We start from the raw sequence: 57,671 nt of genomic DNA on the forward strand, positions 1-57,671 counted from the left end.
GGATGGAGGATTACAATCATAATCACCCACATTCAAGTTTAGCTGATTGTTCACCTATCGAATTTAAATTAAAAAGAAGTGCGTAATTTGTTTAGTTTTGAATTGTCGGAAAAACGGGGGACTTACACACTTATTTTCATAAATATACATTTTTTCAAATAATTATAATTACGATTTTTTATTTAACCTATCTTTGAGTTATGACAATTAAACTTATATGTTTTACATTTCTATTAATACCTTTTTTATCCTACTCTCAAACAACAGCCCAAGTAGTAGGCATAAAAGACGGTGATACTATTGTTGTTCTATTGGAAAATAAAACGCAACAAACACTTCGACTAGCAGAAGTTGATTGTCCGGAAAGTGGTCAGGCGTTTGGAAAAAATGCAAAACAGTTTACTTCGAATGCGGTTTTTGGAAAAGAAATAACTTTTGAAGAAACAGATCAGGATAGATGGGGACGTACCATTGCAAAAATATACTATGATGATAACTTGTATCTCTCTGCTGAAATTATAAAAGCTGGCTTTGGTTGGTGGTATCATTATTATTCTGATGATGAAACTTTAGGAGAGTTACAAAAAGAAGCAGAACAGCAAAAATTAGGATTGTGGCAAGACTCTCATGCTATTCCTCCTTGGGAATTCAGAAGATTAAAAAAATCAAAAAATATAATAAAATATCGCTAACTTTATCATTATGGATAATCTCTCACTTGAGGAATATGAAAAATTATCCGACCATGATAAATACGACTTAGTATTTAAGCAAGGCGATTTCATTGATATTCATATAAAATCAGATTCTCGATTTGTATTGTATTCGTTATTTACATTTTTTGTAGAGGTCGAATACAAAGTATCTCAGAATAAAATTAGCGGAATTGATTATTTTATTGATGGAGATAAATTGGAAAGATATACCAACTATTAAAGGATTATTTCGTTTTTTGTTTTTCTTTATTTTTCTTTAAAAAGAGAAAATCAGCTATCTCCTTTTCAGTAACAGCATCATAAATTTTACCAAATAGATTCATTGAGAAACCTAATGATTCAACTACTGCTATTAATGTAATGATTCTTGATTTTGTGTTAGCGTTAAAAATATCATTTACAGTAGCTTTTCGTAAATCTGCAGCTATTGCAATGCTTTCATAACTCTTTAAAACTTCTTTCTCATCATTTGTATTGACAGGATGTGTTTTGTTTTCACTCAATAACTTTTTAAGTGTGATTGCTACTTTAATTTGAACATGGTTATGATACTTTTTATCCACGATGCCAATTAAAGAATTTTACAAGATTTATTCGGTACGCTTTGGCGTACCGAATAAATTATTTATATTTGAATAAAATTATAGTATTAAAATAGTTTAATAAATTTGCAATTCTTCCAATAGGATAAAAATATTAGAAGCAATTGCTTAGATTCTCGAATCGAAAACTGGTAATTTTTACGCACGAGAAAATAAGCAAGATGCTCACGACCCGGGCGTGGGCTCTCTTATTCGTGCAAAGGCATACCAGTGCCCCGATTCGGTAAGTTGAGTTCCACGCCTTTTGCGTTTCTCAACTCTAAGCACTTCAAATTTCTTGGGTCTTGCAAATGGCGAATTTCGAAACACGAGTTTCAAATTCCTAAAAACAACAACACAGAAATAAATTTTAAAAAAAGAAGGCTTATGAAAACAAAACTCTTAAAAAAGCAGTAAGTACACCCAAAAAAGGTATTAATAACTGAATGTGTTAGTTATTTGATTTTCTCTGTCGGGGCTTCCACTAGGGGTGCCGGGCAAGAAGCATCGCCCCGGCAGGGATTTTTACCGCAACCAAGAGGTGGAAAAACATCCACTTGAACGATTCACCAGGACTTATTGAAACAACGTCACTTACTAACTGTTTAACAGCTTAGCAGGTAAAGACGACAAGAAGAACTATGCTCAGATTGAGCAAAACCTTGGCCATCAAGATAGGAGTTGGAAACCCATCTTCCACACTTCTCTCTTGCTCAGCCACAAAAAATGTATCACTAAAACCATTTTAATTATGAAAACAAAATTATTATTAATCTATTTATTAAGAAGAAAGCCCACAGATTGGGCAATTCTCTGGAAAGGAGTAGTGCCGGTCAACTACCTTTTGCTGGTCCTCATGGCATTGTACTCATTTGCACCGGCACATCCTCCTTCCTCAGTTGCTTATCCAAGCACAGAACAAATCCAGGACCTCGTTACCGGAACCGTTTATGATGCCGGCGGAGTTATCCCGGGCGTTTCCGTAAAAATCAAAGGAACCAACATCGCTACGACCACCAAAGAAGATGGCACCTATGCCATTTCAGCTTCGGTAGGAGACATTCTGGTTTTCTCTTTTTCCGGCTACGAATCCGTTGAAATCACCGTAAACGACCAGCTTGTCATAGACGTAGAACTATATGAAGCCATTGCCTTGGAAGAAGCGCTCATCAATGCGGGGTATTATACCGTAAAAGATAAGGAAAGGACAGGGAGTATTTCACGTGTATCAGCAGAAGAAATAGAAAACCAGCCGGTCAATAATGTGTTGGAGGCTCTGCAGGGAAGGATGTCTGGAGTTCAAATCACAGAAAATTCCGGCATTCCCGGTGGAGGATATGACGTTTTAATTCGGGGTAGAAATAGTATAACTGCCGGAAATGAACCTTTGTATATTATTGACGGTGTACCCTATGATATGCAAACCCTGGGGGTTCGGGATGTATCGGGCGCAACTATACCCGGTGGCAATATAAATCCGCTAAACACATTAAGTCCCTCTGCTATAGAGTCCGTGGAAATACTGAAAGATGCAGATGCTACGGCTATTTATGGTTCACGTGGCGCAAATGGTGTTGTTTTAATTACGACAAAAAAGGGAAATCAAGGAAAACTTTCTTTACATGTCAAAGCATTTTCAGGATTGGCAAAAGTAACCCAAACAAAGAAATTGATGAATACCCAACAATATTTAGCCATGAGAGAACAAGCGTTTCAAAATGATGGTATTTCAGATTACCCTTCTAATGCCTATGACATAAATGGCACTTGGGATAGAACGAAATACACAGATTGGCAAAAAGTATTCATTGGAAACGCGGCTACTCAAAATTCTGTTGACATAGCATTATCCGGAGGAAACAAATATACCCGGTATAGAACCGGTGGTAGTGTCCTCAAAGAAACAACGGTATACCCCTCTGACTTTGCTTACAACAGAATTACAGCTTTTTCCCAAATTAACCATTCCTCTAAAAATGATAAATTAAGTTTTGATTTTTCATTTAATTATGGGGTAGATAATAACTATCTTCCGATAAATGACCTCTCACAAGATGCTCTTTCACTACCTCCCAATGCTCCGGACTTATACGATGAAGAAGGGGAGTTAAATTGGGAAAATTCCACTTGGGAAAATCCATTTTCAAAATTAAATGCGAAATACAAAAATAAATCGGTCAATCTGATTGGCAACGGAGTTCTATCGTATCGATTTATAGAAAATCACCGTTTTAAAATTAATCTGGGGTACACAAGATCAGAACTCATTGAAAAGAAAATCTTACCCCATACCCTTTACAATCCGGCGTATGGGTATTCCAGTCAACAATCTCGCTATCATGAAAACAATGGGGTCAGAGATTCTTGGGTGATAGAACCCCAAATAGAAGGAGAATTTAAATGGAAAAAAAATGAAATCCTATATACGGTAGGAAGCACCTTGCAAGAAAAAAATTCACATCAATTGTATTTGTCTGCAGAAGGCTATTTGAACGATATATTCATTGAAAATTTTAGTGCCGCCAATCAAGTCTTTGTTAACTCTGAGAATAGCTCGCAGTACAGATATTTAGCCGCTTTCGGAAGAATCAATTATAAGTATAACGGCAAATACATCCTCAATTTGACCGGAAGAAGAGATGGTTCAAGCCGATTTGGATCCGGTAATAAATTTGCAAATTTTGGCGCAGTGGGTTTTGCTTGGATCTTTTCAAAAGAAAAATTTGCAGAAAACGCCCATTGGCTTAGTTTTGGAAAAGTCAGAACAAGCTGGGGTACTTCCGGAAATGATCAAATAAATGATAACCAATACCAAAATACGTACAACATTTCGGATAGTGATTATGACGGTGTTACCCTATACCCAACTCGACTTTTCAATCCGGACTATGCATGGGAAATCAATAAAAAATTTGATATTGCATTGGAAGGAGCGCTATGGAAAAACTGCGTTAATTTTGAAATAAATTATTTTTCAAATCGATCTGGAAATCAGTTGGTAGGAATCCCCATGCCCGGAACCACCGGCTTTTCTTCCATACAATCCAACTTAAATGCCGTTGTGCAAAACTCCGGTTGGGAGTTCTCTCTAAGCTCTACTATCTGGAACAATAAAAACTTTCGTTGGAGCTCAAATTTTAATCTGACTATTCCTAAAAATAAATTGATTGACTTCCCAAATCTGGAAAATTCGACTTATGCAAATCTGTATGTCATAGGCGAACCTATCACAATTGTAAGACTATACCATACAACAGGAATTAACCCTGAAACAGGTATTTTTGAATTCGAAGATTATAACAATGACGGTGTAATTAATACGGATGACAGAAACTACATAGTAGATCTATCACCGAAGTTTTATGGAGGACTTTTCAACTCGCTTCAGTATAAATCAATCTCTTTGGATTTTTTATTTCAGTTTACTAAAAAACTGGGCTACAATGAATACCACGGAAACTACGCCCCTCCGGGAATGATGACAAATCAACCGTCCTCTTACCTAAATCATTGGGAAAGTCCCGGTGATTCCAATTCAAATTATCAACAGTACACAACAGGAAGCAACTATGAAGCTTATCTGGCACATATTAACTTCATAGAAAGCAATAGAATTATTTCGGATGCTTCATTTATACGACTAAAATCACTTTCCGTATCTTATAGCTTAAAGAACATAAAAGGTATCGATTTCTGTAAGATATCCCTGAACGGTTACAACCTATTGACTTTTACCAAGTACAAAGGAGGCGATCCTGAAGTGTCTACTTCCTACTTACCCCCTCTCAAGAAATTATCCTTTGGAGTTGAAATTAAATTTTAAAAATAAGAATCATGAAACATATCAAAAATAATTGTCTAAAAAAACTAACCCTATTATTTATCCTTTTTACTTCAACAATTTTCAATGCAAGTTGTGAAGATTTTTTAGAGGTTGAACCCCCCATTAGTGAGATTCCGTTTGATACCGTATTTGAAGATGAAAATCTAGCCAATGCAACCGTTGCAAATATGTATACAAAACTGAGAGATGATATCCTGTTTTCCGGTATGTTCAATGGAAATGGCATCATCATGGGATTGTATTCAGATGAATTGGACTATTATGCCACTCCTGGAAACCCTTTGGAAAGCTTTTACAACCATACGATTCTCCCAAACAACCAGGTTGTAAAATCGGTTTGGGATGGTTGCTATAACCTTATTTATGCCTCTAACAGCTTCCTTGAAGGCATTTCGAATTCGACCACTTTAGATACAGAAACCATAAACCGACTGATGGGTGAAGCTTTATTCATTCGCGCAGTTTGTCATTTTTATTTGACAAATTTCTTTGGCAACGTTCCATATATAATATCAACCCATCATATCGAAAACCAAAATGTTTCCAGAACAGATAGTGAAATAATTTATCAGAATATAATTGAAGATTTGATTTTATCAAAATCTTTACTAACAGAACAGTATCATATTGAAGATAAAATCAGAGCCAATAAATATGTTATTTCTGCATTTTTAGCAAGAGTTTATTTGTACCATGAGGACTGGGCACTCGCTATGGAAGAATCTTCGCAAGTGATAAACGCCAGCTCCCTTTATTCATTGGAACAAGATATAAATCTAGAGTTTAACAAAAATAGCACCTCAACTATTCTTCAATTAAAACCCGGAGTAGAAGGACTAAATACCTGGGAGGGTATGATCTTAAATTTCACTTCACCTCCAAATAATTTTGCCCTGAATCCGGAGATTTATGAATCTATGGAAAATGAAGATCTAAGAAAAAATAATTGGATATCCATCGTCACAGACGGTGATAATGTATGGTACGCCAATACAAAATATAAAGAAAATAGTTTTACAGGAACCACTATAGAATATGCAAAAGTTTTAAGATTATCCGAACAGTATCTGATTCGTGCCGAAGCCCTTGCCCGACTTGGAAATCTATCACAAGCAAAAGAAGACCTAAATGCAATTCGATTCAGAGCAGGTCTGCAAGCATCCATAGCGCAAACCCAAGACGATTTGCTAAATGAAATATTGCAGGAAAAAAGAAGTGAATTTTTTGCCGAACAAGGACACCGGTGGTTTGACTTAGTACGATTCAACAAAGCAGAAGAGGTACTCATTCCCATCAAACCTAATTGGAGAAATACGGATTTTCTTTTACCTATTCCTGAAATCGAACTACTAAACAACCCGAATTTGTTACCACAAAACCCTGGATATTAATTTTGAAATATGAGCTTTTCTAAAAAATCTATATACCCGATATGGATAATGATAATCATGACATCCTATCTATATCCTCAAAATTCTTTGAAAACTTACACTTCCGACTTAGATAGCTTATGGAGTGAAAATGTTTACATCGATAAAATAGCAGATGACGGAAACTGGATTACGTTTACAGAGGATTATTGGCACAAAGAAGACAGCCATCATCTCCTAAAAACCGACCATAAAAAACACATCAAATTACCCAAATCATCAAAAGCAGACTTTTCTCCTGACCATAAATGGTTCGCTTCTAAATCAGAAGACAATGTATTAACCCTGATAGATTTAAATTCCGATTTTAAGAAGATTTGGCTCCATGTACATAACTTTGAGTTTTCTTCAGATGGAAAGTATTTAAATACGTTAACTCGTGATTCAACTCTCTTATTTCATCTAAATGTCTTTGATCTCAATAACTGGAATTTTGATACTTTCCCCGGCGTTAAAGAATTCATCTGCTTACAGGAGTATGAACTATTATTTCTGTCTGAAACCAACGATAGTACTCAAAGTTTAATCGTATTTAATCCCGTTAATAAACAAAAAAAAATACTTTACGAATCAATTGGTAAAGAAATACGGAATGTAGATTGGACCCCGGCATCTGAAAGCATTGTATTCATGGAAAAGGACAAAGACTCAAATCAGATAGTTCACATTAACCGGAAAGGAGAAGTTAAAAAACTGAAGGATTACGATTTGAATACATTTTATCCAAACTATAAAATTCACGCCAAAAATGCCTTTCATTCAGGAGCTTCAGAGGATTATGTTTTCTTTTATAGACAACCGATGGAGGATGGAGTTGCAAAGGGTAAAAAGGTTGAAAATTGGAATACGACAGATTCGGTGATTTACCCACGTCGCCAAGCATACAAAAATCAGACGGAAGATAGTTTACTCACCCTATGGAACCTAAAAGAAAATAAGATCCACGAAGTTTCTACTAGAGAAAAACCATCCATAATATTGAATCCACACCTCGATTTTTGTTTAGTCTATAATGAATTAATTTATGAACCTATGTATAAAGAATATCCATATGTCGATATTTACATAAAGATGATTGATTCCGGAAAAGAATTGTTAATCTCTGATAAAGTTTATAATCACCCACTTAATATCTCTATTTCACCAAAAGGAAATTATGTAGCATTCTTTAGAGATAGCCAATGGTGGGTTTGGGATGTGAAAAGACAAAAGACGATATCTGTAAATAGTTCGAATTTAACAGATTTCTTAGAAAATGAAAAGCCAAATAAAGTAGGACTTACTCCTTTTGAAACTGTTTTTTGGGTCAGCGATGGAAATTCTATTCTTATTTCAGATGAATATGATGTTTGGAAGTTCGATATCCCAAAAAATAACCTATCACGTTTAACCCAAGGAAAAGAGCAAAACAAAAAATACAGAGTTGCTAGAGATTACTACAGCAATACGAAAAAATACCTGTATTTTTTTCTAAACGCTTATTCTTTTATGCTTCCAAACGAGGAAATAGTGATAGAAATTACAAAAGATGATGATTCTAAATCATATGAACTATTCAATGGAAAAACCTCCCTTAAAATAGCAGAGGGAGAGAAGAGCACGAGTGAAATAAGAGGCGTAAATCATCATTATTTCTATAAAACACAAAAATACAATGCACCCCCATCTATTCATTATCGTAACCTAAAATCCCCAAATTCTACTTTGCTTTACCAAAGCAATGAAGATCTTTTACACTATGATTTAGGTTATTCAAAAAAAATACAGTACCCTACAAAAAATTGCGATACCCTAGGCGGTGCTTTACTGTATCCTTCAAATTTCAACCCTCGTAAAAAATATCCGCTTGTGGTTTTCATATATGAAAAAGCATCCGAAAACATCCACAATTTCAACTCCCCAATTTTCCCGGGTTATACGGGATTTAATCCGCTCAAATATAGTTTAAACGGTTATTTTGTTTTACTGCCCGATATTAAATACGAAATTGGAAATCCCGGTAATTCCGCTTTGGATGCTGTAGTAAACTCTGTTGATGCCACTAGTAAAGTTGCACCTATTGATCACAAAAAAATTGGATTATATGGTCACTCATTCGGAGGATATGAAGCGGCATTTATTGCAACTCAAACAGATAAATTCACCGCAATAGTTGCCGGTTCTGCCCCTACTGATTTTAGCAGTTGGTACCATAGCGTTGGATGGGACTGGAATAAACCTGAAATGTGGCGATTTGAATCAGGTCAGTTCAGAATGGGAGATTCTTTTTATAAAGTAAAAGAAAAATACTTGGAAAATTCCCCTATTGAACACATAGGCAAACTAAATACACCATTGCTTTTATGGGCAGGAAAAAAAGATTTACAAGTCCATTGGGTCCAAAGTGTTTCTTTCTTTTTGTCCATGATGCGCTTAAAAAAAGAAGGAAAATTACTTTTATACGAGGATTACCACGCTTTGACTGATAAGGAAAATCAACTACACCTATCGAAAGAAATATTTAATTGGTTTAATTTTTACCTGAAATAAATGGAGGGGGCCCCCTCCATTTGTTTAATAAATAAAAATTTAAGGATGGTACAGCAACCCATCGCAAGTTGTAGTCCCCCATTTAAATACCTGATTAGCGCCAGACATACAAAGAACATTTGATGTATTGCTACAATTTCGGGTTACAATCTCACATTTATTGTTATTGTAGATATACTCAGTAACAAGTGAATCTTCTCTCCCTTTATTCTCCGTTGCAAAAGCAAAGGCAATAGCCGTCAAAAATGCCATAATAGGCAGTCCTGTTTTGAAAATTTTAGTTTTCATACGTGTTAATTTAAAATTGATGACCTACTAGTTTATACAGGTGTTCGGCCTTCCTCCTGAAACGCGCGTTATTTTTTATTCCCTATAGTATTTAGGTTGTATTTTTTGTATCCTTAATTGATCACCTACTAATCCGAATACAGTATCCCTGACTACTTTAAATTCTCTTAATATCTGATCCGGTTGATGGTAGAAATAAAAACTGTGCGAGTATTCGTTGGTTGCTATGTTGTAGCAGTCCAATATACTTGCGGATCTCAACACTTCTTCACTCTCATATTTCCCCAATCGCGAGCTGTTCACATAAAGTTGATCTCCCCATACAGAAGCCGTGCGGTTGACCACCGTTGCTTTTCCCAGTTTATAGGCATCCTCTTTTTTGTAATGTGCCACATCCAACTGTGCCCGGCTAATCGTATCAATGGTTTTGCCGGTAAATAAAAAATCAAATTCAGAATCGGCTGTTTCATATTGGTTACGATAATAATATACATAGAGGGCTTGTTTTCGTTGGGAATTCCACATTAACAATCCGTCTGTATCAAAGATGTCATTGAATTGTGCTTTCAGGATTTTCTCATGAAGTTGAATATATACCGAATCCTTTTCCTTTTTCAATTCCCCTACCATAGTAGATTGCGTTTTTGTACTCGTAGTCGTAAAAACCAGACGCAAGGAGTCGATGACCTGAAACTGATAAAAATAAGCGTCATTTTTTGAAAAAGTCTTGGCATTCCAGTCTTTTGTATTTCCCCTGAAAAGAACAGGAACCGTTCCATCTCCTACAAAGAAATAGGGGGATTCTACATCTATCCGAACTCTTTTATAAGGCAATTCATAATCCTCAATTTCCACTTTGATTTCTTTGGATCTTTTTAAATCCCGGCTGATAGCTTTTAAATACAATGGCGCATTGTAATTACCAAGATAAATTAAACTATCATCCACCCCGGCAATGTAAAAAGCATTGGATTCCAATTGGAAATTGCCTATTTCTTCCAGTCCATGTGGCATATATTTCCGCTGAAAGGCATTGTTCCGCTTGATTTCCTTTTCAGAAAATAGAAACAATGCAATCACAATGGCTGAACCCAGAAGGCTTAATCCTAAATAGTGAAATAGCTGCTTTTTGAAATGGATGTTATGGCTTAGAAACAACCCTGCAATCGCCAGAGCGATAAACACCATATTGAACACCAAATGTTCCGTCCACCCCAGATCTTCCAATACCCCGCCACACGAACAAGGGGTAAAGGAAGTGAAATTCAGAATGATGATAATGTACACCGTAAACATTACCATCAGAACAAAAGAGATAATAAGCCCCAATCTCCTCGTTCTCTCAAGTACCAAGAAAACAGCAGTCACTAATTCTACAATGATGACGGCATAGGATATCGGAACTGCAAAAGCACCCAGTAAGGGTGATTGACCTAATTGTGTTTGAAAATCCTGAAACTCCAGAAGCTTACTTACTGCTGCGTACACAAATAGTAAAATAAAGAGATAAGCAATAGAAACATCTAGTCCTGAATATGAAGGTTTTCGAACTCGCATTGGAAAAAAGTTTTAGATACCCCAAATTTAGGAAGAGAAAAAGCCGAACATTTATCCCAACATGGAAAATAATTGACACAAACGAGAAGTCAATAACCTCAATAAGATCAGTGCCCCTCAATTTCTTTTCTTAGACGCAAATGCTCCATATATTCTCCTGGACGCATACCGGTTCTGGATTGAAAAGCTTTGGTAAAACGACTCGTAGAACTAAAACCTACTTCCTTAGCGAGAGACTTATTATCATAATGTCTTATTTTTCTATCCTTTTCCAATAAATCCAATAGATATTCAATTCGCAAATCATTTATGTAGGCACTAAATGTTTTATTCTTTAATTTTTTAATAGCTTCTTTTAAATAAGCGACATTGGAACCAAATTCTGAAGCGAGTTGAGCTTGAGTCCAGTCCTTCTTTAAAAATTTACCTGATTGTTCAAATTTAGACAATTGATTCCCCAGATTCGACAACACAGAATCGTTTAATTCAATAGATCTCGTTTTCCGCTCACTTTTTATTTGTAACTTTTCTTTCCTTATTTTCCCTCGGTAAACAAAAGCCAAAACACTAATAATTAAAAAGCTTCCTATACCGGCCAAGAAACACCATTTTTCTTTTTCCTTTTTTTGCAACGAGTCTTTTAAAGCATAATTCTCCTTTTGCGATTGTGCAAAATCATATTCTTTCAGGATTTTAGGAGTTAGGATTAGATATTCTTTTTCATAATGCCAATTTGCCTTGGACAATTGAGACAAATGATAATTTACACTATCTGTATTTCCCATTTCCTGATAATACTGACCTAAATAGTAGTAAGCCTCCCTCAGCTGGGGTTGTATATAATTATGTCGTTCAAATATTTCATCCACCTTGCGGAAAAAACCCACAGCCTTCTCCCGCTTATCGAGTACCCAATGACTTTTTCCCAAATAAAAATTTCCCATAGCAATTTGAGCGAAATCTCTGCTGCTCTCCATCACCCTCATGCTTTCTCCTATTAACCTGATCGCTGTATGGTAATCATTCAAATAGGAGCTATTAATTCCCAACAGCAAATTGAAATAAGCCTCCATATTTATAGATAACTTTTCTGATTCTGCTTTCCCCAACGCAATAACTTCATTGCTTTGTGCAAAATCTCCCAACCGACTATAACACAAGGCCAAAGCATGTAAACTGTTCAGATAACCTCTTTTATTTTCTTTCCGGAAATATTCAATACAGTCTTTATAGTGCGCAATAGCTTCTTCATAATACCCAAGGTAATTTTTGACCTGTGCGAGATTGTATAGTATTTTGAAGTAAAGATATTCGTCATCCGTCTTTTCCAGATGTGAAAGGGATTTTAAATAAAGGTCCAGGGCAGGTTTATATTTCTTATACTTATAATAGAGTATGCCCTTCGATAAATAGGCATCAGCTTTTAGCAAGGAATTTCCTGATCTCTCCGATATCCAAACCATACTGTCACCATATTGCAAGGCTTCCTTCTCCGGCCGATAATAACTGAATAACCGATAACCATTGACTATTTCGTCATAATTACGCTCGCTTTTAGCGCGTTGAAGATAAGCGTTCAGATAAATCCTTTGCTGTGGCAAACCCTCATTTTCTTCGATTTGCTCATAGATCAAATCATAATAGTCTTGTACCTGAGCACACACCCTGTCAGAAGCCATCAGCACTATTAGAAGAATAACCCATAAGCTTCTTTTGAAAAAAAATAAACATTCCATCATAGATCAGCTGTTTTAGAAGGATGACCCTCTAAATTAAAAAATTATTCCATTATAAGACTGTATTGATTTTCGAAAAAAGAAGATGCACTTTTTCGAAAACCTTCTTACAACCATTTGTAATGAACTCTTTACTAGTCATAGTTTTGTTATGAATTCACAATGATACAGTTTCTCTTGCCCGGGGAAAAGAACTGAAAAATTATTCAGTAACTTTTTAAATCAACTCATTATGACACGCATAGCCCATTACACTGTATTTTCTTTTTTGACCTTTTTATTCATCTCTATTTCCTGCCTGAATGATGAAGATGTACCCACGGAATTCTTTGATGAATCTTTTACTGTTGACAACCAAATACTTGGCAAAACCGGAATAGATCCCGAAAATACGGCTAACCCTTTCGATTCTGTAGGGATTAACCATAATCTCTACCTCGAATCTTTTTGGGAAAACTTTGCAGACCCTGTCTCGATTACCGATGCAATCAATAAAATCAATATTTTAACAGGATTAGGACAATCAAAGATTTCAGCTAATAACCCATCACAAAAGATACAGGATATCTTGAATGATCCGGTCAACGAATTCGAAGATGCTTTAGAACAAACTATCAGCTCTTCTACAGCCAAAGATGAATTAATTGATTTTATAGATTTCCTTGAGATAAACAAACACCAGGAATTCACATATCTCCATTCTTTTATTACCGGATTTGAAGATGATGTGCTAAATGACACGATGTATTCAGCTGAAGATAAAAGAATTATTCTCTGCTTAACTTCTTTCATCCGTCATGGTCTCTACCTGAAAAAACGCCGCGACGATAAAGATTGGGATATTTCCATAGCCAGTAGGACGGGAGCACTTCTTGGTGCTGTTGTTGATGAACAAACCGCGGTTTACTGGGCTCTTTTAATGGGTATTTCCGAATACGCATTTTAAGAGCATGTCCTCCCTGGACCTGTCTGGGGAGGACTATTCTATTCATTAACCTACCCCAGATGGGAGTTGGACCCGACTGAATCAAACCCACAGGATTTTAAGTCCTGCCTTCAATCAATTATTTACTGGAATTTATGAAAACTTACCTTTTTCAAAATCTTAAATCGCCACTCACGCTGAGTTCTGAACTCACCGGAATGCAGATTCTTATAATTCTGAACCGGAGATTAACTTTTCTGTTGGACGGCTCCCGATATGAAGCACCCATCGGCTCAATTATACTTATTCCTGCGGGCAATACCCTTACCCTGAAGGCAGAAGACAAACATTCGTCCTTCTATCTGCTGAAGTTTTCCATTCTGGAACTTCCTGCTAAATTAAATATTAAAAACCTTACACGCTTAGAAAATATCAGCACATTAATCCTTAGTGCTTATGACTTTACCTACGTTAAATTACTCTTTCGATTACTACATTCACGTTTGACTTATGGTAAAGTTCATGAACCTTTCACAATTGGAGCTTCCTATTTATTAGCATCCTTAATCAGCGATTTAGATTGGTTGATGAAAAAAACCGTTCTTCAAAACCTCAATCCGGAATATGAAATCCATCCGGTTTTAACGGCTTTTATAAACCTTCTCAATCTTGAACATCATAGAAACAGAAGCGTGAGTTTTTATGCCTCCGAACTTTTCATGAGCGCTAGTAATCTAAGAAAAATAATGAAAAAAGAAACAGGGGAATCTCCACGTAAGTTCATAGACCGCTACATTCTCTATAAAGCCAAAATTCTTTTAAGTGCAGATTACTCTATCCAGTACATTTCAGACGAACTGGGATTTAGCGATATCTCTTCATTCTCAAGATTTTTTAAGAAAAACCAAGGCCTGAGCCCGGCCGCGTTCCGAAATATGATAAAGAAAAAAACTTAAATATTAAACCCACTCCCCATGACTACACTGAAATACTTAAATATCTTTTACAAACTTCTCAGAGAAAATAAAAATCTCAAACATTCACACTTAACACTATACCTTACCCTGTACAGGGAATGGTTCAACAACGGCTTCAAAAACCCAATTAGCATATCAAGACCAGAAATGATGCAAGCAAGTAAAATTCAGTCCTCCTCAACCTACCATAAATGTCTTAAAGACCTCCAGGATTCAGGATTGATTTATTACAAACCCTCTTTCAACCCCTTCAAAGGCACCAACGTATACATTCGAAAACTTAAATAATCCATCATCAAGCACCCCGCATCCTACACCCTACACCCCACACCCCAACAGCAAAAAAAGAACCCCGGCATCCGCCGGGGTCCACTCAATCATTCAGGTACTTCTTTAAAAGATACTTCATCAGATAGGAAACTCCGAAACTCACTACTGCACCAACCGCAGAAAGTATCATCGCTTCAAGAAAATCCCGATAGTTCAAAAAAACCATCACACTGAGAAAAGTACCTCCGGCCGTTCCGACCCTGAGAGAATCAAGATACATAAACTATATTTCTTCTTCCTCAGAAGCCTCCCGGGCGTCATCAACCGTAATCTGACTCACAGCCGATATCACCCCGCCCGCAACGGCCATATAACCGCCCAGACTTGCAAGAAGCAGCGGAAGCTCTACAGGTGCAGCAATTATACTGCCCCCAACGCCCGCAAGCACCAAACCAATGGTTCGAAGCACCTTGAAAAACCTCGGTGTCGGTGCCTTAGCTCTTTTAACTATATTCATATCATTCATAATTCAAGATTTAATAGTTAAATAAACTTCTTCCTTCAAATCAATGGTTTTATAAACCAGACGCTTAAGCTGCTCAAACGCCTTTACGGAATATAAACCCTTACCTGCACCTGATAACTCCAGGACTGGAGCTATACATCCACGCAACTCCCCGAGCGCATAATTAGCCGGATGAAACAGAATAGCCGAACGACCCGGTACATCCTCTATTTCAATATGCCATTTAAACCGCTCACTGTAACGCTTACGAAGCGGATAACGACCCTCAGGTATGCAGGAAACACTTCTCAGATTATCCCTCCAGGGCAACTCAATGGTATTACAAACTTTCCGTCCGCCGACAGTAAGCAAACCATTCGTGCCATCAGGGAAATAATGGCGGATAAGCTCCAGTTCCATTATACCGCATTTTCAATTTCTACCAGACTCAATGGGTTAAAAGCACCATTCTGAAGCGAATAATACTCACCGTTTACTTCCTGATAAAAATCAATACCCAGAACCACAGCCAAAGCCAGTTCTGTATCAGCCGTAAGAGCATGAACGTGGTTAATAGCCGTCGTCTCAATACCATCCAAAGGCATAAAAGGGGTTTCAGAACTCGCAACATTATACGTCTCCCCGGCAAAATCTATCTCTGCAGCCCCCGAGATAATTTTAAAATGGGTGGAACCACTTGGCGCAGTAATAGTGTTAATTGGGATAAATGGATTAACATCGACACTCATCTCACCCGATGAACGGTCAATACCTACATTATAACTTCCGAAGAAAGTCGTACTGAGAAGGCCTCTGTTGTTGAAATCAAATCCACTCAGTAATTTCAACTCGCCTTCACCTATATGTCGCTCACCTCTTAAACTTACCTGATCACTTTTGATCACCCAAAGCATCTGCCGTGAAAGTCTGGAAACCATTCGGCCGTCAGCACGGTTTAATAAAAGTGAGCGGAAAGCCGTTCTTAGCATTTTCCCGGCCTTACCTGCACGACCGAATTCAGCATTATTCTCTCGGGTACGTTGGTAGGAAGGATCAGAAGCAATTCTTCTACCATCAACACCACCTTTTTCGCGAACAAGATATCCATCACGAGTCCTGTAGAAAGTAATATCACCGATAGTACCTTCAATCTTAATAATTCCTTTTTGTTTTGCCATGATTAAAAATTTTTGAGTTAAACATTAAAAAATGACATTTCAATTTTCTTTCGTTGCAACTATTAAAATTGAATTTGATACAAACCTTTAACTTTTATTTCACTCAAAAAAATCCCCATGTCACATATGACCACCCATGACACTTATGTCGCTAAATGACATATAAACAACCGCTTAATCAATAAAAAACTCTAGAAAAAAATCACAAAACACTCGATGAAACAATCTCTAACTTCCTCCATCATCTATTCCCTTGCCCATCCTCCCTGTAAACCCAACATCCCACATCCTACACCCAGCATCCAACACCCTACATCCAACACCCCGCATCCAACACCCCACACCCCACATCTATTCTCTATTCTCTATTTTCTATGCTCCAATCCACCCCATCACTCAAACACTCAAACTCTCGTCACCCTGAGCTGTTATGGTGAGCCTGTCAAACCACGAAGGGCCGTCATGGTGAGCTTATCGAACCACAAACACCCCACATCCAAAACCCTACATCCAACATCTATTTTCTATGTTCTCATCCACCCCACCACTCAAACACCCAAACTCTCGTCACCCTGAGCTGTTATGGTGAGCCTGTCAAACCACGATGGGCCGTCATGGTGAGCTTATCGAACCACAAACACCCCACATCCAACACCCCACATCCAACACCCTACATCCAACATCTATTTTCTATGTTCTCATCCACCCCACTACTCAAACACTCGTCCCCTGAGCCTTAGCCTGTACTGAGCGCCGTGCCCGCCGTGGTGGGAAGTCGAAGTATCGAAGGGCCATCACCCCACACCCCAAAGCATACCCCATAGATGCACCATAGATGCGCCCAGTATACGTCCAGTATGCGTCCACTTATTAACAATTGAAAAAAGATCAAAAAACCATTTTTTTCACCCTGAAATGAGCAGAATTTTTCTCCATCAAATCTGTATTTTCATACCGTCTTACGAAAAGATTTTAATAAAAATAGATATAAATTTCCCCTCCAAAGTAGAAATGAAACAAGAGAAAAATGCTTGAGAATTTTAAAAACTATGTGGTTTAAAAAGATGGGAGTATTACTACTCTCTTAGTGCTAGTGGTGAAAGCTTTGTGCCCTTTGTGGTTAAAAATTGCATATAACAATATACAACCCAAAACACCCTCCCCTTAACTATACCAAAAAATCAACGAATCAATATAAGTTGCGAATCTTCCTCACCCGTTAGCCAGTGGTTTACAAAAGGTCTGATGTTTACATAATCTCCGGGCAATAATTCAACCTTCTGATCTTCTTCTTCGTAAAGGGTTTTCCCCGAAATGCACAACAACAAGGCAGGAATCTTGGTAATATGTTCCTTCAAAATCCCGTCTTTTTTTAATTGGATTGCCGTCACAATTCCTTTGTCACTCGTAAAAAGTTTAGCGGCCGATACTTCTTTGTCCGACTCTTTATGCAGATCTTCTAAGTTCATTGAATTTATTTTTAATTCAGAAAGTTACAAAATAAAAAAGGGAACCGCTTAGGCTCCCTTCTCTTTTAGGCATCGATTTTATCAAATCCTGTATAAGCTCTTAATTTCTCCGGAATTCTAATGCTTCCGTCGGCCTGCTGATGGTTTTCCAGAATGGAAGCCAGAATACGCGGCAAAGCTAGCGCACTTCCGTTCAGCGTATGGCAAAGTTCATTTTTCCCGTCAGCTTTATAACGAAGTTTCAGACGGTTGGCCTGAAAAGTTTCAAAATTTGAAACCGAACTCACTTCCAGCCATTTCTCCTGCGCAGCTGAAAATACTTCAAAATCATAGGTCATGGCCGATGCAAATCCGGTATCACCACCACATAATCTCAAAATACGATAAGGCAATTCCAAATCTTCCAATAATCCTTTCACATGTTCAACCATGGTTTCCAAAGCTTCGTAAGAATCTTCTGGTTTCTCTATGCGTACTATTTCTACTTTTTCGAACTGATGTAAACGGTTCAGTCCGCGAACGTCCTTTCCATAACTTCCGGCTTCACGACGGAAACATGGCGAATAAGAAGTCAGTTTAATCGGCAATTGCGAAGCATCCAATAATTCATCTCGGAAGATATTGGTTACAGGAACTTCTGAAGTCGGAATCAGGTACAAATTATCTTCGTTTACATAATACATCTGCCCTTCTTTATCGGGCAATTGCCCCGTTCCGAAACCTGAAGCTTCATTTACCACAAACGGCGGAATCACTTCGGTATAGCCGGCTTCGGTGTTTTTATCCAGAAAATACTGAATCAAAGCCCGTTGCAGCCTTGCGCCTTTTCCTAAATAAACCGGAAATCCTGCGCCTGTGATTTTTACACCCAGTTCAAAATCAATCAGATTAAACTTTTTGGCCAATTCCCAGTGTGGCAAAGCATCGGGTTTGGGTGAGGCATCCCCTTTTGTAAATACGATTTCATTATCTTCAGCACTTACACCAGCCACTACTTTTGAATGGGGAATGTTGGGAATCTGATAAAGCATAGATTTCAGGCTTTCTTCATATTCAGAAAGTAAATCCTGCAATTCTTTTACCTGAACTTTTTGCTGAGCCGTTTTTTCTTTCAGCTGATTGGCTTCATCCGCTTTTCCTTGTTGGAATAACTGACCAATTTCTTTCGATAATTTATTCGACTCTGCTAAAACACTGTCTAACTCAAACTGGGTTTTACGGCGAAGTTCATCTGTGTTTAAAACCTCATCGACTAATTCCAATTGTTTGAAATTTCTTTTTTTAAGTCCTTCAATGACTTTTTCTTTGTTTTCCTGAATAGCAGATACGACTAACATTTTTTAAGTTTTTGGCAAAGGTATTAATCGAAGTCCGAATTCCGAAGTCCGGAGTTCGAATAATTAGTTTTTTATTGAATTATTAATTTAAATGCTTATTATTTTAAATCGGGACGAGTCGGTCGAACTTCGATTTTACTCGGCAAAGTTCTCGGATTCATTTTTAATAAGTCCAACACCAATTCTCCGATGTCCTCCGGTTGAATTTTCCAAGCATCTTTGTCGCTCGGAACATGGTTATTGAAATTCGTCGCCACCGAACCCGGCATAATCGTCGAAACCTTGATATTGTACTTTCTCAAATCCAGCATAGCCGCCTGTGTAAAGCCAACCACACCAAATTTAGAAGCATTGTATCCGGCGCCGTTTTCAAAGAAATTGGTTCCCGCAAGACTTGCCAGCGTGATGTAATATCCTTCAGATTTTTTGAGCTCATCAACTGTTGCTTTCAATGTATGAAAAGCACCTGTCAGATTGGTATCAATCATTTGATTCCATTCGTCCAGCGTCATTTCATCCACCGATGCAAAATTCCCCAGTCCCGCATTGGCCAAAACCACATCGATCTGCCCAAAAGCATCTAAAATCTGTTCCACTGCGGTTTGTTCGTCCACAAAATTCCGCACATCAGACTGAACCCCGATGATACGGGAATTATCGCCCAGACCCGCTGCTGCCTTTTGAATTTCTTCAAGCTTTCTTCCGCTGATGGCAACACGCATTCCGGCATCCAATAAGACTTTCGCCGTTCCCAGTCCGATTCCTTTGCTTCCGCCCGTGATGTAGGCAACTTTATTTTTTAAGTCCATAATTAACTATTTTAATGAGTGAATAATAGAATTTTGAATGAATTGAATTTTGTCCTGATTTGCCATAATGTTAAGTTTAAAAGGTTATTTATTTTATTCATAATCATTAATAAACCGACCATTCTGTTATTCTATTATTCAATCACTCTCCCATTCAATCATTCTATTATTCAATCATTCTCCCATTCACTCATTCCTTCTCCCTGTCCTTCTTAAAGATGCTTCCAATTCCTTTTCCGATTTGCTCAATGGCTTCGATCCCTTTGTTGATCGGATCGGGCGAGAAGTTTTCGTAATCGTCAATGGAAATTCCACTTACATTTTCTTGCGGATACACCACTATCAGGTTATTTTGACCCAAATATCGTTCAAATTTATCAGGAATCCTTTCCAGGTGCGGTGCATAAGAGATAGAACCTCTTCTTGACGCGATAAACACTAGCAAATCACTTGGCGAAATATCTTTGGTGATGACCAGAAAGTCTTCCCAATAAGAGAACTTATTGAACGTCACTTTTCCTGTCAGTTTAAACGCTTTCATAATCTGCTGCATGGCTTCATAGGTTCTTTCTTCCGAATATAAAACCACCGGAATACTGTATTCCTGTGAAATCCTGAATACTTTCTGAACGATTGTAGGAAATCCGCTTTCTTTTTCCGTAAACGGCGGACAAATAAAAACCAATTTTTTCTTTTCAATCAACGGACGTACAAACCTGCAAAGCACAAGTCCTTTGTCCACATTATTGATGATGGAATCTGTTTTTTCCCCAAAAATTTTATCGATGAATCCGGTTTTCTGTGGCCACCCGATGATCACAAAATCGGCCATAATTTCTTTGGCAGCGCGGGCAATTCCACTCGCCGGATTATGGTCAATCGTCGTAATCGTACTCACACTGGATTCCGAAGCAGAACCCTGAAGAATGAATTTCTCGAGTTCCTTTTTGTATTTTAAAATGTTCAGTTCGGCTTCATTATTATTCGGAACCACTGAAAGCAATGTCACCGGATTGGTTGAGTTTTTGTCTTTTATAATTAGGGCAAAATCAAGCAGATTTTCCACCAAAGCCAGATTAGCAACCGGAATCAAAATCTGTTCGTTATAATGCGTCTGATTTTTCAATTCTTCCACCGAAATATCATTTTCTTCACTCAGCGCTATCTTCTTGGCAGCTTTTTCGGCCGCAAAAGATGCTACCACACAAGTAATCAGAATCAAAATAATGGTTCCGTTCAGAATATTATCGTCCAGAATATTGGCATTATAACCCACCAAAATCACCGCCAGTGTCGCTGCAGCATGTGCACCGCTCAGACCGAAAATAATTTGTCGCTGCGCAGCCGAATATTTGAAAATCCTCTGTGTAAAGAAGGCCGCCAGCCATTTCCCAAAAATCGCAACTACACTCAGTGTAAGCGCGATGACAATTGCCATGTGGCCGCTCAAAATTACTCTGATGTCAACCAACATCCCAACCGATATCAAAAAGAAAGGAATGAAAAGTGAATTTCCGATGAACTCAATCCGGTTCATCAAAGCAGACGAATGAGGAATCAGCGGATTTAAAGCAAGTCCTGCTACGAAGGCACCGATGATAGGTTCGATTCCGGCTACTTCTGCTAGGAATGCCGCAAAAAACACTACAGCCAAAACGAATATGTAATGCATATGCTTCTCACTTTCCAGCTTTTTGAAAAACCATTTCGCAATCCGCGGCATAACCAAAAACATAATGGCAGAAAAAATAGCAAGCGAAATTATAAGCCTGATCCAAAACAACTGATCCAGACTTCCCTGACTATTTCCGATGATTACAGCCAGAATAATCAGTACCGCAGTATCGGTCAAAATAGTTCCTCCAACGGTAATCGCAACCGCCTGATTTTTGGCGACGCCCAATTTACTCACTATCGGATAAGCGACCAGCGTATGGGTTGCAAACATACTAGCAGTCAGGAAACTGGCATTGAAATCATATCCGAGAAGATAATAGCACACTGGAAATCCAACCATTATAGGAATTATAAATGTCAGAAATCCAAACACCAAGCTTTTATTTTTATGGGTTTTGAATTCGTTCAGATCCAATTCAAGTCCGGCAATAAACATGATATAAAGCAGACCAATGGTGGAAAAAAGTTTGATGGCAAAATTATTTTCCAAAAGATTAAATCCATAAGGACCAATAATAACTCCTGAAATAATCAACCCGATGATTCCCGGAATATTCAATCTTTTCAGGAGAATGGGCGCCATCAGGATGATGAGCAGAATCAATGAAAAAACCAAAACCGGGTTCTGTAAGGGCAGTTCAAATTCTTCTGCTAAGTGGTTAAAAAATTCAGTCATACGCTTTTATATCGGTTCAACAAGATTCATTTTCGTTTAAAAAAAGCTGCTTTTTCGGACTTTCTTATTTGCAATGATAATAAAATCCTATTAAAAGCAATCTGGTCATTACTTAAAATCGGGCTTTCTTTTCTCCAGAAATGCTGAAACGCCTTCTTTGAAATCGGCAGAATCAAATAATTCTCCGAAACTCTTGATTTCCATATTGAAACCTTCTGGCGAATCACTTGCATTTACCGTTTGAATCGCTTTGGCAATCGCGGTTGAAGAATTCGCCGCTATTTTGGAAGCAATGGATTTTACCCTGTCCAAAAGTTCCGGCTGTGGTACAACTTCATTTACTAAACCGATTTCATAAGCGCGTTGAGCAGAAATCATTTCGGCGGTGAAAATCATCTGAGCTGCCTGTCCTTTTCCAACCAGTTTCGGTAAACGCTGGGTTCCACCATAGCCGGGAATCAATCCCAAAGTCACTTCAGGCAAACCTAATTTGGCATTTTCAGAAGCAATCCTGAAGTCGGCCGACATCGCCAGTTCCAGACCGCCGCCGAGTGCAAATCCGTTTACCGCAGCAATAACAGGTTTGGATAAATTCTCCACTTTGTTGAATACTTTGTCCTGACCTTCTCTGGCCAAAAGCTCCCCCTGCTGACTATTAAAATCTGAGAATTCCTTGATATCGGCACCTGCCACAAATGATTTTTCACCCGAACCTGTCAGAATAATCACACGGATGTCCGGATTTTTTTCTGCTTCGTCCAGAAAGGAACTTAATTCGTTTAACAATTCTTTGTTTAATGCATTTAAGGCCTGCGGCCTGTTGAGCGTTACAACTGCAATCTTGTTTTCCGTCTCTATGAGTAAATGATTATAATTCATGAATTTCTATTTTGTGCTTAAAAGTACGGAATTCGTAAAACCCGAAAAAAACTTTGGTAATCTGATTTATTTAATTTTACTTTGTACTTCAAAGTTCTTTAAAAGATGAATACAAATCCACATCAGGAATTAAAGGAAATTCGTTCGCTCATGGAACGAAGCAGCCGGTTTATGTCGCTAAGCGGCTGGACTGGCATCATGGCCGGAATTTATTCGCTATTGGGTGCTGCTGCAGCTTATTATGTGATTTTCAAAATGAATTTCGCCAAGGAAATTATTCCGCCGGAAGTTGATACATACGGTTCGGGACGTGCGGTTCACTATAATTACACCCATTCTTTATTGGAATTATTTTCTGAAAAAAACATTTTACTTTTCCTGATTGCCGGTATAGTGATTTTGTTTTCCGCTACCACCGCTTTTTATCAATCTTCTTTGAAAGCCAAAAAGCAAGGAGTTAAACTTTGGAACTCCACTACCAAACGTTTGTTTGTGCAGGTTGCGATTCCTTTGGTAACAGGCGGTTTGTTTTGCATTGCGCTTCTTTATTATGGAAATGCCGGACTGATCGCGCCTGCGATGTTGATTTTTTATGGAATGGCTTTGCTGAACGGAAGCAAATACACTTTGAAAGAATTTCATTCCTTGGCTTTATGCGAAATTGCTTTGGGATTGATTTCGTTGTTTTTCATCGGATATGGATTGTTTTTCTGGACAATCGGATTTGGGATTCTTCATATTTTTTATGGAATTTTGATGCAAAAGCGATACAAATGAGTCTCATCGACGGACTAAATAAAAACTTTGAAAACCGGGTACGACTCGGCTTGATGTCTGTGCTGATGGTCAACGATTGGGTGGATTTTACCGAAATGAAAGAATTGCTGGATGTGACCGACGGTAATCTGGCTAGTCATTCGTCTGCACTGGAAAAAGCGGAATATATAGAAGTAAAAAAAGAATTTGTAGGCAAAAAACCCAAAACTTCTTATCGGGTAACCCAAAAAGGCCGGGAGGCATTTCAAGAGCATTTGGTGGCGTTGGAGAAGTTGTTGGGGAGTTAAATTCGAACCTCGAAGTTCGAATTTCGAGATTCGTGAAAATAAATAATACAATATGAATTCAAAAATTATTCAAAACAACAAAAGGCTGAAAGCTATTTTGTTATGCGCTTTGGGATTACTTTTCATTCCCCTGATTGCGATGCAGTTTACAAAAGAAGTAAACTGGGCTTTTTCCGATTTCCTGATGATGGGATTTCTTCTTTCCGGCACCGGACTGATCATCGAATTGATTTTGAGGAAATTTAAAACGAAACGACAGCGAATTATTTTATGCATAGTCGCAGTCTTTGTTTTCGTATTGATTTGGGGTGAAAAGGCAGTGGGAATTTTCAATTCTCCCGTCGCGGGTTCTTAAAAAATTTATATATCAACTTTGAAATTCAAAGTAAATGAAAAGGACAAAATTCATCCGAAAAACAATATTATTTCTAATGCTTACAGGCAGTGCACTGTTTTATTATGCATGGCAAATCGAACCTTTTGATGTAGAATTTGTAGAGTTGGAAATGGAGATCGAAAATCTTCCCCAAGAGCTGGAAGGGAAAACCCTGATGCAAATCAGCGATACGCACATCGGTGATCGGTTTGATTATCAATATCTGATTGATAATTTTCAAAAAGCACAGAAAATGAACCCCGATATTGTGGTTTACACAGGTGATTTTCTGGCCTATAAATCCCCGAAACAATTTCAACAACTGGCAGAAGTTTCTCCTCATTTTGTGAAAGGAAAACTAGCGACAGTTGGGGTTTTGGGCAATCACGATTACGGCAAAAACTGGAATGAATCCGATGTAGCAAACCGAATAGAAAAAGATTTGGAAACCGTCGGAATTCAGATTCTTCGCAACGAGTCTTTGGAAGTTCAAGGTTTAACCATTTTGGGTATGGATGACCTTTACGGCACCCATTTCGAAGGAGAAAAACTAATGAAAACATATCGAAAATCAGCTGCCAATCTGGTTCTCTGTCATAATCCCGACGCACTGGATTTACCGATTTGGAATGATTATCGGGGTTGGATTTTATCGGGGCACACGCATGGCGGACAAGTTAAATTCCCCTTTTTTTCTCCTCCGGTTTTACCGGTCAAAAACAAAAAATATTCAGCCGGGAAGATTGAACTGAATGATGGAAGAACTTTGTATATCAATCGTGCGTTGGGTCATACCTATCAGATCCGCTTCAATGTCAGACCTGAAATCACTTTGTTTAAACTGAAATCTAAAAAAATTTAATAACATACTTTGAATTGCAAAGTTCTTTAAAAAATCAATTATGAATTATCGATTAAATTTCATGTTGTGGCTCTACGATTGGTCACAGATTTTTTACGCCCAATTCTTCAAACGAAACAAAAAAGCATGGGGAATTTCCATCCACGAATTTTTGTTGTATCCCGAAGGAACTTTGGGAAAAGCTTTGGGCGAATTCTACCGCGAAAAAGGGTTTTCCGTAATGCCCAAACTGGAAAATCACGATGTTTTTCACCTCATCACCGAAACCGGAACGGAAATCCAAGATGAAATCGCCATGCAATATTTGCTTTTCGGAAACGGAAAAAAGAGTTTGTATATGTTCAGCATGATCGGAATCGGCACGGTTTTGTATCCTGAATTTTTGAAATATTACTTAAAATCTTTCCGGAAAGGGAAATCCATAGCCCGATTTCATGATATTGAATTTAAAGATTGGCTGGATACTTCAGTAATTTACATCAAAGCCGGCATCCAATCCAGGAATTATCTTTTTATTTGATCTTAATGAATTTATAGAAAACTTAACAAAACCAAGTTTTGACTGCTTCATAAGGTTTTCCTACCTTCGCAACAAATTTTTTCAATGGAAGCAATTGAAACTTTAATTGATTTTATCCTGCATATCGACCAGCATTTAGAATTTTTCATCAACACTTATGGATATTGGGTTTATGCGATTTTATTTCTGATTATTTTTGTCGAAACAGGTGTTGTGGTCATGCCATTTCTTCCGGGAGATTCTTTGCTTTTCGCCGCCGGAATGCTCGCTGCCCAACAAAACGAACTCAATGTCTGGGTTGTCATCGTTTTGTTACTCATCGCTGCGGTTTCGGGTGATTCACTGAATTATTCCATCGGCAAACGTTTTGGGATGAAAGTCACAAAAATTAAGGTTTTGGGAAAACAATTTGTGCAACAGGAACATATCGATAAAACGCATTCATTTTACGAAAAATACGGAAGCAAAACCATTGTGATTGCCCGTTTCGTACCGATTGTAAGAACGCTTGCGCCATTTGTTGCGGGAATCGGGCGAATGAGTTATAAAACTTTTATTACTTATAACGTGGTCGGAGCCATTCTTTGGGTGGTCGGTGTGACGCTGATCGGATACTTTTTGGGTAATATTCCGATTATCAAAGAAAATTTCTCAAAAGTTGTGATTGGCATTATCATTCTTTCACTGCTTCCGATTGTTTACGAATTTGTAAAGGAGAAATATTTCAACAAGGAAAATACAGCTTGATTTACGGGAAATTTCGAAATTCGATTTTCGATTTTCGATTTTCGCTTAAAAATCATTTCGATTTGAATTTTAATAAAGTTTCTTTTGTGAAGTCTGAAAGCACCAAACGGCCGCTCATTTCGGCGCGTTGTTCCATCAGTTTCGGAAGATGTTCAGTTCCCTGCCAAAATATGGATTTCAGGTCGCGCATCGCATCGAGACTATAAACCGAAAGCTGCTGTGCAAAGCTCATCGCTTCCTCTTCACAGGTTTGAGCATCGGCGAAAATATGGTTGTAAATTCCTTTTTCTTTCAGCCATTCGGGCGATTTCCATTCGGTAGGATTCATCGTCATCTCCGAAAAAGCCGTGATTCCGATTTTTCGGGTAATGGCAGGTTCAATGACAAACGGACCAATTCCGATGGATAATTCGCTCAGACGCGCCGAAGCATTTTCATCGGCCAGCGCATAATCGCAAGCCGAAGCCAGACCGACTCCGCCGCCCACAACTTTTCCGGTAATGCACCCAACGATGAACTTCGGGCAACGGCGCATGGCCAGAATTACATTGGCAAACCCTAAGAAGAATTTTTTCCCTTTGGAGAATTCATCGATGGTCAACAATTCGTCAAAGGAAGCACCGGCACTGAAAACCTTATCACCTTCACTTTTCAAAATGATGATTTTAACCTCATCGTTTTTACCTAGTTCATCCAGCATTCTGATGAGTTCATGCAATTGGGCACTCGGAAAAGAATTGCTTTTCGGATGAAAAAATTCGATGGTCGCAATATTGCTGACAATGTCGGATTTTATATAATAAGCTTCCATTTTTTTAATTTGATTTAAACTTAGAAATTTAATTTTAATTTTCGGCGTCGTAATAAAGTTTATAGTATTTTTTACCCTCATCATCCACGCCTTGCTCAATCATCTTGCGATTTCCATGAACATAAATATGGAAATTTTTATCTAGTTTGATGATGCTTTTGAAAAAACGGGCTTGCTTTTTTACTGCGTTTTTAGAGATTTCGAAATGGTCATTCACATCCACTTCATAAACTTCTTCGTATTTTTTCTTATAATCTTCAAAACTTTGTTTCAACTCATCCTGCGTTAGTACTTTATCGGCAAAATCATTTAATTCAAAAACATCTGCTTCCTTGAAAAACTTCATCGTGTTGTTGAGCAAATCCACCTGATCGACTTTGCTCACTTCGAATTCTTCCGGCAATTTATCCATGACATAACTTTTGCAAAGATTTAGAGTGTTTTCGGTATCGAAGAATTCATTTTGTCGTTGCATTATGCCCAGAAACTCATCGGCCCAAATGCCATATTCCTCACCCTTGGAATTGTCAACAGAAGCCACAATAAAACCTTCTTCCTTTTCAGTATTAAAAATCAGACAGCCTTTGTCAATTTTGGAAAGATTGATTCCTTCTTCGGTCCATACTTCGTAAGAATTTTCATTCGGGACGGTTTTTAAGACTCTGTCTTTGGATTCGGATTTAAAAATTCCTACTACTGACATATTTTCGCCTTCCATCAGCGCATCAGGAAAAAAGACGACAAATAGCTCCCCTCCTCTGGCTTTTGGGTGTGCACCCACCTTAAAAAGGTGTTCGGCAATGCGAAGTGAGTTTTGGAAAAGCTGTTTCGGGTCTTCAAAAATGTTTTTCACAAATTCAAAAACCGGATTTTCATCGGTTTTGAACTGAAAGTATTCATCAGTTTTAAAAGGTTTAAGAAAAAAATTATACAGCGTATCAGTCAGTTCAGCCGGATAAAAAGTAAGGGTTTTGGAAAGATGAATATCCTCGTCCAAAGCTCTGTTTCCCACTCTGTGGATGGCTACGTCAAATGTTTCTTCGGGGTTTATAAAGTGCATAATTATCAAATTTAATGCAGCGAAATTAATGGACTTAAACTTGAATTAAAAATATTTCATACAGTTCCTTTACCAATATTAAATAAAAATTAAATTGTTTAGATTTTGTTGAAAAAATTTGGTGATTGTTAAAAAAATCATAAATTCGCCCAACATCTACACTACCCCTATTCCTAAAAAATTTAAAAACTATTAATGAACCTTTCCTAAACCGAAGAGAAGTTCAAATTATTTAGAATTTAAATTTTAGGAAATGAAGTATTTAAAGAGCATTGCTTTGGCCATGTGTTTGGGCTTTGCATTACTTAACGTTTCAGCACAGGAATTTATCGCAACAACTGATAATTATTTGTGGGAAAGTATTGAAAAATCCGTTCGTGCTATTGAAAATGAACGGTCTGTTCCGGAAAATCCGGAAATAAGTGAGTTGAATCAAAATTATTTAAGAGCCCCCAACAGTTATATTTATGATGTAGGTTTGGCCAAGTCACAGAATTATGGCGGATTGAAAATCCCGGTGACTAAAGCTTTTGCAGTTTGGGAGAGTTCTGAATGGTATCTCAACCAGTCTTTGAATTCAGCGCATATTCTTTCTGCGTTTATTTACTGGGAAGATGTACCGGGACTGATTCAAGATGTGGATATAGAAAATGCTTCTCCGAAGTCCAATTCAAAAATTCTCGTAAAAATTAATCCGAAAAAGGGTAAAGGAAATGCCGTGATCTCACTTCATTTGGGAAGTCTGGGAAATTCTCAAGATCCTATAGTCTGGAGCTGGCATGTATGGGTGACCGATGATCCATCACAAGGAACCTCGTTTGGGCAGGACATGGAAACCGATCTCAATGAAAGTCCTTTTGTACCTCAATATATGGACAGAAATCTAGGAGCGGTAAATGAGGAGATTTTAGGAGATGAATGGCATAAATCGGGTGGACTCATGTACCAGTGGGGAAGAAAAGACCCTATACCTCCTTTGATTACCAAAGATTTTTCTTTCCATGAACTAAACGGCCTTGTGGGTTATATGCGAAATCGGGAAGGAATCCACAGTGGTAATATTATCCCAGAAATTGTCCGTCCTTTTTCCGGAATTTCCAGCAATCTGAAATTTTCAATCCAGAACCCGATTGCCTACATGATGAACAATGACAGCGGAACCTGGTTTTCCTCCCAACAATACAAAATAAACAGTTCAAACCCTTCAGAAATCATCGCCTGGGATCTTTGGGGAGACAATATGAGAGGAGGTGATTCAAATGCCAACAGTAGCAATACACAGATCAAAAAAGACAGTCGCTCTTATGAATTGAAATCTCCGTACGATCCCTGTCCCAATGGCTGGCGTATTCCATCTTTCATGGGACGCACTACCACCAATAATAATCTCGGACCCTGGGGCCGCAAAAACAGCGGATTTAATGATGATGAAAATCCTGAGAAAAACAGTTTACATCCCAATGTGCAAAACACCGCCTTTATAGGTGCTAAAATTCATAACGGAATCGGAATAGATTTTACCGACGCGCATGATTCATCCTCCAATTCACGTGACATCGGAATCATGCCTACTACCGGCTTTTTCAAATTTGCACCAAACGGAGGTCAGCCATCTGTGGTTTTCCAGGATGAAAGTGCAATTGCGGCTTTATGGACTGCAACCTATTCATTGGGCGGCGCCAGATATCTGCGTGTAACCACAGATCCATTGCGACCTGACCTTAGCGAATATGGTCTCAATCAGGTTTTGGTAAATCAGACTACCTTTTCTGCCGAAGCGCTAGCGGTAAGATGCATGAGAGACCCCAATCACAACCTGACAGGGAATTTCTCAACAGAATATATCAGTGCTACAAAAACTTATTTTACAGACGGACTGGATAATCCCAACAGCTATATCGTTCATGAAGAGACCGAAATGCTTATTCCTGTCAACAAGGCGTTTTCTGCTTATGAAAATTTATTTCCCGAAGATGACGCACTGCCTCACAATAATCTGATTGCAAATGTTTACTGGACTGACAATCCCAATATGGTGCAAACTGTAAAACTGATAGGAGAAGGTGATCCGCGACAGAAATTCATACGTGTTCAACTAAATGCAGGACAAAAAGGAAATGCAGTGATTTCTTTACATAATAATTCGGTAAATACACCCGCATACTGGAGCTGGCATATCTGGGCTGTTGCAGATGAGATTCAGGAAATTACTTATGTAAATCAGGAAATTTTGCCTGCAGAGCATCATTTCGTGAATGCCACCGGAAGAGAAAATCCGGCGCTGACCACTATTTTCATGGACCGAAATTTAGGAGCTATTCATGATTTACCTGTAGAAATTAAGCAAAATCCAAATGCGCCCGAATTAATAAATCAGGTAAAATTATCGGGTGGGCTTCATTATCAATGGGGAAGAAAAGATCCCATTCCCTCTTTCCGTTATGTGGGTGGTGAAAATTATGAAATCTACAGAGGGACTTCAGTCAATGCAAATGGAGTCGTTTCTTATTCAAATATCAGCCAGACGACCTATATCGATCAGTTTACGGAAGTTTATTCTGATTATTACAATAATTACAAACCCAATTCCAGTGACGATAAGCACAAAAAAGCCGATAAAGTAGTGCAGTATTCCGTACAAAATCCTTTGACATTCCTGCATCATGCAACAACAGAACTTTCTGACTGGGTTTCCAATGAAACTTCCATTGATTACGACCGCTGGGGCCATGCTCAGAAAAAATCGGTTTATGATCCATGTCCTGATGGATGGCGCGTACCTGACACCTTTAAAGTTCATGAGAACGGAAGAGGGAGCTCGCCTTGGTACAATGGAAAAAAACTGGAATCATTACAGGGAAATCCACAATTCATAGGAAGCCATTATGGTGGAGAATTTTTCCAGCACGACAACAAAGCGGTAGGATGGTTTTTCAATGATCAGGATTATCAAATCGGCTATTTTCCTACTACCGGAATCATTGGTAAATTTTCGCCAAATTCCATCGGGGGCACAAATGTAGCACAGGCAATCACAGGTGTCTGGACCGCCGCCATGACGCAACAATTGAAAGGTTTTGCGCTGGCCATGTCAATCGGGAAAATCGCAGGTTCAGATCACAAAATGATTTCGACTGGCAATGTCCCACCTGCTTATGGTCTAAATGTTCGTTGTGCAAAAGATTATCCGCGATATGAAGGAATTGTAGGAGAAGATTATTTTGAAATGTCAACTAATGAGTTTACCCAAAATTCACAAGACAGTCTGAAAATATATCCAAACCCCGTAAAAGACTTTCTTAATATTTCTTCCCCGTTGGAAATGAACATTGAAATCTATAATTTACAGGGACAACTGTTGAAGAAAGGAAAGTTTGAAAACAGCAAAATAAATCTGAGTGATCTGCAAAAAGGAGTTTACATCGGACTCATTTATGAGAAAGATTCATCAGGTTTTACAACCGTAAAAATTATCAAACTTTAATTTATTTATTTGCAAAAAACGCTTAAGCATGCTTAAGCGTTTTTTGCATTTCTGAATTAAAACTTATAGACAAAAGCATTAATGTTCATTCCGGCACCGACAGAAGCAAACAGAACTACATCATTTACCTGAATTTTGTGGTCTGCTAAATCTCCTTTTAAAATCATAGTGAGTAGCGAAGGAATGGTTGCGACACTACTATTTCCCAATTTTTGAATGACCATCGGCATAATGTTTTCAGGCACAGGAACATCATATAGTTGATAAAATCTATTTACAATAGCTTCATCCATTTTTTCATTTGCCTGGTGGATAATTATTTTGTTGAGCTGTTGAATAGAATATCCACTTTCATCCAAACATTTTTTCATTGCGTCAGGAACATTCAAAAGCGCAAATTCGTAGATTTTTCTTCCATTCATTTTGATGTATTTTACATCTGCACTACTTTCATTATTATAAGATTTACCGAAATATAAATAGTCCTTTTCGTGTAGAGTATAAGAAGCAGAAATATGTGATTGGATACCGGAATCATCTGTGCTGATCTCTAAAATTGCGGCTCCCGCACCATCGGCATAAATCATGCTGTCTCTGTCATGAATATCCACCACTCGTGACAAAGTTTCAGCACCAACCACCAAACATCTTTTCGCTATTCCCGATTTGATAAAAGCATTTGCCTGAATCATAGCTTCAATCCAGCCAGGACAACCAAACAAAATATCATATGCTACACAGAAATTATTTTTTATCTGTAAAAGCTGCTTTATTCGCGAAGCCAGGCTGGGCACAGCATCTGACTGAATCGTACCAAATGAAACATCGCCAAAATTATGAGCAAATATGACATAGTCCAAAGTTTCCGGGTCAATACCCGAATCCTCAATTGCCGCTTTCGCTGCAATGTATCCTAAATCCGAGGCTACTTGATACTGACTCGCATATCGTCTTTCTTCAATACCCGTAATCTCTCTTAATTTATGCGCAATTGTAGCATTATCTTGCTTTAAGGTCTCTCCACCTTGATCCAAAAAATTATGATTGTCAAAAAATAAGTTCGTTATCGTTTCTGAAGGTATGTAATTTCCAACTCCAATTATTTTACTTCCCATTTATAATAATAGCTTTATCTCATTCAAAATCAAATGAAAATCAGGTAAATGTACCATAAGATTACCAACATACTTACCTTGTTTGTGCTAAATATTACCAAACATTTTTCTCTTTGTCTATACAATTTATATTAAATAGAAAATATAACACCTACTCAAAAGCAACATTCCAGGCTTAATAACTTTGCTTACAAATAATTATAAACCGATTTAGATAATTATCTAAATTAATGGCGTACCTTTGTAGGATATTTATCGAATCAATAAATGTTCATTCTTTTTTGGTTGCTTTAGATTCAAAGAACCAATTTTTTCAATTCTATGAGCATTTTCCAAATCAAAAAGATCAACCTTTCGGAAAAATATTTCAGCTAAAATTTCACTTTATCTGAAATAGAAGAATTGCTTTCTTGTCCTTTCGTTTTTGATCAAGTTTAAATTGAATCAACGCTCAAGGAAGAAGAAAGATAACAAATTGATTTTCAATAAATAAAATAATAATTTAATTCAAAATAAGTATGGGAGATTCTTTTTTCAAAAAAGAAAATGCTAAGAAAAAAGCCAAGAAAAAACAAGAAAAATCGCTTCGAAGAGAAGAGCGAAAAACCAACAACAACAAAGGGCAGTCCCTTGAGGAGATGTTTGCCTACGTAGACGAGAATGGTCAGTTGACCTCAAGTCCACCCGACAAAAAGGACAAAACAGAAATCAATCCAGAAAACATCCTTTTAGGCGCAAGACCTATTCCAGATGAACCCACAATCAACACAGGGGTCATTACATTTTTCAGCGAAAAAGGATATGGATTTGTGACCGATGATATAACAAAGGACAATGTCTTTTTTCATAATAATGATGTGGCAGAACCTGTCAAAATGAAAGACAAAGTAAGCTTTGAAAAGAAAAAAACACCGAGAGGTGACAATGCAATCAACCTCAAAAAAATATAACAATTAAATACAAAATGCAATGCAAACAGGAACCGTAAAATTTTTCAATGAAGTAAAAGGATTCGGATTTATTACGCCAGATGATGGTGGGAAAGATATTTTCGTACACTCAACAGCTTTAAGCCAAAGAATTTCTGAAAACGACAAAGTAACTTTTGATACTGAATCTGGTCAAAAAGGCCTTAATGCTGTAAACGTTAAAAAAGCTTAATTTTCAGTTTTATAAAAACTTAAGCCCTTCATCCTATGAGGGGCTTTTTTGTGTAAAAAATTTACCTATAACAAAAAAAGAGCAATCAACTATCAATCAGTTCATTGCTCTTTTACCTAAGTGACCTCGGCAGGATTCAAACCTGCAACCTTCTGAGCCGTAATCAGATGCGCTATTCAGTTGCGCCACGAGGCCTTAAAATTGGACTGCAAATATACACTATCTTTCTTTTTCCACCAAATTCCTTAAATTGCGTTTATGAAATTTTATTGTTTTTCTTTTCTGCTACTGGTTTTACTCGCTTGTAAACAGACCGATAACCAAAATTTTAAATCCAATTCTGACGAAAACATTTCTTACATCACTCAGATGAATTGGCAAAATCACGAGGATTCACTGATTATTAAGTCGGGAAATGATGAAATTCTTTTGAAAAAAGAGGAACTTCCTATAAAGTCAGTGATGGTCATTCCGACTTCGGTAATTGCGTATTTGGATGAATTGAATTCAATCGATAAAATCACAGGCATCAGTCAGCCTGATTTTATTTTCAATGAAAAAATTCATTCGAAATTAAATCAAAATGAAATCGAGGTCATCGGAACTTTCAACGAAATATTTATCGAAAGGGTGTTGGTTCAACAACCCGATGTTTTCATTTCCACTTCGAGTCCGACGTTGGCTAAATTCCATGAGTTACTGAAAAAACAAAACATCAAAGTTTTGCTGATTGACGAATATGAAGAACTGAATCCGCTTGCGAAAGCTGAATACATAAAGCTCATGGGTATTTTGGTCGGAAAAGAAAAAGAAGCAGAAACAATTTTTTCAGAAATCGAAAAAAATTATCTTGAAATACAAAATAAAGTCAAAAACTCTTCCAAAAATCCTCCAAAAATATTGACCAATCACATGTACGGCGACGTTTGGTATATGCCCACCGGAGAGAGTTTTCAGGCGAGTTTATTTGAAGATGCCGGCGGAAATTACCTTTGGGCTTCGAGCTCAGGTAAAGGTGCGCTTAATCTTTCCTTTGAAACGGTTTTTGAAAAAGCAAACGATGCCGATGTCTGGATGAATGCCGGAGATTTCCCGAGCAAAGCCGCTCTTTTAGCAAGTTATCCAAATTATAATTGGTTCAAATCTTACCAAAACGGAGCCATTTATAATTGGAACAAACGAAAATCCGCTACCGGCGCCAATGATTATTTTGAAACAGGAACCGCTCGTCCTGATTGGGTTTTAATGGATTTAGCAGCAATTTTTCATCCGGAATTATTTCCTGGACATGAATTGGTTTTTTATGAGAAGTTAGAATAACTCCGACTTAAACTGCTCCAAAAAGCGGATGTCGTTTTCGGTGTACATACGGATGTCCCCGATTTGGTACAACAACAAAGCAATTCGTTCGATTCCCATTCCAAATGCGAAACCGGTATATTCTTCCGGATCTATATTTACGTTTTTCAACACATTGGGATCTACCATTCCACATCCCATAATTTCCAACCAACCGGTTCCTTTGGTCATACGGTAATCGGTTTCGGTTTCCAGTCCCCAATACACATCTACCTCAGCGCTTGGCTCTGTAAACGGAAAATAAGAAGGACGCAAGCGAATTTTTGATTTCCCGAAAAGGGCTTCGGTAAAATAACTCAAGGTCTGGCGCAAATCGGCAAAGGAAACATCTTTGTCAATGTAAAGTCCTTCGATCTGATGGAACATCATGTGCGAACGGGAAGAAATGGCTTCGTTCCGATAAACACGTCCGGGCGAAAGAATTCGCATCGGCGGTTTATTTTCTTCCATGTATCGAATCTGAACCGAAGAAGTATGCGTTCTCAAAACCACATCTGGCCCTTTTTCAATGAAAAATGTATCCTGCATATCGCGTGCCGGATGATGTTCCGGAAGATTCAGTGCAGTAAAGTTATGCCAATCGTCTTCGATTTCGGGTCCGTCTGATAGTGTAAATCCGATTCGTGAAAAAATATCAATGATGCGGTTTTTCACAATGTTTATGGGATGACGCGCACCTAATTCATGAATTTCTCCGGGTCTTGTCAAATCAAGTTTTGAATGAATTTCCCCAATATTTTCAAATGATTCTTTAAGCGTTGCAACTTTTTCGTTTACGATGTTTTTAAGTTCGTTTACGACTTGTCCGAATTCTTTTTTCTGTTCGTTTGGAACCTCTTTAAAACGGGCAAACAAATCATTTAAAATACCTTTTTTACTTAAGAATTTAATACGGAATTCTTCCAGTTCGGCAGGGTTTTGCGCTGTGAATTCACGCGCTTCATCTATGTATTTTTTGATTTGGTCCATTTAATCAGGTTTGAGAATTGCAAATTTAGAATATTCGAACTGAAACAAAAAACTTTGACAAATGAGAATCTGCCAAAGTCTTTTTATTTTTATGCGCTTAAATAGTTGTCAGACGAACTGTGTTAGTCATTCCTTTCTCAAAAACAGGCATTGCATTTAGATTGATTACATATTCACCATCTTTCACATAACCGATATCTCTAGCCACGCGATTTACATTGATAACGGTTTCGTCTGTGCTGATGTCTCCTGGTTCATAATACATTGCTTTTACACCCCAAAGCAGATTAAGTCTGCGAATGATCTTTTTGTTGGGCGTAAAAACCAAAATATAAGCCAGCGGCCTGTATGATGAAATCTGGAAAGCTGTATAACCCGAATATGTCAATGTGGAAATAGCTTTTGCATCTGTAAGCTTAACCATGTGTGCGGCATTATAACAAATGATTTTGGTGATAAAACGGTCATTTTTATTGTTGGGCTTCAGAGTTGGAACATTGATAAGATCTGAGTCTTCTACTCTTTGCAGGATTTTGGTCATGGTTTCAATAACCTGAACCGGAAATTTCCCCACCGATGTTTCGCCGCTCAGCATCACAGCATCTGCGCCATCAAAAACTGCGTTTGCCACATCATTTACTTCAGCTCGGGTCGGCGTAAGACTACTGATCATGCTTTCCATCATTTGGGTAGCAACGATAATAGGTATTCTGCGAAGCTTTGCTTTTGCAATCAACATTTTTTGTGTTTGCGGTACGACTTCCATTGGCATTTCCACTCCAAGATCTCCACGTGCAACCATCAAACCGTCAACAGAATTCAGAATATCATCAATATTTTCGAGCGCTTCCGGTTTTTCAATTTTAGCGATGATCGGAATTTTATAATCAGCGTTTGCTTCAATTAATTCTTTCAAATCTTCCACGTCCTGAGAAGTTCTCACAAAGGATAATGCAATCCAATCCACGCCTTTGCTGATAGCAAATTTTGCATCTTCAATATCTTTTTCTGTTAATGCCGGAAGTGAAATTTTGGTATTTGGCAGGTTCACGCCTTTTTTGGAGGAAAGCGGCCCACCCTGAATCACTTCAGCTTTTACTTCGTCTTTTTCATTTGTACTGATAACTTTCAACACAAGTTTCCCGTCATCAATTAATATGTTCTCACCTACTTTCACATCGGTCGGAAAACGTTTGTAGGTCATATAGGCTTTTTCGCGGTTTCCTTTAATTTTTTCATTTGTAAATGTGAAAATATCTCCGGGTTCCAGAATTACTCCTTCTTCCATCACGCCTATTCTCAATTTTGGACCTTGTAAATCGGCCAGGATTGCGGTATTGAATCCAAATTCTTCATTTAGTTTGTGAATGATTTCAATGTTTCTCTCCACAATTTCATAATCGGCATGGGAGAAATTAATTCGAAATACATCCACCCCTTTTTCCATCATTTCGCGCATCCTTTCTTCTCCTTCCGTTGCCGGACCGAGTGTTGCGACGATTTTTGTTTTCTTCAGGTATTTAGGATTAAAATATTGCATCTTTTTTGTTTTAAAAAATCAAACGATCTATGGTTTTGATTGAACTTGTATCAAGTTCCGTTATAAGTTGTATAAAATTATTTTCTGTAAAAATTAATTCTTCCGAATCATCTCCTGTCACTTTCAACAGAAAATTATATTGTTTGTATTGATTGATCAGTGCAGGCGCCACATCAAAAAGCGCTGACAAATTTCCGAAATTTTCTCCGGAATTCATTGTGTAAGCAACATTCTTAATGATATTATAATATACACCGTTTAATTCATTTTCCCATTCAAAAACCGGATAATAGGAAATTTGCTCCTGAATCAGCACATCAATGTCTGTGCAACGCGCAAATTTGGTTTCAAAACTACGGTTCAGGTTATAGACAAACTGCGGAGCGTCGGAAAAAGTCGACAAGATTCCGTAAAGCCGGAAATCAATAAATTCCGCTTCATCTATCAACAAGGTTTTTACAGCCATTTATAAAACGTTTTCCATCTTGTTTTGCAAGAAATAATACGCTCGTTTTGAAGCGTTTTCTTCTGCACGCTTTTTGGAAGTCCCCCGCCCCTTTGAAATTACTTTTTCATTCAGACGCACAACCGATACAAAGACGATCAGGTCTTCTGCGTTGTCTTCTTCAAATGTATTGAAGTTGATCTTGTTTTTGGTTTTCTGTCCCCATTCCAGAATCAGACTTTTGTAGCTGGAAATGGTTTTCTCCAGTTTTTCCATGTCAAAGTGCTGATCGATGATCTTGGTAAAGATGAAATTTGCTGTCGCATCAAAACCTCTATCGATATAAAGTGCTCCGATTAAAGCTTCCACCAAATCTCCGTTGATATCTTCTCCCAAATTTGGATTGCCAGCCGGATGCAGGCGTTTTGCTAATTGCATTTGTTTACCTACACCATTGAGTTGATTTCTCGAGACGATTTTAGATCGCATTTTGGTGAGATAACCTTCCTGTTTATCGGGTGCTTTTTCAAAAATAAACACAGATATAATCAGCCCGAGAACCGCATCACCAAGGAATTCTAGTCTTTCAAAATTGACGTCGTTTCCATTTTCGTCTTTTACCTGAGCTGATCTGTGGACAAATGCTCTTTTATAAATTTCGATGTTTCCCGGTTTCAGCCCGGTAATTTTTGTTAGAAAACCTTCAAGTTCCGCATTTTCCTGCGTGTTTTTATTAAAATTCTTTTTGACGAATTTTTCTTTGATTTTCTCCCAAAAGAGCATAAGATATTAGATTTTTCTAAATACGACGCAAGCGTTATGACCGCCAAAACCAAATGTATTACTCATCGCTACTCTAACTTCTCTTTCCACCGGTTTGTTGAACGTAAAGTTCAGTCTCGGATCTAGATTTTCGTCATCTGTAAAATGATTAATTGTCGGTGGAACCTTATCGTACATGATAGCCCCTACAGTGGAAACCGCTTCAATTGCGCCCGCCGCTCCCAATAAATGTCCGGTCATGGATTTGGTCGAATTAATCTGAATTTTATAGGCATGTTCACCAAAAAGTTTCTGAACAGCTTTGGATTCAGCGATATCTCCCAAAGGTGTGGAAGTTCCGTGCATATTGATGTGATCAACGTCTGCCAATCCAATCTGTGCATCCTCCAATGCGTTTTTCATCACATTGTATGCACCCAATCCTTCCGGATGTGGTGCGGTCAGGTGATGCGCATCTGCAGACATTCCGCCTCCTATGAATTCGGCATAGATTTTTGCGCCACGTGCTTTGGCATGTTCGTATTCTTCAAGGATGATGCTTCCGCTTCCTTCACCCATAACAAATCCATCACGGTCTTTGTCAAAAGGTCGTGATGCTGTTTTGGGATCGTCATTTCTGACAGATAGCGCATGCATCGCATTGAATCCTCCGATACTAGCTGCAGTGACAGCGGCTTCTGAACCACCGCTCACGATGACATCTGCTTTACCGAGTTTGATTAGCATCAGTGCATCAATCAAGGCATTGGTAGAGGAAGCACAAGCCGAAACCGTTGTGTAATTAGGCCCCATAAATCCAAATTCCATGGAAATATGTCCCGGTGTGATATCGGCAATCATTTTAGGAATAAAAAAGGGATTGAACCGAGGTGTTCCGTTGCCGGTTGCAAAATTACTCACCTCTTCTTCAAATGTTTTGATACCTCCAATTCCGGAACCCCAAATTACGCCGACTCGTTGTTTGTTGACGTTGGACTCAAGGATACCGCTGTGTGCAACCGCCTCGCGTGCCGCCACAAGCCCTAATTGTCCACAACGGTCAAGTTTACGCGCTTCTTTGCGATCAAAATGATCTTCGGGATCAAAGTTTTTGACTTCGCAGGCAAATTGGGTTTTGAATAATTGGGCATCAAACAGGGTTATAGGTGCAGCTCCACTAACTCCAGCAGTTAATGCGTTCCAGTACTCCTGAAAATTATTACCGATGGGTGTGAGCGCACCAATACCTGTTACTACAACTCTTTTTAATTCCATAAAATTTGGAAAATAGTGAAGAATTATTTATTTAAATCTTCAATGTATTGAACTGCTTGTCCAACCGTTGAAATTTTCTCTGCTTGATCGTCCGGGATTTGAATGTCAAATTCTTTTTCAAATTCCATGATTAATTCTACTGTATCCAAAGAATCAGCACCTAAATCATTTGTAAAGCTTGCTTCTAAGGTTACTTCACTTTCATCAACGCCTAATTTATCAACGATGATTGCTTTTACTCTTGATGTAATGTCAGACATAATAATTGTTTTAATTGTTTTTGATTTGGCAAAAATATAAAACTTTAACTAAAGTTTTGAAAAATTATCATGCAAACATAATGAACCCTACGTTTTAAACAAATTAAACTCCTATAATTCTTACAAATGAACGCATTTCCAAGTCTTATTTTTTGCAAATAATATTTCATTTTAGATTGATTCTGCTTTAAATTTCTGATGAATATCATTACATTTATTGATTTGAAAACTACATATTTGACTAAATTTGGGCGCTAAACGCAATACCTAAAAACAAACAACAACAAACAATTAGTTATGAAAAACATCAGAGTAATCCAGGAGCTTCACCAAATGGGAATCACGGGTTATCATGAAGTCGTTTACAATCCGACTTTTGAAGAACTTTTTAAAGCCGAAACTTCTGATAAAAACACCGGTTTTGAACAAGGAATCGTTTCTGAACTGGGTGCAGTTGCCGTAAAAACAGGTGTTTTCACGGGGCGTTCTCCTAAAGACCGCTTCATAGTTGAAGATGAAATAACCAAAGACACCATTTACTGGGATGGAAAAGTTAACTTACCCACTACACCCGAAATCTTTACACATTGTAAAAATCTGGTTTTGGACCAATTATCCAAATCTAAAAAACTATATGTTGTAGATGCCTTTTGCGGAACAAATCCAGACACACGGCTGAAAGTACGTTTCATCATGGAAGTAGCCTGGCAGGCACATTTCGTGACCAATATGTTCATTCGCCCTTCCAATTACGAACTGGAAAACTTCGGTGAACCGGACTTCATCGTGATGAACGGATCCAAAACCACCAACCCGGACTGGGAAAAACAAGGATTGAACTCTGAGAATTTCATCATGTTTAACCTGACCGAAAAAATCCAGATCATCGGTGGAACCTGGTACGGTGGCGAAATGAAAAAAGGAATGTTTGCCATCATGAACTATTACCTTCCACTTCGCGGAATTGCTTCCATGCACTGTTCTGCCAACGTAGGTGAAGAAGGCGATGTGGCTTTGTTTTTCGGGCTTTCAGGAACCGGAAAAACAACTTTGTCTGCCGACCCAAAACGTTACTTAATCGGAGATGACGAACACGGCTGGGACGACCACGGTGTATTTAACTTCGAAGGAGGTTGCTACGCAAAAGTAATTGACCTTTCCGAAGAAAAAGAACCGGACATTTACCGCGCCATCAAAAGAGATTCTTTACTGGAAAATGTGGTAGTAAAAGAAACCGGCGAAATCGATTTCACCGATGGTTCTATTACTGAAAACACCCGTGTTTCTTATCCGATTTATCATATCAACAAAATTGTCCTGCCGTCCAAAGCCGGACACGCCAAAAAAATCGTTTACCTTTCGGCTGACGCTTTCGGCGTTTTACCTCCGGTTTCGGTTTTAGACGACGATCAGGCACAATACCATTTCCTTTGTGGATATACTTCCAAATTGGCCGGAACCGAAAGAGGAATTACAGAACCTCAACCTTCGTTCTCGCCAGCATTTGGAGAGGCTTTCCTGACTTTGCATCCAACCATGTATTCCAAAACTTTGATTGGAAAAATGAAGGAACACAATGCCAAAGCTTATTTGGTAAACACAGGTTGGAACGGTACCGGAAAAAGAATTTCTTTGAAGGACACTCGTGCGATCATCGATGCCATCATTGATGGATCCATTGAAAACGCACCAAAAACAAAAATTCCAATTCTGAATTTGGAAATCCCAACGGAACTTCCAAATGTTTCTCAAGGAATTCTGGATCCGAGAGATACCTACAGTAGCGCCGCCGAATGGGAAACCAAAGCAAAAGATTTGGCCGGCCGATACATAGAGAATTTCAAAAAATATTGCGACACACCGGAAGGAGAACGCTTAGTTGCCGCCGGTCCTCAGTTGTCCTAAATAAAGAATTTCTTTATTTTGCCTCACCCCGAATCTGTTGTAAACAGATTCGACCTCTCCAAAGGAGAAGTGAAGCGGAAACCCCGAGGCAAGCCTCGAAGAATTTTTTAGAAAAACCATAAGAAGAATTGTTTCAGTTTGTCAAATTGAAACAATTCTTTTTTTATGTTAAAATTCCCGAAACAGGATTAACAAAAATACCAGCCTAATAGACTGATTTAAAGATAATCAATTGATTTTAGCTAAAAATAAATTCAAATTATTAATAAATTTTACGAAAATAAATTTGTGAGATTTAATGAGAGGCTATAAATTCGCGCCAATTTATGCAAACTTTAAAAACAAATAATTTATTATGCAAGACTTATTAATTCCGCAGGGCGCAGTCGCCCGAGCAAATGATTTGGCATTGGTTCCAATCATTGATCCCAAGAAGTTCTCTTTTGTAGTTAACAAGATGAGAACTTTTTTTTTGCGCAAAGGTTTCGTTGAAGTTCACACCCAAAACCGCTTGAGTATATTGGCTGCTTGCGAAAACCCTCATTCCATTGCTTCGTACGAATATTGCGGCAATGTTTGGCCACTCCCTCAAACCGGCCAAATGTGGTTGGAGTATGAATTATTGACGAAGCCGGAAGTTCCCGGTTTTTTTTGTGTCTCAACGAGCTATCGTAACGAAAAAAACCCCATCAAAGGACGGCATCAACGGATTTTCCCCATGTTCGAATTTGAAATGCACGGCGGAATCAAAGAACTGATTGAACTGGAAATTGAATTGCTGGAAGATTTAGGTTTTGGCAAAGCCGAAGATTTCGTTCACGCCGACTATGAAGACATTGCAAAAAAATATGGTGTCGATACCATTGAGGCAGAAGATGAATTGAGAATTCAGGAAGAATATGGAAATGTTTTCTTCCTTGAAAATTTCCCCGAACGTACCAATCCTTTCTGGAACATGAAAAGAAACGGCGAAACCGCCAACAAAGTGGATGTCCTTTTGCACGGAATTGAAACCATTGGCTCAGCCGAAAGAAGCAGTGATGCGGTTGAGCAACGAAATGCTTTTTACTCGATTGAAGAAGGGAAATACGCCGAAAAATTATTTGACCTCTTCGGGAAAAGCCGTGTGGAAGACGAATTGGAAGATTTCCTTTCGTTTGAATTCTTCCAGCGCTCAGGCGGCGGAATGGGCGTTCCCAGAATGATCAGAGCTTTCGAACTTTCGGGATTAATTTAACATTGTCATATTTAACTAACACATTCAGAGGCGGAATTCGTTCCGCCTTTTTTTATGGTTTTTCTTTGATTCCGGCCTGATGCGCGAAGTTTTCAGCAAATTCAATTATATAGTTTGCGACTTCATCTTCATTGGTTGCTCGCTGATAGGAATTGGCCATGGAAATAAAAATCTGATGATAGAACTGTTTCATATCGTCCATCGGCATTTCCTTGGTCCATAAATCAATTCGCAAAGCTTCTCTTTCCTTGTCATCCCAAACCGAAATCATCGCAGCTTTTGTTTCCTGATTGTTGATACCTCCATCTTGTGCATTCCAAGTCATTTTCTCCGGAACATGGTTTTCGTCCAGTTCCACTTCTACTATTATCTGTGTTTTTCTCATTATTCTTTTATTTTACATATTTAAATTTCCTCTCATTTGGAGAGGGCTAGGCTATTCATATTTCTCCACTTCGTCATTTGAAGCGGTTTCGCTTGGTGCATAATTTCCGCTTCCCTTTCTTGGTTTGTATTTGGATTCTTTGAAGATTACCTGTGTATCCTGATTGATAAATTCCTGCAGACTTACTTCAGGATTTTCGTCCAGGTATTTTCGGCAAATCTGCCAACCTATCCAAGCTCCGATTCTTCCCGGCGATTCGGTTTCGATTTCATTTAAGAATTTTGAGAAGGGGCCGGGTTGTAAAAATCTTTCGCGAAGCGATTTATCATTTTCAAATACCATATTTTGTTCCACGAAATAATTCCAGATATCGCCCTCGTTTGCGATTGCCCAATCCAATTGTTCTTTTGTATAACCGATTTTCAGTTCGTCAGCAGTTTTGGGCAATAAAGCATCAGCCAACACCAGTTTTTTTCCTTCATCCACCATTAAATCAATGAAAGCCTGCTGACGAGGATTGAACGGAATAATTTCTCTTCCGATTGACTGGACAACTGCCGGTGAAATGTTTTCAGGATTCATGGTTTTCGTTACATAAGGAAATACCCTTTCTCTTTTGTACCAATAACTTTCACTTCCCAAAAATCCGTCCAAAGCAATGAAAAGCATCCCTTCTCTTTTACCGTAAAGTACCGGTTCATAAAGATTTTGGAGCCCCGACGAATAGGTATAAACTTGCGGCAACATTTCATTTGGAAAATAATGTTGGTAATAGGCGAAAAGCTTTTTTAAATCTTCCTGAAAAACCGGTTCTGCGAATTTTTTATTGACCGAATCAAAGACTGCCAGCTCCAAAGTATCTCTGCGCTGCGCTTCCCAAATAGCATTGTCCACCGAATTATCAAAAAAGAAAGGATAACGGGATTGCAAAACATCCAGTCCAACTGCCGGATCAAAAAAATCCTTACTGATGTCGGTTATTTTCAAATCCACTTTTTCCTGTGGCAATTCTACGTCCCAACGATTTTCCTTTCCGCAGGAAATCAGAATCACCGAAAAAATAAAAACGAACCAATGTGAGGTTTTCATTTGTAAAATTTTAAAATTTATTTTTGTTGCCTAATCTAATGCCTTAAAATTTCTAATTTGATTCAGAACTGTTTTTTAGGCATTTCATTATCTTTGAATTAATTTGAACCGCAAATTTAATGATATAATGCAGACCGAAAAAATCATAAATCACATTGTCAACTGGTTGAGCGATTACCTGAAAAATTCAGGACAAAAAGGATTTGTTTTGGGGATTTCGGGCGGCATTGATTCCGCAGTGGTTTCGACGCTTTGTGCCAAAACGGCTTATCCGGTTCTTTGCATGGAACTGCCGATTCATCAGGCAGAAAATCAGGTTACGCGCGCTTTGAATCATATCAACTGGTTGAAATCAAATTTTGAGAATGTGGAAGGAAAATCCGTCAATCTGACGACGGTTTATGATGAATTTGTTTCGGTGGCGGAAAAGTCGGACAATGAATATGCCTATAATTTATCTCTTGCCAACACCAGAGCGCGACTTCGGATGACTACACTTTATTATTATGCCGGATTATATGGTTACATCGTGGCAGGAACCGGCAACAAAGTGGAAGATTTCGGAGTGGGATTTTTCACCAAATACGGCGACGGCGGCGTGGACATCAGCCCGATTGCGGATTTGATGAAATCGGAAGTTTATGAAATTGCCGAATTTTTAGGCATCAATTACGAAATTCAAAAAGCCGCTCCTACCGATGGACTTTTTGGGGATAACCGTACCGATGAAGATCAGATCGGCGCCAGTTATGATGAGCTGGAATGGGCGATGAAAGCCGTAGACCGCGGACAGATTTCCAAAGATTTTTCAGGCAGGGAACGGGAAGTTATGGAGATTTATGAAAAACGCCATCGAGCCAACCTGCATAAAATGGTTCCGATTCCGATTTGTGAAATTCCAGAGGAATGGAAGTAGGTTTTAGCGACGATTTCTATGCTTTAACGATGTGTGGTGATTTTACCACAGAGATCACGGTGAGTACTGAGTTTATCACTTTACGTTCTTTGCGGTTAAAAATAAGGGTTATGCATTACAAAGGCTTTTGAATTTCAGACACTCGTTTCTGCTTCACTTAAACGAGCGCCAGCTGTGGAAATCTTAATATTTCTTATTTACAAGTTTATAAATTCCTCCTTTTAATTCATAAGTGTAATAATTGTCAAATGCTGGGAACGTTGTAGCAACATATTTTAGTTCAAGACCATTTATGGTATACTGTATCTCGAAAGGAGAAATTTGTTTTTCACTAAAACTTACGGGATATTTTTCATACAAAAAGTTATTGATATATTTTTTTTCTGAACTAATCAATATAATTGCTCCTTTATAATCCATATCTAATATGCCTTTGAAATTTTTAAAATTTGAAAGCAATCCATATGAAACAGTAATATTTAATGAAGAATTCTTTTCATTCTTCTTAATATTAATGCTTATTACTTTCTCTGTTTTAAATAATTTGGAATATTTTTCTTCTATTTCATCAATAAATAATTTCAATTCTTTCCTAAAGGATTCATTATTTAATTCAATGTTTGAATATGACTTCTGCGAAAACACGAAGGAACTCAGAAGGAAAGTAATTACTAAAAGTAGCTTATCTACAATTTTCATTATCTTATTATAAAATTTGTTCAATTCTATTTTTCTTTTACTTATAGTATCACATGTTAAGTGCGTTACCCTTTATTAGGGTAAAATATTTTTCCCATCTCTTATAAACTGCTGTAATTCCCAATAATACCCATTGCTAAACTCATAGCGTACATACCCATATTCTTTACTCCACCAATACTTAGTTAAGTAGATTAGATTTGGATTTACGGGTGAACTCTCGGATTTTATTTCAAAAGAATTGTGCTTGAAGCGTGGAGATTCCACTTCTAATTTACTTAACTCATCTATTGATACTCGTGTAGGAGAATATCTAAGTGTATCCAATCTCTTGGTAAAATCTAAAGATAAATAATCTGGATCGTTCGCATAGATAGAAAGCATATTGATAAAAGTTCTTCGTATAGGTAATCCTCTTTGCAAAGGATAAGGTCTCTGAAGGGAGATTTCCCCTGTTACACTTAGAGTTTGAAATCTGTTTGGATTAAAGGATAGATTGTCATTAACAGCAGTCTCAAATGAAACTTTTTTTATCCAAATCGTATCAAATTCTCCCTTTGAAGACTTAAAGATCAAGATATCTTTTTTCTTATAGGGTTGCCATTCTTTAGACTCATCACTAATTTTATGTACTTTACAGCTTATGAACATAGAAAGAGATAAGATAAATAAGAAACTATTTAATTTTATACTGAAAATTTTTGTGTTCATTTCTTTTTTAATCTTGTGTTACACAGACTATAATTCAATAAATATATTTCGACAATTATACTAAAATTATTACCACAACCTCTTTCCGCTACCGGAATCTAAATATTTTGTAGCTTCAGGTGGAAAAAATAGTTAATGCTCATGGCCTTCTCCGTTTAGCTGTAAACTCTCCAGCGTAGGAGAAATATAAGGAATATTTAGGTTTAATCCTCTCAGAATAAAAAGAATTCCAAGTAAAACCATCAGATAAGGTAAAAATTTCAGGATTTTTTGTCGGGTTTGCAGACTTACCACATTTCCGGCAAGAACGGATGCAAACATGAGCGGAATTGTTCCCAATCCAAAACAAATCATGAAAACAGCGCCACCGCCGATGCTTCCCATCGCCATGGAACCCGTCAGCGCCGCATAAACTGCTCCGCATGGAAGCAATCCGTTTAAAAGACCGGTGATATAAAGCGAGGAATAATTCTTTTTCCTGAGAAATTTCCCAAGTCCCGATTTGATTTTATACATAATCCGGGCAAAAGAATTCATACCTAAGTTTGCTGCTCCCAGATTTTTGGGCAAAACAGCCAGTAGGATCATCAGGATTCCCACGGCGATGCTCAATGGGTTTTGAAATCCGGCAAATGAAATACTGTATCCTACTATTCCCAGAATAGCGCCCAACAAACCATAAGTGGTAACACGCCCAAACTGATAGGTAAGATTCCTAAAGGTAAAATCAAATTTGTTTTCGGGGTTTAGTCCGAGTGAAAAGGCAATCGGGCCGCACATTCCCACACAGTGCAGGCTCGAAGCGAGCCCGAGCATCAATGCGATTATGAGGAGGGAGTTTTCCAATTCACTGTCTTTTTAAGGAGATAATCTTCTCCATTTTCTTTCCATCGGATGGAAACTTCATATTCACCGTCTTTAAGTTTTGTAGCATGCACCAGCTGTTCCTTTCTTGAATTCAGATCCAGCGGTTGCAAAATATCTTCATCACTGTTGTTGGAACGCAAAAAAAGAATTTCACCACTTTGTGGTTCTTGGTAAAAACGGATCAGATAGCCGTTGGCTTGTTGAATTAGTTCCGGCTTTTGCGCCAAATTATTGGTCCTTTTTGCAGCGTTTATGTCATCCTGATAATGAACTGTTTTGTCGTAATAATTATCCTCTACCATTTCGCCCATGTTACCGGCAAAAAAGACAAGTGATGATATGAAAATAATGAAACAGCCCAGTGCAATCATCAATCCGTGCAGCCATGTAAATTTAAATTTCGCCATAATTCTTTCTAATAAGGAGCTGAAAAACTTGTTAAATATTCGTCGAGTAAATTCCCGTCTTCATCTACTGCAATCATCACAACAGGTTCTTTGTAAGAACTGATGTCGTTCATGGGAATTCTTACTTCAACCACGCCTTGTTGAACATTTCCTTTTGTAAGCTTTATGTCATTGGGTCCGTCAAGGATACGGATCGAGCCGTTTTCGTGGGACTGGATTTCGAATCTGATATCCAAATCTCCGTTGGTTTTGTTATAAAGTGTGTACTGATAAACGTTTGAAATATTCTGACCTTCGATTTTATAATTTCGTCCGGGAACGTGAAGGAATTTAACTTCCACATCATTTCTACTGAAAAGGAATGCATTAATCGACAAAATCATTCCGATTAATACGAGTGTGTAAGCCAGCATCCTACCGGTAAATTTGAATTTCTTACCTGTTTCAATGTTCTCTTCAGAAGCATAACGGATGAGTCCTTTCGGGAGGTTAATTTTCTCCATTACTTCGTCACAAGCATCGATACAGGCTGTACAATTCACACATTCCAGTTGGGTTCCGTTTCTGATGTCGATTCCGGTCGGACAAACCACTACACATTGTTTACAGTCGATACAGTCGCCTTTTCCAAGCGCTTTTCTGTCTTCTCCTTTTCGGAATTTCGCACGCCCTGCAGTTGATTCACCACGTTTGAAATCGTAGGCGACAATGATTGTTTTTTTGTCAATCAAAACCCCTTGCAATCTCCCGTATGGGCAAACCAATGTACAGACTTGTTCTCTGAACCAAGCAAATATGAAATAGAAAAGTCCTGTAAAGATAATGAGTCCTATAAATGTACTCATATTGTTGGCAGGTCCTTCTTTTACCAAATCAAACAATGCATCTGAACCAATGATGTAAGCTAGAAATATATTGGCAATGAAAAAAGAAATCAGTGTAAAGACGGTCCATTTCAAAAGGCGCTTTCTGATTTTTTCTTCGTCCCAATCTTGTTTGGCAAGTTTCATCTGTTTGGGTCGGTCACCTTCAATCCAGTATTCAATTCTTCTGAAAACATGTTCCATGAATATGGTTTGAGGACAAATCCATCCGCAAAAAATTCTTCCATAAACAACTGTAAACAATACAATGAAAACGATGGTTGTAATCATCCCTATGGCGAGCAAAAAGAAGTCGGAAGTAAAGAACGGGAATCCGAAAATGATGAATTCTCCTTTGGGGATATTGAATAAGAATATAGGATTTCCGTTGGGTAATTTCACAAAAGGAGCCACAACCAGAAAGGCCAATAAAATATAGGCAACCCAAGTCCTGTAAACTGTAAATCTTCCTGATGGTTTTTTAGGAAACACCCACTTGCGTTTTCCTTTTCTATCCATTGTTACAATACTAGATCTAAACGCTTCTTCCTCTTCTGAAAGTTTAGCGAGATCCTGATCTTTGATTTGAGAATCGTCCATTTTTAGTTTTTCGATCCCATTTCAAAACCAAAATGGGAATTATTTATTGTTCTGACCGGCTGTTGCAGAATCAGTTGTAACGTCCGGAGTTGGTGTGGTAGCAGGAATTTCCGGCTCAGTCAGGTTCATTGGTGGTTGTTGTTCTCCACTTTGTGACCATTCACTGATTAAATCACCTTGTGGGGCGGCACCACCTTCATTTACACCAATTGTTGGTTCCTCCTGATTAAGATAGTAAACATAGGATGCAACCTTTTCAATCGCCAGCCCGGTCAGCTCACCTCTTTGTCCAAAGGCTCGCATCTGTGCATTGGTTGGGCTACCATTAAATATTATATCATATATATTATAGAAAAGACTGTCTTGTGTTTTGTTAATCCAATTGTCATCCGTTAAGTTCGGCCCTATACCTCCACCACCGTCTGCTCTGTGACATGTTGCACAAATAGTTTCAAATGTTTTCTTTCCTTCGGCTATTGCCTGGGCATCCAAATATTTATTTGTGGCTTCTGCCATGGTGATGTCATTTTCTTCAATCCATTTATCAACTCTGGCTTGTTCTTTAGTGTTGAATTCTTCATACTCTACTTCGGGATGCGCAAAATCTGTAAAACTAAATGCCAATAAATATACTACCATAAATACAATACCCATGTAGAACATTGCAAGCCACCACTGCGGAAGTGCGTTGTCAAGTTCTTTGATACCGTCAAAACCATGGTCAAGTATGATGGCTTCCTCCTCTTCATCAGATTGGCGTTCACGTCCACTTTTCAAAAGTCTTTTGAAATAGTTCTGTTTGGACATTACCAGATAATTCTGCTGCTGTTCAGATGAGAGTTTCTTGAATCGTTGGCTCTCTACTACTTGATTGATAGCATTTATAATAAGAATCATGATAAGAGAAATAACCGTAATTGCCAGTGGAATCCAGCTTGACATGGTATTGATGAATTGATTCCAGGTGTTTGAGAAAAAGCCCAAAATCCCAGGCTCCATATCAAAGTTTACTGGTGTAACCATCATTAACGTTCCGATTATGAAAATCATAACAGAGGGAATCAGAATATAACCTGGCGTACGTTGTCTCATAGTTCTTGTATTTTTACTGTTCAAATCCATAGGATCTGATTTATTCTTATTTAGTCTTATCTATCTCGTCGTCATCCAGCGGACGATTTGCGTCATCTTTATAATATTCTTTCGGTCTTTTCCATATAAAATATATCAATCCCAGAAAGAAAATTACAAATAGCAGCAATGACAGTGTTTGCAGAATGCCTGCGTTTTCGTAATTGGTAAAAGCGTCTTTAAAATATTTTAACATACTTATTCATTTCCTACACCTATAATGGATGTAGTTTCGGTTTGTTCCGTTGAAATATCTGTACCCAATCTTTGCAAATAGGCAATCAGCGCTGTAATCTCGCGGTCTCTTAATGGCACAAACGCTTCTCCTTTTTCTTGGGCTTCACGCTCATATCTCTCTTTCAATTTGACATCTGCATCAAAAATACTTTTCTCGATTGCAATGGCTTGTCTGTCCATAGAAACAGTCATACTGTCAAAATCTTCTTCTTCATAAGGAACGCCCAGCTTAACCATTGTCTTCAATTTGGCATCCGTTAAACTGCGGTCAAGTTTATTGGTAATTAACCAAGGATATCTAGGCATAATGGAGCCCGGAGAAGTATCACGCGGATCCCACATGTGTTTGTAATGCCATGCATCTGGGTTTCTTCCACCCTGACGGTGCAAATCCGGACCCGAACGCTGTGATCCCCAAAGGAATGGGTGATGGTAAACATACTCTCCCGGTTTGGAATATTCGCCGTAACGCTTCACTTCATCCCTGAACGGACGAATCATCTGCGTGTGACAAGCATTACATCCTTCCCGTATGTACAAATCTCTACCTTCCAGTTCAAGCGGTGTATAGGGTGTTACCGAAGCTATGGTCGGAACATTTGATTTCACAACTATCGTTGGAATGATTTCGACTGCGCCTCCAATGGCTACTGCTACGAAAGACAATACAGTCAATAAAGTAGGCATTCTTTCCAACCAAGTATGTGCTCCTTCTCCTTTTTTACGTGCATTGCTGATTTTAGCAAGTGCAGGAGCTTCCGCTTCTTCGTTCGGAATATATTTTCCTTTTCTAACTGTTTTCCAAACATTGATAACCAGCATGATTGACCCTATCAGATATAGAGTTCCACCAAAGGCACGCATCGGATATAACCAGTCTTTCAAAATAGTTACGGTTTGAAGGAAGTTTCCGTATTTCAAAGTTCCGTCTTCGTTAAATTGTTGCCACATCAAACCTTGTGTCCACCCTGCAACATACATTGGAATTACCCAGAAAAGGATACCCATTGTACCAATCCAGAAGTGAGCATTGGCCATTTTATTGGATGCAAGTTTGGTGTTGAACATTTTTGGAATCAACCAATAAATCATACCAAAAATGATAAATCCATTCCACCCCAAAGTACCTACGTGAACGTGTGCAGGAACCCAATCGGTAAAGTGACCAATTTTGTTTAAGGTCTTAGTAGCCAGCATTGGCCCTTCAAAAGTCGCCATACCATAACAAGTGATTGCTACCACAAAGAATTTAAGCACCGGTTCTTCTCTCACTTTGTCCCATGCACCACGCAGCGTAAGTAATCCATTAAGCATACCACCCCAAGAAGGAGCAATCAGCATAATGGAAAAACCCGTTCCTACTGCCTGTACCCAAGCCGGAAGCGAAGTATATAATAAATGGTGAGGACCGGCCCAGATATAGATAAAAATCAAAGACCAGAAGTGAATAATCGATAATTTATAAGAAAAAACCGGACGGTTTGCTGCTTTCGGAACGAAATAATACATTAACCCAAGAATCGGCGTGGTCAACACAAAGGCAACCGCGTTATGTCCATACCACCACTGAACCAATGCATCCTGAACACCTGCATACAGCGAATAACTTTTCGCTGCTGTCAGACTCCAGGTTACCGGCAACTCAAGATTGTTGAATATATGAAGCATCGCCACAGCTGTCCAGGTCCCCAGGTAGAACCAAATAGCCACATACAAGTGACGAACTCTTCTTCTGTAAATCGTTCTCAGCATATTGGCACCGAAAATCACCCAGGAAATCGTAATCAAAATATCCAAAGGCCATTCGTGCTCAGCATATTCTTTTGAAGTATTGAATCCCAAAAGGAAAGTAACCAAAGACAAAAAGATGAAAAGCTGCCAGCTCCAAAAGTGCGTCCAGCTCATCAGGTCGCTTCCCATACGGGTTTTTAGCAATCTCTGCATGGAATAATAAGCTCCGGCAAAGAATCCGTTACCCACGAAAGCAAAAACCGCAAACGTAGTGTGGATCATCCTTAAACGCCCAAACCCCATCATACCGTTGGTCGCGGCAAGTCCGTCAATACTCCCCCCGATCCTCGGGTCGTCTGACCCAAAAATATAATCCGGAAGTTCCGGGAAAAACTTTAAGGTTGCAACCAAGACACCAAATGTAAAGGCCATCACAGCCCAAAAAATAGTGGCATAAAGGAAATACTTTACGATTCTGTTATCGTATTTAAACGTTTGCATTTGCATTATGAATCAATTTTGTCTTTAACTTTTTTATCATCTTTGAGCATTCTCACTGCGGGAGATTCGTCTTCGTCAAATTGCCCCTTTTTGGCGCCCAGTAAAAATAATCCTAAAAATACTGCAGCCAAAGAGACACTTGCCATCACCATTAAAATCACTATCCCCATAGCGCCTACAAATGTACAATAGCAACGCTAAAATTGTAATGATTTTGGTCACAGGGTTAGGTTTACGAAGTAATTTATACTCATTCTAAATTCTTGAATATCATTTTCGCGGAAAGCCTTGTACTTAACGTTGCAAAAATAACAACCGAAATGGAGCTAATGGGCATCAAAATAGCGGCTACCACAGGTTCCAGATTCCCTGAAATCGCAAACGCCAAACCTACAATATTATACAAAAAACTGATCAAAAAGGCAGTCCAAATAAGTTTAATGGAAAGTTTTGAAAAGCGTAAAAATTCAGGCAGAAATGCAAAATTTTTAGAATCCAAAATCGCATCGCAGGAAGGCGAAAAGTTATTGATGTCCTCAGATATCACAATCCCTGTATCACTTTGCTTCAATGCACCCGAATCGTTCAGACCATCACCGAGCATCAAAACCTCTTTTTCTTGTGACTGTAATTTTTCAATAAACAACAATTTATCTTCAGGTGACTGATTGAAATGAAAATTTGTTCGCTCCGGGAAAATTGTTTTTAGTTTCGCTAACTCCGAATCATTATCGCCCGACAAAATCGACAAACCATATTCGTCCAATTTTTCAATCAGATTTTCAAGACCTTTTCTGTATAAATTCTGAAATTCATATTTGCCTTTGATTTTTCCATCAGCGGAAATATAAACCTGCGTCTGATTGACAGGCGTTATATCTGTCGCTCCCACAAAGGATTTGGAACCAATCTTAATTTCCTTTCCATTGACAGAAGCAATCTGTCCTTTTCCAAAAATTTCTTCATAATGCTGAACCGAAATCAGTTGGTTGGTTCTCAATTTTTCATACAAAATACGACTCAACGGATGGTTTGAATTCTTCAGAACTGATTTTATTTCGCTTAATTCATTCACATTTAATTCTTCTCCCGAATATTTCACTTCAGCACTCTGATTTTCCGTAATGGTTCCGGTTTTGTCAAAAACAATTTCGTTCGTTTTGGCCATGGATTCAATCACCGAAGTGCTTTTAATGTAGAATTTTTTCTCGCCCAAAATCCGCATTACGTTGCCTAAAATAAACGGAGAAGACAATGCCAGCGCACAGGGACAAGTAATAATCAAAATCGCCGTCACAACCTGCATAATCTGGGTAGAATCATAAAAATACCAGAAAACGGCCGATGCCAGCGCAATAAAAAGTATGGTGATCACAAAATAGCGGCTGATGCTGTTGGTAAGTCGGTTCAACCCGGAATCTGCTTTTTGAAAAGCTTCGTTGTTCCAAAGTTGCGTGAGGTAACTCTGATTGACATTTTTGATCATTTCAAGTTCAATCACAGAGCCGGATTGCTTACCGCCAGCAAAAATTTTATCGCCCGGATTTTTACGAATCAGTTTGGACTCACCGGTCACAAAACTATTGTCAATCATCGCTTCGCCACGAATTAAAACCGCGTCAGCCGGAATGATTTCTTCGTTTCGGATTAAAATTCTGTCGCCCACTTTCAAATCAGAAAGCAAAGAAGGCTCTTCTATTCCGTCTTTGATTTTGACTACCGCAATCGGGTAAAATGATTTATAATCACGATCAAAAGCCAAAGCTTTATAAGTTCGCTGCTGAAACCATTTCCCAATCAGCATAAAAAATGCGAGCGCCGCAATACTGTCAAAAAATCCCGGACTTAAATCAAAAATTACGTCGTAAGTACTTCTGAGAAATAAAACCCAGAACCCAATCGCAATCGGAACATCTATATTGATAAATTTGTTTTTGATTCCCTGCCAGGCCGATTTGAAATAATCGGTGGCTGAGAAAAACATTACAGGCAGTGAAAGCAGAAACATTCCCCAACGGAAAAATTCCTTATTGCCTTCCAGCCAGGCTTCGGGGCTGTTATTTGAAAAAGGAAGTGAATATTCCGGGAAAGCCAGCAACATTATATTTCCAAAACAAAATCCCGCCACACCAATTTTCAACAAAAGCGTGCGGTCGTGTCCGTCTTGTTTTTTGTTCAGCGATTGTAGATTTACGGTCGGTTTATAGCCGAGCTGGGTCAGCAATCTCGCCACTTCACTCAATTTAATTTCCTGGTCTTTAAACGAAACCTGAACATCTTTCTGCGAAAAATGAACGGTCGAATAATTAATTGTTGGATGGATTTCGTGTAAACTCTCAAGTAACCATACACATGATGTACAGTGAATCACCGGAATATGAAAAGTTACAAGTGTGGTTCCGTCATCAGAAAAATCCACGACTTTTTCAAAGATTTCGGGTGTGTCCAGAAATTCAAAATGCCGATTCGCCTTATCGTCCGGACGTACGCCTGCATCACGGTTCATCGCATAGAAATCTTCCAATCCGTTTAGGTTTAGAATCTCATAAACCGTCTTGCATCCAAGGCAGCAAAATTGCTTCTGGTCGAAGAGGATTTCTTCGGCTTCAAGCTTTTGTCCACAGTGAAAACAATTGTCCGCCATACAATTTGCAAAATTACTTTCTAATTCAAGTGATTTGATGTAAATTTGACGTGATTTAAGTCATTCTTATTAATTATGTCCGATATATTAGAAAACGTCACCAACATCTGTACCTTGTTTGAAAACCCTGAAATTCTTCAACATTTCTCAAAAGAAGAATTGGCCGAATTAAGTCACGAAAAGAAAATCATTTCGTACAAAAAGGGCGAATCCATCATTGAAGAAGGGGCCACTCCCAAAGGAATTTACTACCTCGACAAAGGTACGGCTAAAATGTTCAAACTCGGTTTTAACGGAAAAGAGCAGATTCTGCGTTTTACAAAATCGGGAGACATCATCGGTTATCGTTCTATTTTATCCAAACAACCTTATGGCGCTTCGGCAACTGCAATGGAAGACACCGAAGCTTGCTTCATTCCAGAGAAATTCTTTTTGAAAGTACTGGAATTCCATCCGAAACTGGCATTTGACATCCTGAGAAGAATTTCTGAAGATTTAGGCGAATCCGCCCAAACCATTACTTTCCTGGCACAGAAAACCGTTCGGGAACGTTTG

The 57,671-nt window shown here is 38.3% G+C and carries 55 protein-coding genes and 1 tRNA gene (1 of these 56 running past the window's edge); 21 read left to right on the forward strand and 35 right to left on the reverse strand.

The window, feature by feature from the left end; all coding sequences use genetic code 11:
* The first annotated feature begins 200 nt into the window (after positions 1-200).
* On the forward strand, positions 201-692 hold the full coding sequence (locus tag WBF63_RS06635; protein WP_424368927.1) for a thermonuclease family protein: 492 nt from the start codon (positions 201-203) through the stop codon (positions 690-692).
* A gap of 10 nt (positions 693-702) precedes the next feature.
* Positions 703-936, forward strand: a complete 234-nt coding sequence (locus tag WBF63_RS06640) for a hypothetical protein (RefSeq protein WP_424368928.1) — start codon at positions 703-705, stop codon at positions 934-936.
* A 4-nt stretch (positions 937-940) separates the two neighbouring features.
* On the opposite strand, the gene WBF63_RS06645 is transcribed toward WBF63_RS06640, so the two are convergent.
* Positions 941-1,279 (reverse strand): hypothetical protein, encoded by a 339-nt coding sequence (locus tag WBF63_RS06645; protein WP_424368929.1) that lies wholly within the window; start codon positions 1,277-1,279, stop codon positions 941-943.
* 769 nt (positions 1,280-2,048) lie between these two features.
* Here WBF63_RS06645 and WBF63_RS06650 point away from each other — a divergent pair.
* The 3 genes from WBF63_RS06650 to WBF63_RS06660 all read left to right on the forward strand — a co-directional run bounded on the left by WBF63_RS06650 (position 2,049) and on the right by WBF63_RS06660 (position 9,100).
* Positions 2,049-5,120: a SusC/RagA family TonB-linked outer membrane protein gene (locus tag WBF63_RS06650; protein ID WP_424368930.1), complete on the forward strand. Its 3,072-nt coding sequence runs from the start codon at positions 2,049-2,051 to the stop codon at positions 5,118-5,120.
* A gap of 11 nt (positions 5,121-5,131) precedes the next feature.
* Positions 5,132-6,532, forward strand: a complete 1,401-nt coding sequence (locus tag WBF63_RS06655; protein WP_424368931.1) for a RagB/SusD family nutrient uptake outer membrane protein — start codon at positions 5,132-5,134, stop codon at positions 6,530-6,532.
* A gap of 87 nt (positions 6,533-6,619) precedes the next feature.
* Positions 6,620-9,100 carry a prolyl oligopeptidase family serine peptidase gene (locus WBF63_RS06660; RefSeq protein WP_424368932.1) on the forward strand — a complete coding sequence of 827 codons (2,481 nt, stop codon included), beginning with the start codon at positions 6,620-6,622 and terminating at the stop codon, positions 9,098-9,100.
* 39 nt (positions 9,101-9,139) lie between these two features.
* Here the strand turns inward: WBF63_RS06660 and WBF63_RS06665 are convergent, their stop codons facing one another.
* From WBF63_RS06665 to WBF63_RS06675, 3 genes are all read right to left on the reverse strand, one after another.
* On the reverse strand, positions 9,140-9,388 hold the full coding sequence (locus WBF63_RS06665; protein WP_424368933.1) for a DUF6520 family protein: 249 nt from the start codon (positions 9,386-9,388) through the stop codon (positions 9,140-9,142).
* Between the two features lie 75 nt (positions 9,389-9,463).
* The gene (locus WBF63_RS06670) at positions 9,464-10,945 is read right to left on the reverse strand and encodes a DoxX family protein (RefSeq protein WP_424368934.1); all 1,482 of its coding nucleotides are present in this window, start codon (positions 10,943-10,945) and stop codon (positions 9,464-9,466) included.
* Positions 10,946-11,052: 107 nt separating this feature from the next.
* Positions 11,053-12,684, reverse strand: coding sequence for a tetratricopeptide repeat protein (locus WBF63_RS06675; protein WP_424368935.1), 1,632 nt, complete (start codon positions 12,682-12,684; stop codon positions 11,053-11,055).
* Between the two features lie 229 nt (positions 12,685-12,913).
* Between WBF63_RS06675 and WBF63_RS06680 the strand changes: the two genes are divergently transcribed.
* Both WBF63_RS06680 and WBF63_RS06685 read left to right on the forward strand, forming a co-directional pair.
* The gene (locus WBF63_RS06680) at positions 12,914-13,627 is read left to right on the forward strand and encodes a hypothetical protein (protein ID WP_424368936.1); all 714 of its coding nucleotides are present in this window, start codon (positions 12,914-12,916) and stop codon (positions 13,625-13,627) included.
* Between the two features lie 134 nt (positions 13,628-13,761).
* The gene (locus WBF63_RS06685; RefSeq protein WP_424368937.1) at positions 13,762-14,562 is read left to right on the forward strand and encodes a helix-turn-helix domain-containing protein; all 801 of its coding nucleotides are present in this window, start codon (positions 13,762-13,764) and stop codon (positions 14,560-14,562) included.
* A 394-nt stretch (positions 14,563-14,956) separates the two neighbouring features.
* Here the strand turns inward: WBF63_RS06685 and WBF63_RS06690 are convergent, their stop codons facing one another.
* From WBF63_RS06690 to WBF63_RS06730, 9 genes are all read right to left on the reverse strand, one after another.
* Positions 14,957-15,133 carry a hypothetical protein gene (locus WBF63_RS06690; RefSeq protein WP_424368938.1) on the reverse strand — a complete coding sequence of 59 codons (177 nt, stop codon included), beginning with the start codon at positions 15,131-15,133 and terminating at the stop codon, positions 14,957-14,959.
* Between the two features lie 3 nt (positions 15,134-15,136).
* Positions 15,137-15,379 (reverse strand): hypothetical protein, encoded by a 243-nt coding sequence (locus tag WBF63_RS06695; RefSeq protein ID WP_424368939.1) that lies wholly within the window; start codon positions 15,377-15,379, stop codon positions 15,137-15,139.
* A 3-nt stretch (positions 15,380-15,382) separates the two neighbouring features.
* The gene (locus WBF63_RS06700) at positions 15,383-15,778 is read right to left on the reverse strand and encodes a DUF5675 family protein (protein WP_424368940.1); all 396 of its coding nucleotides are present in this window, start codon (positions 15,776-15,778) and stop codon (positions 15,383-15,385) included.
* Positions 15,778-16,536, reverse strand: coding sequence for a hypothetical protein (locus tag WBF63_RS06705; protein ID WP_424368941.1), 759 nt, complete (start codon positions 16,534-16,536; stop codon positions 15,778-15,780). Before WBF63_RS06705 ends, WBF63_RS06700 begins: the two co-directional genes overlap by 1 nt.
* A gap of 1,181 nt (positions 16,537-17,717) precedes the next feature.
* Positions 17,718-18,005, reverse strand: a complete 288-nt coding sequence (locus WBF63_RS06710; RefSeq protein ID WP_424368942.1) for a cupin domain-containing protein — start codon at positions 18,003-18,005, stop codon at positions 17,718-17,720.
* 65 nt (positions 18,006-18,070) lie between these two features.
* Positions 18,071-19,342 (reverse strand): serine--tRNA ligase, encoded by a 1,272-nt coding sequence (gene serS, locus WBF63_RS06715; RefSeq protein ID WP_424368943.1) that lies wholly within the window; start codon positions 19,340-19,342, stop codon positions 18,071-18,073.
* 98 nt (positions 19,343-19,440) lie between these two features.
* Complete coding sequence (locus tag WBF63_RS06720) at positions 19,441-20,151, reverse strand: SDR family oxidoreductase (RefSeq protein WP_424368944.1); 711 nt, start codon at positions 20,149-20,151, stop codon at positions 19,441-19,443.
* Between the two features lie 190 nt (positions 20,152-20,341).
* Positions 20,342-22,504, reverse strand: a complete 2,163-nt coding sequence (locus WBF63_RS06725) for a cation:proton antiporter (protein WP_424368945.1) — start codon at positions 22,502-22,504, stop codon at positions 20,342-20,344.
* 108 nt (positions 22,505-22,612) lie between these two features.
* Positions 22,613-23,383: an enoyl-CoA hydratase/isomerase family protein gene (locus tag WBF63_RS06730; protein ID WP_424368946.1), complete on the reverse strand. Its 771-nt coding sequence runs from the start codon at positions 23,381-23,383 to the stop codon at positions 22,613-22,615.
* Between the two features lie 105 nt (positions 23,384-23,488).
* Between WBF63_RS06730 and WBF63_RS06735 the strand changes: the two genes are divergently transcribed.
* The 6 genes from WBF63_RS06735 (at position 23,489) to WBF63_RS06760 (ending at position 26,952) form a co-directional block, all read left to right on the forward strand.
* Positions 23,489-24,160: a hypothetical protein gene (locus WBF63_RS06735; RefSeq protein WP_424368947.1), complete on the forward strand. Its 672-nt coding sequence runs from the start codon at positions 23,489-23,491 to the stop codon at positions 24,158-24,160.
* Positions 24,157-24,447 (forward strand): winged helix-turn-helix domain-containing protein, encoded by a 291-nt coding sequence (locus WBF63_RS06740; RefSeq protein ID WP_424368948.1) that lies wholly within the window; start codon positions 24,157-24,159, stop codon positions 24,445-24,447. The genes WBF63_RS06735 and WBF63_RS06740 overlap by 4 nt, the downstream gene beginning before the upstream one ends.
* A 52-nt stretch (positions 24,448-24,499) precedes the next feature.
* Positions 24,500-24,802, forward strand: a complete 303-nt coding sequence (locus tag WBF63_RS06745) for a hypothetical protein (RefSeq protein WP_424368949.1) — start codon at positions 24,500-24,502, stop codon at positions 24,800-24,802.
* Between the two features lie 34 nt (positions 24,803-24,836).
* Positions 24,837-25,685 (forward strand): metallophosphoesterase, encoded by an 849-nt coding sequence (locus WBF63_RS06750; protein WP_424368950.1) that lies wholly within the window; start codon positions 24,837-24,839, stop codon positions 25,683-25,685.
* A gap of 40 nt (positions 25,686-25,725) precedes the next feature.
* Positions 25,726-26,205, forward strand: coding sequence for a hypothetical protein (locus tag WBF63_RS06755; RefSeq protein ID WP_424368951.1), 480 nt, complete (start codon positions 25,726-25,728; stop codon positions 26,203-26,205).
* Between the two features lie 84 nt (positions 26,206-26,289).
* The gene (locus tag WBF63_RS06760; protein ID WP_424368952.1) at positions 26,290-26,952 is read left to right on the forward strand and encodes a DedA family protein; all 663 of its coding nucleotides are present in this window, start codon (positions 26,290-26,292) and stop codon (positions 26,950-26,952) included.
* 52 nt (positions 26,953-27,004) lie between these two features.
* Here the strand turns inward: WBF63_RS06760 and WBF63_RS06765 are convergent, their stop codons facing one another.
* Positions 27,005-27,763, reverse strand: a complete 759-nt coding sequence (locus WBF63_RS06765; RefSeq protein ID WP_424368953.1) for an enoyl-CoA hydratase/isomerase family protein — start codon at positions 27,761-27,763, stop codon at positions 27,005-27,007.
* Positions 27,764-27,797: 34 nt separating this feature from the next.
* Positions 27,798-28,823, reverse strand: coding sequence for a nucleoid-associated protein (locus tag WBF63_RS06770; RefSeq protein WP_424368954.1), 1,026 nt, complete (start codon positions 28,821-28,823; stop codon positions 27,798-27,800).
* A gap of 253 nt (positions 28,824-29,076) precedes the next feature.
* Between WBF63_RS06770 and WBF63_RS06775 the strand changes: the two genes are divergently transcribed.
* Entirely contained in the window at positions 29,077-32,307 is a 3,231-nt protein-coding gene (locus WBF63_RS06775; protein WP_424368955.1) for a T9SS type A sorting domain-containing protein, read from the forward strand.
* A gap of 56 nt (positions 32,308-32,363) precedes the next feature.
* On the opposite strand, the gene WBF63_RS06780 is transcribed toward WBF63_RS06775, so the two are convergent.
* Entirely contained in the window at positions 32,364-33,422 is a 1,059-nt protein-coding gene (locus tag WBF63_RS06780; RefSeq protein ID WP_424368956.1) for a 3-oxoacyl-ACP synthase III family protein, read from the reverse strand.
* 518 nt (positions 33,423-33,940) lie between these two features.
* Between WBF63_RS06780 and WBF63_RS06785 the strand changes: the two genes are divergently transcribed.
* Positions 33,941-34,372 carry a cold-shock protein gene (locus tag WBF63_RS06785; protein ID WP_424368957.1) on the forward strand — a complete coding sequence of 144 codons (432 nt, stop codon included), beginning with the start codon at positions 33,941-33,943 and terminating at the stop codon, positions 34,370-34,372.
* Positions 34,373-34,391: 19 nt separating this feature from the next.
* Entirely contained in the window at positions 34,392-34,583 is a 192-nt protein-coding gene (locus WBF63_RS06790; RefSeq protein ID WP_424368958.1) for a cold-shock protein, read from the forward strand.
* A gap of 121 nt (positions 34,584-34,704) precedes the next feature.
* Here the strand turns inward: WBF63_RS06790 and WBF63_RS06795 are convergent.
* Positions 34,705-34,778 (reverse strand) — tRNA-Arg (locus WBF63_RS06795).
* Between the two features lie 63 nt (positions 34,779-34,841).
* Between WBF63_RS06795 and WBF63_RS06800 the strand changes: the two genes are divergently transcribed.
* Complete coding sequence (locus WBF63_RS06800) at positions 34,842-35,903, forward strand: ABC transporter substrate-binding protein (RefSeq protein WP_424368959.1); 1,062 nt, start codon at positions 34,842-34,844, stop codon at positions 35,901-35,903.
* Here WBF63_RS06800 and pheS read toward each other — a convergent pair.
* The 6 genes from pheS to WBF63_RS06830 form a co-directional block, all read right to left on the reverse strand.
* Positions 35,895-36,911 (reverse strand): phenylalanine--tRNA ligase subunit alpha, encoded by a 1,017-nt coding sequence (gene pheS, locus WBF63_RS06805; protein WP_424368960.1) that lies wholly within the window; start codon positions 36,909-36,911, stop codon positions 35,895-35,897. The two genes, WBF63_RS06800 and pheS, sit on opposite strands and share 9 nt — an antisense overlap.
* Positions 36,912-37,008: 97 nt before the next feature.
* The gene (gene pyk, locus WBF63_RS06810; RefSeq protein WP_424368961.1) at positions 37,009-38,451 is read right to left on the reverse strand and encodes a pyruvate kinase; all 1,443 of its coding nucleotides are present in this window, start codon (positions 38,449-38,451) and stop codon (positions 37,009-37,011) included.
* Positions 38,452-38,461: 10 nt separating this feature from the next.
* The gene (locus WBF63_RS06815) at positions 38,462-38,917 is read right to left on the reverse strand and encodes an IPExxxVDY family protein (RefSeq protein ID WP_424368962.1); all 456 of its coding nucleotides are present in this window, start codon (positions 38,915-38,917) and stop codon (positions 38,462-38,464) included.
* A complete protein-coding gene (locus WBF63_RS06820; RefSeq protein WP_424368963.1) occupies positions 38,918-39,679 on the reverse strand; it encodes a ribonuclease III family protein in 762 nt (253 codons plus the stop codon). It abuts the gene before it with no gap.
* A 6-nt stretch (positions 39,680-39,685) separates the two neighbouring features.
* Entirely contained in the window at positions 39,686-40,933 is a 1,248-nt protein-coding gene (gene fabF, locus WBF63_RS06825; RefSeq protein ID WP_424368964.1) for a beta-ketoacyl-ACP synthase II, read from the reverse strand.
* A 23-nt stretch (positions 40,934-40,956) separates the two neighbouring features.
* Positions 40,957-41,193 (reverse strand): acyl carrier protein, encoded by a 237-nt coding sequence (locus WBF63_RS06830; protein WP_182042247.1) that lies wholly within the window; start codon positions 41,191-41,193, stop codon positions 40,957-40,959.
* 297 nt (positions 41,194-41,490) lie between these two features.
* Between WBF63_RS06830 and pckA the strand changes: the two genes are divergently transcribed.
* Positions 41,491-43,098 (forward strand): phosphoenolpyruvate carboxykinase (ATP), encoded by a 1,608-nt coding sequence (pckA, locus tag WBF63_RS06835; RefSeq protein ID WP_424368965.1) that lies wholly within the window; start codon positions 41,491-41,493, stop codon positions 43,096-43,098.
* Between the two features lie 355 nt (positions 43,099-43,453).
* Positions 43,454-44,335, forward strand: a complete 882-nt coding sequence (locus WBF63_RS06840; RefSeq protein WP_424368966.1) for an amino acid--tRNA ligase-related protein — start codon at positions 43,454-43,456, stop codon at positions 44,333-44,335.
* Positions 44,336-44,387: 52 nt separating this feature from the next.
* Here WBF63_RS06840 and gldC read toward each other — a convergent pair whose 3' ends face one another.
* Together gldC and WBF63_RS06850 are read right to left on the reverse strand one after the other, a co-directional pair.
* Positions 44,388-44,720: a gliding motility protein GldC gene (gene gldC, locus WBF63_RS06845; RefSeq protein WP_424368967.1), complete on the reverse strand. Its 333-nt coding sequence runs from the start codon at positions 44,718-44,720 to the stop codon at positions 44,388-44,390.
* Between the two features lie 51 nt (positions 44,721-44,771).
* On the reverse strand, positions 44,772-45,809 hold the full coding sequence (locus WBF63_RS06850; RefSeq protein ID WP_424368968.1) for a gliding motility protein, GldB: 1,038 nt from the start codon (positions 45,807-45,809) through the stop codon (positions 44,772-44,774).
* Positions 45,810-45,936: 127 nt separating this feature from the next.
* On the opposite strand from WBF63_RS06850, the gene nadE reads away from it, so the two are divergent.
* Positions 45,937-46,725, forward strand: a complete 789-nt coding sequence (nadE, locus tag WBF63_RS06855) for an NAD(+) synthase (RefSeq protein WP_424368969.1) — start codon at positions 45,937-45,939, stop codon at positions 46,723-46,725.
* A gap of 183 nt (positions 46,726-46,908) precedes the next feature.
* Here nadE and WBF63_RS06860 read toward each other — a convergent pair whose 3' ends face one another.
* The 10 genes from WBF63_RS06860 to WBF63_RS06905 form a co-directional block, all read right to left on the reverse strand.
* Positions 46,909-47,424, reverse strand: coding sequence for a hypothetical protein (locus tag WBF63_RS06860; RefSeq protein WP_424368970.1), 516 nt, complete (start codon positions 47,422-47,424; stop codon positions 46,909-46,911).
* Positions 47,425-47,499: 75 nt separating this feature from the next.
* Complete coding sequence (locus WBF63_RS06865) at positions 47,500-48,135, reverse strand: hypothetical protein (RefSeq protein WP_424368971.1); 636 nt, start codon at positions 48,133-48,135, stop codon at positions 47,500-47,502.
* Positions 48,136-48,267: 132 nt separating this feature from the next.
* Entirely contained in the window at positions 48,268-48,981 is a 714-nt protein-coding gene (locus tag WBF63_RS06870) for a sulfite exporter TauE/SafE family protein (protein ID WP_424368972.1), read from the reverse strand.
* Positions 48,960-49,409, reverse strand: a complete 450-nt coding sequence (locus WBF63_RS06875) for a FixH family protein (RefSeq protein WP_424368973.1) — start codon at positions 49,407-49,409, stop codon at positions 48,960-48,962. Before WBF63_RS06875 ends, WBF63_RS06870 begins: the two co-directional genes overlap by 22 nt.
* 8 nt (positions 49,410-49,417) lie before the next feature.
* On the reverse strand, positions 49,418-50,872 hold the full coding sequence (ccoG, locus tag WBF63_RS06880; RefSeq protein WP_424368974.1) for a cytochrome c oxidase accessory protein CcoG: 1,455 nt from the start codon (positions 50,870-50,872) through the stop codon (positions 49,418-49,420).
* 39 nt (positions 50,873-50,911) lie between these two features.
* Positions 50,912-51,679, reverse strand: a complete 768-nt coding sequence (locus WBF63_RS06885) for a cbb3-type cytochrome c oxidase N-terminal domain-containing protein (RefSeq protein ID WP_424368975.1) — start codon at positions 51,677-51,679, stop codon at positions 50,912-50,914.
* A gap of 331 nt (positions 51,680-52,010) precedes the next feature.
* Positions 52,011-52,199: a cbb3-type cytochrome oxidase subunit 3 gene (locus WBF63_RS06890; RefSeq protein ID WP_424368976.1), complete on the reverse strand. Its 189-nt coding sequence runs from the start codon at positions 52,197-52,199 to the stop codon at positions 52,011-52,013.
* 2 nt (positions 52,200-52,201) lie between these two features.
* The gene (ccoO, locus tag WBF63_RS06895; protein ID WP_424368977.1) at positions 52,202-54,478 is read right to left on the reverse strand and encodes a cytochrome-c oxidase, cbb3-type subunit II; all 2,277 of its coding nucleotides are present in this window, start codon (positions 54,476-54,478) and stop codon (positions 52,202-52,204) included.
* Positions 54,478-54,642 (reverse strand): cbb3-type cytochrome oxidase assembly protein CcoS, encoded by a 165-nt coding sequence (gene ccoS / locus WBF63_RS06900; protein WP_424368978.1) that lies wholly within the window; start codon positions 54,640-54,642, stop codon positions 54,478-54,480. Before ccoS ends, ccoO begins: the two co-directional genes overlap by 1 nt.
* An 80-nt stretch (positions 54,643-54,722) precedes the next feature.
* Entirely contained in the window at positions 54,723-57,116 is a 2,394-nt protein-coding gene (locus WBF63_RS06905; RefSeq protein WP_424368979.1) for a heavy metal translocating P-type ATPase, read from the reverse strand.
* 75 nt (positions 57,117-57,191) lie between these two features.
* Here WBF63_RS06905 and WBF63_RS06910 point away from each other — a divergent pair, with 75 nt between their 5' ends.
* A protein-coding gene (locus tag WBF63_RS06910) for a Crp/Fnr family transcriptional regulator (RefSeq protein WP_424368980.1) crosses the window boundary here: on the forward strand, positions 57,192-57,671 show its 5' portion. The gene runs 225 nt beyond the window's last position; the window shows 480 of its 705 coding nt (coding positions 1-480); its start codon is at positions 57,192-57,194; its stop codon lies off the right edge, out of view.

This window comes from Moheibacter sp. (genome assembly GCF_049672845.1).
Classification (GTDB): domain Bacteria; phylum Bacteroidota; class Bacteroidia; order Flavobacteriales; family Weeksellaceae; genus Moheibacter.

Excerpts from the sequence above, each read along its gene's own strand:
- WBF63_RS06635 (WP_424368927.1), top strand. The coding sequence starts at position 201 with ATGACAATTAAACTTATATGTTTTACATTTCTATTAATACCTTTTTTA.
- WBF63_RS06640 (WP_424368928.1), top strand. The coding sequence starts at position 703 with ATGGATAATCTCTCACTTGAGGAATATGAAAAATTATCCGACCATGAT.
- WBF63_RS06650 (WP_424368930.1), top strand. The coding sequence starts at position 2,049 with ATGAAAACAAAATTATTATTAATCTATTTATTAAGAAGAAAGCCCACA.
- WBF63_RS06655 (WP_424368931.1), top strand. The coding sequence starts at position 5,132 with ATGAAACATATCAAAAATAATTGTCTAAAAAAACTAACCCTATTATTT.
- WBF63_RS06665 (WP_424368933.1), bottom strand. The coding sequence starts at position 9,388 with ATGAAAACTAAAATTTTCAAAACAGGACTGCCTATTATGGCATTTTTG.
- WBF63_RS06670 (WP_424368934.1), bottom strand. The coding sequence starts at position 10,945 with ATGCGAGTTCGAAAACCTTCATATTCAGGACTAGATGTTTCTATTGCT.
- WBF63_RS06675 (WP_424368935.1), bottom strand. The coding sequence starts at position 12,684 with ATGATGGAATGTTTATTTTTTTTCAAAAGAAGCTTATGGGTTATTCTT.
- WBF63_RS06680 (WP_424368936.1), top strand. The coding sequence starts at position 12,914 with ATGACACGCATAGCCCATTACACTGTATTTTCTTTTTTGACCTTTTTA.
- WBF63_RS06685 (WP_424368937.1), top strand. The coding sequence starts at position 13,762 with ATGAAAACTTACCTTTTTCAAAATCTTAAATCGCCACTCACGCTGAGT.
- WBF63_RS06690 (WP_424368938.1), bottom strand. The coding sequence starts at position 15,133 with ATGTATCTTGATTCTCTCAGGGTCGGAACGGCCGGAGGTACTTTTCTC.
- WBF63_RS06695 (WP_424368939.1), bottom strand. The coding sequence starts at position 15,379 with ATGAATGATATGAATATAGTTAAAAGAGCTAAGGCACCGACACCGAGG.
- WBF63_RS06700 (WP_424368940.1), bottom strand. The coding sequence starts at position 15,778 with ATGGAACTGGAGCTTATCCGCCATTATTTCCCTGATGGCACGAATGGT.
- WBF63_RS06705 (WP_424368941.1), bottom strand. The coding sequence starts at position 16,536 with ATGGCAAAACAAAAAGGAATTATTAAGATTGAAGGTACTATCGGTGAT.
- WBF63_RS06710 (WP_424368942.1), bottom strand. The coding sequence starts at position 18,005 with ATGAACTTAGAAGATCTGCATAAAGAGTCGGACAAAGAAGTATCGGCC.
- serS (WP_424368943.1), bottom strand. The coding sequence starts at position 19,342 with ATGTTAGTCGTATCTGCTATTCAGGAAAACAAAGAAAAAGTCATTGAA.
- WBF63_RS06720 (WP_424368944.1), bottom strand. The coding sequence starts at position 20,151 with ATGGACTTAAAAAATAAAGTTGCCTACATCACGGGCGGAAGCAAAGGA.
- WBF63_RS06725 (WP_424368945.1), bottom strand. The coding sequence starts at position 22,504 with ATGACTGAATTTTTTAACCACTTAGCAGAAGAATTTGAACTGCCCTTA.
- WBF63_RS06730 (WP_424368946.1), bottom strand. The coding sequence starts at position 23,383 with ATGAATTATAATCATTTACTCATAGAGACGGAAAACAAGATTGCAGTT.
- WBF63_RS06735 (WP_424368947.1), top strand. The coding sequence starts at position 23,489 with ATGAATACAAATCCACATCAGGAATTAAAGGAAATTCGTTCGCTCATG.
- WBF63_RS06740 (WP_424368948.1), top strand. The coding sequence starts at position 24,157 with ATGAGTCTCATCGACGGACTAAATAAAAACTTTGAAAACCGGGTACGA.
- WBF63_RS06745 (WP_424368949.1), top strand. The coding sequence starts at position 24,500 with ATGAATTCAAAAATTATTCAAAACAACAAAAGGCTGAAAGCTATTTTG.
- WBF63_RS06750 (WP_424368950.1), top strand. The coding sequence starts at position 24,837 with ATGAAAAGGACAAAATTCATCCGAAAAACAATATTATTTCTAATGCTT.
- WBF63_RS06755 (WP_424368951.1), top strand. The coding sequence starts at position 25,726 with ATGAATTATCGATTAAATTTCATGTTGTGGCTCTACGATTGGTCACAG.
- WBF63_RS06760 (WP_424368952.1), top strand. The coding sequence starts at position 26,290 with ATGGAAGCAATTGAAACTTTAATTGATTTTATCCTGCATATCGACCAG.
- WBF63_RS06765 (WP_424368953.1), bottom strand. The coding sequence starts at position 27,763 with ATGGAAGCTTATTATATAAAATCCGACATTGTCAGCAATATTGCGACC.
- WBF63_RS06770 (WP_424368954.1), bottom strand. The coding sequence starts at position 28,823 with ATGCACTTTATAAACCCCGAAGAAACATTTGACGTAGCCATCCACAGA.
- WBF63_RS06775 (WP_424368955.1), top strand. The coding sequence starts at position 29,077 with ATGAAGTATTTAAAGAGCATTGCTTTGGCCATGTGTTTGGGCTTTGCA.
- WBF63_RS06780 (WP_424368956.1), bottom strand. The coding sequence starts at position 33,422 with ATGGGAAGTAAAATAATTGGAGTTGGAAATTACATACCTTCAGAAACG.
- WBF63_RS06785 (WP_424368957.1), top strand. The coding sequence starts at position 33,941 with ATGGGAGATTCTTTTTTCAAAAAAGAAAATGCTAAGAAAAAAGCCAAG.
- WBF63_RS06790 (WP_424368958.1), top strand. The coding sequence starts at position 34,392 with ATGCAAACAGGAACCGTAAAATTTTTCAATGAAGTAAAAGGATTCGGA.
- WBF63_RS06800 (WP_424368959.1), top strand. The coding sequence starts at position 34,842 with ATGAAATTTTATTGTTTTTCTTTTCTGCTACTGGTTTTACTCGCTTGT.
- pheS (WP_424368960.1), bottom strand. The coding sequence starts at position 36,911 with ATGGACCAAATCAAAAAATACATAGATGAAGCGCGTGAATTCACAGCG.
- pyk (WP_424368961.1), bottom strand. The coding sequence starts at position 38,451 with ATGCAATATTTTAATCCTAAATACCTGAAGAAAACAAAAATCGTCGCA.
- WBF63_RS06815 (WP_424368962.1), bottom strand. The coding sequence starts at position 38,917 with ATGGCTGTAAAAACCTTGTTGATAGATGAAGCGGAATTTATTGATTTC.
- WBF63_RS06820 (WP_424368963.1), bottom strand. The coding sequence starts at position 39,679 with ATGCTCTTTTGGGAGAAAATCAAAGAAAAATTCGTCAAAAAGAATTTT.
- fabF (WP_424368964.1), bottom strand. The coding sequence starts at position 40,933 with ATGGAATTAAAAAGAGTTGTAGTAACAGGTATTGGTGCGCTCACACCC.
- WBF63_RS06830 (WP_182042247.1), bottom strand. The coding sequence starts at position 41,193 with ATGTCTGACATTACATCAAGAGTAAAAGCAATCATCGTTGATAAATTA.
- pckA (WP_424368965.1), top strand. The coding sequence starts at position 41,491 with ATGAAAAACATCAGAGTAATCCAGGAGCTTCACCAAATGGGAATCACG.
- WBF63_RS06840 (WP_424368966.1), top strand. The coding sequence starts at position 43,454 with ATGCAAGACTTATTAATTCCGCAGGGCGCAGTCGCCCGAGCAAATGAT.
- gldC (WP_424368967.1), bottom strand. The coding sequence starts at position 44,720 with ATGAGAAAAACACAGATAATAGTAGAAGTGGAACTGGACGAAAACCAT.
- WBF63_RS06850 (WP_424368968.1), bottom strand. The coding sequence starts at position 45,809 with ATGAAAACCTCACATTGGTTCGTTTTTATTTTTTCGGTGATTCTGATT.
- nadE (WP_424368969.1), top strand. The coding sequence starts at position 45,937 with ATGCAGACCGAAAAAATCATAAATCACATTGTCAACTGGTTGAGCGAT.
- WBF63_RS06860 (WP_424368970.1), bottom strand. The coding sequence starts at position 47,424 with ATGAAAATTGTAGATAAGCTACTTTTAGTAATTACTTTCCTTCTGAGT.
- WBF63_RS06865 (WP_424368971.1), bottom strand. The coding sequence starts at position 48,135 with ATGAACACAAAAATTTTCAGTATAAAATTAAATAGTTTCTTATTTATC.
- WBF63_RS06875 (WP_424368973.1), bottom strand. The coding sequence starts at position 49,409 with ATGGCGAAATTTAAATTTACATGGCTGCACGGATTGATGATTGCACTG.
- ccoG (WP_424368974.1), bottom strand. The coding sequence starts at position 50,872 with ATGGACGATTCTCAAATCAAAGATCAGGATCTCGCTAAACTTTCAGAA.
- WBF63_RS06885 (WP_424368975.1), bottom strand. The coding sequence starts at position 51,679 with ATGTCCAAACAGAACTATTTCAAAAGACTTTTGAAAAGTGGACGTGAA.
- WBF63_RS06890 (WP_424368976.1), bottom strand. The coding sequence starts at position 52,199 with ATGTTAAAATATTTTAAAGACGCTTTTACCAATTACGAAAACGCAGGC.
- ccoO (WP_424368977.1), bottom strand. The coding sequence starts at position 54,478 with ATGCAAATGCAAACGTTTAAATACGATAACAGAATCGTAAAGTATTTC.
- ccoS (WP_424368978.1), bottom strand. The coding sequence starts at position 54,642 with ATGGGGATAGTGATTTTAATGGTGATGGCAAGTGTCTCTTTGGCTGCA.
- WBF63_RS06905 (WP_424368979.1), bottom strand. The coding sequence starts at position 57,116 with ATGGCGGACAATTGTTTTCACTGTGGACAAAAGCTTGAAGCCGAAGAA.